Here is a 56,619-nt window from a genome sequence, read left to right on the forward strand (position 1 = left end):
ACCAGTAACCGGGCCAACCCCAAACCAAGATCAACTACCCAAGCCAATCGGTGGATTGAGGCTTATGGTCGGTCGGTCTTCGTCGGGCCTGACCGATTGTTCTTTGGGTCCGGTGCCTGAGGCTGCTGGTTGTGCTGACCTGGCTGGTAGCGTCCGCGCCATGCGTGCAACCGTCAAGGACGTTGCCCGCCTGGCCCAGGTCTCGCCCAAGACCGTGTCGAACGTCGTCACCGGGACCACTCCGGTGAGCGACGCGATGCGGGCCAGGGTCGAGGCGGCCATGCTCGAACTGGACTACGTGCCGAACCTGTCGGCCCGGGCGCTGCGCAACGGACGCAGTGGTCTGATCGCGCTGGCCCTGCCGGACCTGAGCACACCGTACTCGGCCGAGATGGCTCACCACTTCGTGGTCGCGGCCGGCACCCGGGGCCTCGGGGTCCAGATCGAGGAGACCGCGGTCAGCGGCGAGCGTGAGCGGCAGCTGATCTCCAGGGCCCGAGCCCACCTCATCGATGGGCTGATCCTCAACCCGGTGCTGTTACCCAACGTGACTGTGCAGGACGGCGTGCGGCTGCCGCCCACGGTGTTCATTGGCGAGGTCGAACAGTCCGTCGGCGACTACGTCTGGGTCGACAACGTGGCCGCGGTCCGTGAACTCACCAGTTACTTGGTTGATCTCGGTCACCGGCGGATCGCGATCATGGGGGTGATGAAGTCGGAGACGTCGCGGTTGCGTCTGAAGGGCTATCGGGCAGCGCTCCGGGCGGCGAGGATCCGTCGGGATCCGGTCCTTGAGATTTTCGGTCCGAAGTGGTCTCCGGCCGGCGCCTACGCGGCGATTACGGCCTATCTTGAGCACCACGACCTGCCCGAGGCCATCGTCTGCATGACCGACTCGATCGCGGCCGGGGTCCTGAATGCTCTTTGGACGCTAGGTCACCGGGTGCCGGACGACGTGTCAGTGGTCGGTTACGACAATGTCGCCGACAGCGCTTTCGCGGTGCCGCCGCTGACAACCATCGACTTCGACAAGGATGCTTACGCCAGCACCGCGCTCGACCTGCTGGAGGCCCGGATCGCCGACCGTGATCGTCCGATCGAGCGCGTCACCATGCCGCACCGGCTGCTGATCCGAGCCAGCACCGCAGCCCGTCGCTGAACATCGGATGCGTGCGCAACCGCCGGACACTCGTCACGAGCGGGCTATTGCATCGCTGTACACAACTCGGCTAAAGTTCCGCGACAATGCAATACAACGATGTAGGGAGGCCTGTTGGGCCCATGCCCGGTGCTCGTCTGACTCTGGACGCCGCGTTCACGCTCGCCCCGCTGCCGCGGCGGCTGGTCGGTGCCTTCGTCCAGCACATGGGTCGCTGCGTCTACCGTGGACATGGACCACTTCATCGAGTCGATGATCGCCACAGCAGACGCGGTGCGTGCGCAGGGACGGCACGCGAAGAGGATCAACCTTTCCATCGACGAGTGGAACGTCACCCATCCGCGCGAGCGTGGGGCTGACGATCTTGCCGAGCAGACCCCGTGGACGTTGCATCCGCGACTGGGCGAGAGGAGTACGGCACACGGACGCTGTCGTGGTTGGGACGATGCTGAACTGTCTGCTGCGGCACGGTGATCGCGTGACTGTCGGATGTCAGGCTCAGCTCATCACGATGCTCGGACTGATCCGCAGCGAGGAGGTGGCGAGGCCTGGCAGCAGACCATCGCTTATCCGTTCGATCATATGCGGCGCCTGGCCCGAGGGGACGTCCTGCGGGACGTCGCCGCCGGAGGCCACTATGAGGCCGCTAGCTTCGGTGGTGTCCCCGGTCGTCGACGCACAGCCAGGTAAGCTGTCGAGACCTCACAGGCGCCGATCCTCGTCGCCAACCGCAGCCAAACCGAGTCCCGCCCAGTTCCAAGTCAACTGCCGCAGGCTGCCGGTCGACCGCCTATCTCCCGCCCCGGCCATGGCCGGGGCCGACCGGTCAGCCCCGATCGCGGCCCGCCTCCTGACCGCCGCCACGTTCGACCAGCAGACCCTGCCCGCCAACCTTCTACCCCTCAGCTGGACCGTCCTCGATCTCGATTGATCCCTCACAACCCAAGGAGAAGCATGACAACGTCGTTCTCGATCTCCCGCCGCTCGCTGTTGGGCGGCGCTCTCGGCGCGGCCGCAGTCGCCGGGCTCTCGGCCTGTTCCCCCGGCTCCGCCGGCCCTCCCGGTCAGGAGGCCTCGGTCTCCGGGGGCGGTGGCGCGGAGGGCTATGACGGCCCTGCCGTCGAGCTGGCCTTCTGGAACGGCCTCACCGGTGGTGACGGTCCGATCATGCGCAAGATGATCAACCAGTTCAACGCCGAGCACGCCAACATCAAGGTCAGCATGACCGCGATCGCCTGGGCCGAGTATTACCAGAAGTTGCCGGCTGCGGTGAGCAACGGCAAGGCTCCTGAGATCGGTCTGATGCACGCCGACACCCTGGCCACGAATGCGGCTCGGCAGGTGATCTCGCCGCTGGACGACGTGGCCGAGGCGCTGAAGGTGAGCGAGTCCGACTTCGTGCCGATCGCCTGGAACGGCGGTCTCTATCAGGACAAGCGCTACGGCATCCCGCTCGACGTGCACCCGGCCGGACTCTTCTACAACAAGACAGTGCTGGAGAAGGTCGGCGCAGACCCGGAGAAGCCGCCGACCACCGGCGACGAGCTGATGGCCATTCTGGACCAGTGCAAGTCCAAGGGCATCCAGGGCATGTGGACGTCGGCGCTGAGCGTGAACGGCCTGTCGTCGCAGACCACCGTGTACCAGTACGGCGGGAAGATGGTCAGCGACGACGGCCTCACCGCGGAGTTCGGGGAGGAGCCGGCTCAGAAGGCCATCTCCTGGTGGAAGGGTCTGATCGACAACGGCTATAGCCCCAAGAACGCCGCCGGCGACGGCGACTTCGTGTCTTTCACCAACGACAAGGGCGCCTTCATGATCAACGGTCCGTGGAACACCACGCCGCTGGCTGCGATCAAGAAGCTCAAGTGGGGCGCCGCACCGGTGCCCAACATCGGCGGTGAGCAGGTCACCTGGGCCGGGTCGCACCAGTTCGTGCTGCCTCGCCAGCAGAAGCCCGACGCGAACAAGGCGATCGCCTCTCGGGTGTTCATCAACTGGATCTCCCAGCAGTCCCTCACCTGGGCGACCGCCGGCATGGTCCCGGCCCGCAACGAGGTCCGCGAGGATCCCGAGTTCGCCAAGATGGGACCGGTGACCGAGTTCGCCAAGGAGATCGACTACATCCGGTTCGTGCCGCCGATCCCGGGCGTCAACGACGTGATGCCGGAGTGGGTCACCGCCACCAGCGAGGCGATGCTGGGCAAGAAGCCGGTCGACGTCGCGCTGCCCGAGGCGGCTGAGAAGGCCAACAAGATCCTGGCGGCCAACCAGAAGAAGTACGGATGACCAGCAGCACCTTCACCGGCGCGGAGGCGGTGGAGGCCGCGGTGACGGCCTCCCCGCCCCGCAGGGGCGGTCTGCGGCACAATCACCCGGTCACCCCGTACCTGATGCTGCTGCCATACGTGCTGCTGCTCTGCGCCTTTGTCCTGGGTCCTGCCGTCTTCGGCATCTGGGTGAGTCTGCACGACTGGGACTTCCTGCTGCCGAACAAGCCGTTCATCGGACTGCAGAACTACGCCGATCTGTTGGATCCGGACTCGATCACGTTCGAGCCGTTCTGGAAGGGGATGCGGGCGACCGCCATCTTCGTGGTGGCCAGTGTCCCGTTCCTGGTGCTGATCCCGCTGGGCATCGCGCTGCTGCTGAACCGCACCTTCCCGGGTCGCTCGATGTTCCGGGCGATCATCTTCGCCCCGTTCGTGCTGGGCATCGCGGTGATCGGCGTCCTGTTCCGCTACCTGCTGGACAGCCAGTTCGGCCTGTTCAACTACCTGCTCGGTCTGGTGGGCATCGACCCGGTCGGCTGGACGCAGACCCAACCGGCGGCCTGGGTGGCGCTGGTCGGGATGACGGTGTGGTGGACCCTCGGCTTCAACACCGTGATCTACCTGGCCGGTCTGCAGGGGATCCCGCGGGACCATTACGAGGCGGCGTCGCTGGACGGGGCCGGCTCCTGGCAGAAGTTCCTCTATGTGACCATCCCCGGCCTGCGCAACATCCTGGTCTTCATCCTGACCACCACGGTGCTGGCCAGCGCCAACATGTTCGGCCAGTCCTACCTGGTGACCAACGGAGGCCCCGGGGACAGCACCCGGACCGCCATCATGGTGATGACCCAGGAAGGTTTGCGGTCGTTCAAGATGGGCTCCGCCACGGCCATGAGCTACATCCTGGCCGTCTTCCTGATCGTCATCTCCGCCATCAACTTCCTGGCGCTGCGGGAGAGGGACAAGAAGTGACCACGACCGAACCGACCAACTCCGAGCTGGCACGCAGCGCCGAGGCTCCGTCTCCGGTCCGGCGACGCCGGGCCTACCGGCAGGACCGCAACGGACCGGTCTTCTGGATCGGCATGATCGTCCTCGCACTGATCTTCGTGATCCCGTTGCTGTGGATGTTCCTGACCTCCTTCCGCACCGTGGAGGACTCCCGGCGGATCCCGATGACCCTGATCCCGGACGAGTTCACCCTGCGGGCCTATCAGCTGCTGTTCGCGGATGAGCAGAATCCCGTGTTCCTGTGGGCACTCAACTCGTTCATCGCGGCGGCGGCGCACGCCATCCTGGTGGTGGTGGTCGCCTCGATGGCCGCCTACGCGCTGGCCCGGATGCAGTTCCGAGGCAAGAACGCCCTGTTCGTGGTCATCATCGCGACGCTGTTCGTGCCGGGCTTCATCTTCTTGATGCCCAACTACCTGATCATGGACCAGCTGGGCTGGTTGGACACCCTGATCGCTCTCATCGTGCCCGGCGCAGCGGGTGCGTTCGGGGTGTTCTTCCTGCGTCAGTTCTTCCTGGCCATCCCCAAGGAGCTGGAGGAGAGCGCGCTGATCGACGGGGCGAACACCTGGCAGATCTTCGTCCGGGTGGTGCTGCCGAACGCGAAGCCGGCGCTGGTCACCTTGGGGGTGCTGTCCTTCCTGGGCAACTGGAACGACTTCATCTGGCCGGTCTTCGTGCTGTTCTCTCCCGAGCGCCTGACCCTGCCCGCGGGTCTGGCGACCCTGCAGGCGGCCTACAACATCGACTACCCCGTGGTCATGGCCGGTGCAACCGTCGCCGCCCTGCCGGTTCTCATCCTGTTCATCTTCGTCCAGCGCTACGTGATCGAAGGCGTAGCCACCAGTGGCCTGAAAGGCTGACGCTCACGCATGATTCCCAAGCCGGAGCACCCGCGTCCGCAGTTCTTCCGACCCGACTGAGTCAACCTCAACGGCCGCTGGCAGTTCGAGATCGACACCGCCGACAGCGGATTCGAACGCGGTCTGCGCACCCGTGAGCTCACCGACGAGATCCTTGTCCCGTTCGCCCCCGAGAGTGAGGCTTCGGGGATCGGGAACGCCGACTTCCTCGAGGCGGTCTGGTACCGCCGCACGGTCGAAGTGCCCTCGGGGTGGGGGTCCGGTCGAACCATCCTGCACTTCGGCGCCGTCGACCACGACGCCACCGTGTGGGTGAACGGGGTCGAGGTGGTGCGGCACCGCGGCGGCTTCGGCTCCTTCGAGGCCGACATCACCACCGCCCTGGCCGGCGCGGGCGAGGCGACGATCGTGGTCCGCGCCCGGGACACCCGGCACGGGCCGCAGGCACGGGGCAAGCAGGCACGCGAGTACGCCAACCACGACTGCGTCTACACCCGGACGACCGGCATCTGGCAGACGGTCTGGCTGGAGTCGGTGCCGGAGGTCCATCTGCAGCGCGGTGCGGTCACGCCGAACGTGGGTGCCTCCTCGTTCACGGTGGCCCTGCCGGTCAGCCAGAACCGGCCGGGCTGGACGGCTACGGCCTCGCTGTCGGATGCGGCCGGGTCGGTGGTCACGGCGAGCACTCGGGTCGACCTCGACCGCGCGCCGACCGTGACGCTGGCGATCCCGGCCGACCGCGTCCGACTCTGGTCGACCGACGATCCCCACCTGTACGACCTGACCCTGCAGCTGCACGACGAGTCCGGGGCCCTGGTCGACGAGGTGCAGAGCTACACCGGTCTGCGCTCGGTGGCGATCGACGGCCAGGCGATCATGATCAACGGGCAACGGGTCTTCCAGCGGCTCGTGCTCGATCAGGGCTACTGGGCCGACTCGCTGATGACGGCGCCGGACGACGACGCGCTGCGCCGGGACATCGAGCTGTCCCTGGCGGCCGGGTTCAACGGGGCGCGGCTGCACCAGAAGGTGTTCGAGGAGCGGTTCTTCCATCACGCCGACCGCCTCGGCTATCTGGTCTGGGGCGAGTTCGGCGACTGGGGAGCCAGCATCGGCGGCCATGACACCGACCACCAGCAACCCACGGCCAGCTTCGTCACCCAGTGGATCGAGGCACTTCGGCGAGACCTCAACCACACCAGCATCATCGGCTGGTGCCCGCTGAACGAGACGCACCAGCGGCTGCACGACCGGATCACCCAGCTGGACGACGTCACCCAGGCGATGTTCTGGGCCACCCGGCTGGCCGATCCCACCCGCGTGGTGCTGGACGCCAGCGGCTACTCCCACCGGGTGGCCGAGACCGACGTCTGGGACAGCCACGACTACGAGCAGGATCCGGAGAAGTTCACCGCCAACCACGCCGGCCTGACCGAAGGGCGGCCGTACGGAAACCGGCACCTCGACCAGGACATCTCGCAGCCGTACGCGGGTCAGCCGTACTTCGTCTCCGAGTTCGGCGGCATCTGGTGGAACCCGGACGCCCTCGACGCCGACGGCCGGGTGCGCACCGAGTCCTGGGGCTACGGTGACCGGGTCCGGGACGAGGAGGGCTTCTACGCCCGCTTCGAGGGCCTGACCGGAGCGTTGCTCGATGATCCCCGCATGTTCGGCTACTGCTACACGCAGCTGACCGACGTCTTCCAGGAGGAGAACGGGATCTACCGGTTCGACCGAGCCGAGAAGCTCGACGTCGAACGCATCCGCAAGGCCCAGCAGCGCCCCGCTGCGTACGAGCTGTGAGAGGCCGGCGACGCGACGCAAGTGATCCTGCAACCGGACACATGATGCTGTAGCAGGTCCTCCCGGCACCGGCCGAGACGCAGACACCTGAGCGGGCTCACCGGCAGGCAGGCAGCCGGACTGCGCGCCTTGCGGCGCTCAGACCAAGATCAACTTGGATGCTACTCATGATCTTGGTTACGGGCTGCGCCGCTGACGGGCTCCGCCCACGCCCCTGGGCCTGGCGGCCCTTCCATGCTGTCCCCCTGGCGGGGGCTACGCTCCCCCTCGCCCTTGCCCGCCTGACGGCCGCCATCCGACCATGATCAACATGCACCCGCCAAGGTCAACAAGCGCTAACAGGGAGGACCTGCACCGAGGCAACCTGGCATCGGAGAAGCTGCAACTGCACGCCTGGGGTAGCCAGCTCCCAACGTGCCGATCAGCATAAAGAGGCTCTACTGACTGATCCGTGGGTCATGTCCGGCCTGGAAGTACGGGTGGGTGACCGCCGAGGCTGAGCATGGCGAGGGCGATCAGTAGTTCGGGGGTGGCGAACCCGAAGGCGATCCGGGTGATGGGTCGGATCTTGGTGTTGACCGCCCGGATCCGTCCGTTCGAGAGTCCGTGCTCGATCGCGGCGAGGATCGAGGTCCGGTGTTTCGCGATCCGGCGTTGCAGGTCGATGAACGCCGGGATCCGGCAGCGACGTGCCCAGCCGACCCAGACATCGAGGGCCTCAGCGGCCTCGGCGAGGGGGAGCTGGAAGATTGGCCGGAGCCCTTCGGTGAGCAGGTAGGCACGGTGCAGCCGGGGGTCGGTCGTGGCGATCCAAGCCAGTTTGGTCTGCTGCCGGCTGGTGAGGTTCTCGGGGTTCTTCCACAACGCGTACCGGGCACCCTTCAACGCCTTCGCCTGCCCTGTTGATCGTCCGGCACGACGCTGGGTGACCGCGCCGCGCGCTTCGTTCCAGGCCTGGCGGCGGACCTCGTCCAAAGCGTCGGTGGCCCACCGCACCACGTGGAAGGGATCAGCACAGCGCACCGCGTTCGGGCACCGGTCGGTGACCACACTGCTGATCCAGTCCGCCCCGTCCGCGGAAACATGGGTGATCTGAGCGCAGCGTTGCTCACCCAGAGCATCGAAGAAGACCGCCAAGGTGGCCTTGTCCCGTCCCGGCGCGGCCCACACCAGCCGGCCGCTGTCATGGTCGACCACCACGGTCAGGTACCGGTGTCCGCGCTTATAGGAGATCTCGTCAATCCCGATCCGGGTGAGGCCGGCAAACCGGTCGTGCAGGGCTTCGACATCGGAGTCGCGAACTATGAGATCGCCGAGCCCGTGACGCTCTTCATCGCATCAGCAGGTCGATCAGTTCATCGACACCGTCGACGTTGATGATTCATGGGGTGTCGCTGTATGTGATCGAGCACCAACGACCGGCAACGCTTCGTCGACGTGCCGCGGCTCGCGAAGTATCTGATGCAGTCGCTGCCCCTGAGCGACGCTCCAGTGGGGCCAGATACAGCCCTATCACGTCGACGACCTTGACCTCCAGCACGGGGGTCGGTGGAGAACCCAGCAGTCCTTCCAGATCCTGGCATTCCTGAAACATGTGGCCCCGGGCTGTTCGCCCTCATCCCGCTGCTGCACCACCGGGGTCGGTGGCGGCTGATCAGGACGCGGTGACGATCACGGCGAGCACGGGGGCGAGCACCAAGGAGACGGCCAGCAGATAGACCGCGGCCGCGAGCCGACCCATCCGGCCGTGCTCGGGGGCGGCGAGCCGTTCCAGCCGGACGCGGGTGCTCACCGGTCCGGCGCCCAGACCGCCGGCGGGCACGACCGACCCGGACAGCGCGACCAGCGCCCGGCCCAACGACGCTCGGCCGTACGCACGCACGGCGGCGTCGTCGGCCAGCATCTCGACCAGCAGTCGGCACTGCTCCGCGGGCAGCTCGCTGCGGATGGCGTGGGGGAACGCCTGATGGACCGCGTCGAAGGTGGCGAGAACGAGATCGTGGCGAGCCCGCAGGTGCGCTCGCTCGTGCGCGAGCACCGCCGCCAGCTCGTCGGCCGACAACATCGCCAGCGTGCCGGCGCTGACCACCACCCGTGCATCGCGCAGTCCGGGCACGCAGTAGGCCAGCGGTCGCTCCTCGGCGAGCACGCGCAGACCGGGGGTACCGAGACCAGCAGCGTCGCCGAGGTCGGTGGCCAGGAGGTCGACGAGATCACGGTGTCGACGGCGGCGCGATCCCGTCGAGGCGATCACCCGGCCCAGCGCCCAGACCAGCCGCAGCACGACGACGGCAGCGAAGACCGCGACGGCCCCCGTCACCACCCACTCCCCCCAGGTCGACGTGGACCGGGTCGTGATGGCCCCCAGGATCAGGATCCAGGCGACACCGAAAACGCAGACCAGGGCGGCCACCGCGCCGGCCTGCCAGAGCACCACGGCGGCCCGCGGCACCTGCGGCAGGAACCGCCACCGGACCACCCAGGACGGACCCGAGCGCACCAGCACCGCGGCCCCGACCGCGAGCAGTCCCGCCACCAGCAGCGGCGGGACCTCGATCACGGTGCTTCCAACCGCGCCAGCGCGGCGCGGAGCGCGGCGGCTTCGTCGTCGCTCACCCGGTCGACGAAGGCGACCAGAGCCGCCGACCGCTCGGCCCCGCTGCCCTCCAGCGCGGTGTGCATGACCTCGGCCACCAGCTCCTCACGGGTCTGCGCGGCGTCGTAGCGGTAGGCCCGTCCGTCCTGCTCGCGGGTGGCCAGACCCTTCTTGGCCAGCCGGTCCAGCACGGTCATCACCGTGGTGTAGGCGATGTCGCGTTCGCCGGCCAGGACGGCGTGCACCTCGCGCACCGACTGCGGCCGATCACCGTGCCACAGCTGCTGCATGACCCGGCTCTCCAGGTCCCCGAGGGAGTTCATCTCTCGATCCTACTCCGCGCTACTACGGCGATGCGTACTACACCCCTGAGTACTACTGGAGTGAGTACGACGCTGCGTAGTAGAGTTTCGAACGCACCCTGCGCCAGGGTCGCGAGAGGGGGAAGTGAGCAGCGATGGACACCGTCAGCCTGGCCCGATGGCAATTCGCCATCACCACCGTCTACCACTTCTTCTTCGTCCCGGTGACGATCTCCATGGCCACGCTGGTGGCCGGTTTCCAGACCGCGTGGGTGATCACGGACAAGGAGAAGTACCTCAAGCTGACCAAGTTCTTCGGGAAGCTGTTCTTGATCAACTTCGCGATGGGCGTGGTCACCGGGATCGTGCAGGAGTTCCAGTTCGGGATGAACTGGAGCGCGTACTCCCGGTTCGTCGGCGACATCTTCGGCGCCCCGCTGGCCTTGGAGGGCCTGCTCGCGTTCTTCCTGGAGTCCACTTTCCTCGGGCTGTGGATCTTCGGCTGGGACCGGCTGGGCAAGAAGCTCCACCTGGCCACCATCTGGCTCGCCGCCATCGGCACCATCTTGAGTGCCTACTTCATCCTGGCCGCCAACTCGTTCATGCAGAACCCGGTCGGCTTCACCTTCAACGAGGCCCGCGGTCGGGCCGAGCTGATCGACTTCGCGGCCGTCCTGACGAACCCGGTGGTGCTGGTCACCTTCCCGCACCAGATCGCGGGCTGCTTCATGGTCGGCGGAGCCTTCGTGGCGGGTGTCGCCGGCTGGCACATCCACAAGATCGACAAGGCCGAGCGCGCCGCGCTGGACGCCCGGGAGCCGTTCGAGGGACCGGCGTACGCGGCGGCCGCGCAGGGCAGGACCACGGTCGTGGCCGCCGATCGAGGCGCGTTCAAGACGGCGGTCAAGGTCGGCGCGATCGTGCTCATCCTGGCCGGTGCCGGCACCGCGATCAGCGGCGACCTGCAGTCCAAGGTGATGTTCGAGGTGCAGCCGATGAAGATGGCGGCCGCCGAGGCCCTGTACGAGACCCAGCAACCGGCCGGCTTCTCCGTGATCACCATCGGCACCCCGGACGGGGAACGCGAGCTGTGGTCGGTCAACGTCCCCGGCCTGCTGTCCTTCCTGGCCACCGGTTCGTTCGACGGCAAGGTGACCGGCATCAACGAGCTGCAGCAGCAGTACACCGAGCAGTTCGGACCGGGCACCTACTACCCCTTCGTCCCGCTCACCTACTGGTCGTTCCGCTGGATGATCGGATTGGGCATGGCCGGGATCGCCGTCGGCACCCTGCTGCTGATCTGCCTGCGCGGTGACCGCCGCCTGACCTCGTTCTGGTGGCCCACGCTGCTGATCGCCCTGCCCCTGCTGCCGCTGTTCGCCAACTCCTTCGGCTGGATCTTCACCGAGACGGGCCGCCAGCCCTGGGTGGTGTTCACCCTGCTGCAGACCTCCGCCGGGGTCTCTCCCACGGTGTCGCCGGCCATGATCCTGACGTCGATGATCACCTTCACCGCCCTGTACGGGGTGCTGGCCGTGGTCGAGGTGAAGCTGCTGCTGAAGTACCTGCGCCTCGGGCTGCCCGACGTCAGCCCACCCGACAAGACCGACTCCGACGAGGACGCTCCCCTCGTCTTCAGCTACTGATCACCGACGAGCGGGGAGACTGAGATGGAACTGACCACTGTCTGGTTCGTGCTGATCGCCGTGCTGTGGATCGGCTACTTCGTCCTGGAGGGCTTCGACTTCGGGGTCGGGATGCTGGTGCCGATCCTGGGCAAGGACGACCGGGAGCGACGCGCGGTGATCAACACCATCGGACCGGTCTGGGACGGCAACGAGGTGTGGCTGCTGGTCGCCGGCGGGGCCACCTTCGCGGCCTTCCCCGAGTGGTACGCGACGCTGTTCAGCGGCTTCTACCTGCCGCTGCTGTTGATCTTGGTGGCGCTGATCCTGCGCAACGTCGCCTTCGACTACCGGGGCAAGAGGAACGAGCTGGCCTGGCGACGGCGCTGGGACTGGTGCATCATCATCGGCTCCTTCGTGCCCGCGCTGTTGTGGGGCGTGGCCTTCGGCAACATCCTGCGCGGGGTCCCGCTGGACGAGAACCACGACTACGTCGGCGGCTTCGTCAACCTGCTCAACCCGTTCGCGCTGCTCTTCGGCCTCGTCACGGTGACGGTCTTCCTGACCCACGGCGCGATCTTCCTGGCCCTCAAGTCCGACGGCGTGATCCGGGAGCGGGCCAACGCGCTGGCCGGGCGGGTCGGGCTCGTCGCCGCGGTCCTGGCCGTGATCTTGCTGGTCTGGCTCAACGTCGCGTACGGGGATCTGGCGTCGATCATCGCCAGTGTCATCGCCGCGTTCGGACTGGTCGCAGGCCTGGCCGCCAACCGGATCGGCCGGGAGGGCTGGGCCTTCGTGGGCACGGCGGTGGCGATCGCTTTCACGGTGGCGGCCACGTTCCTGGCGTTGTTCCCCGACGTGATGCCCAGCCTGCCCAACCCGGAGAACGGTCTGACCACGACCAACGCGGCCTCCACCCCGTACACGTTGACGATCATGACCTGGGCAGCGGTGATCTTGACCCCGGTCGTGATCGCGTACCAGGCCTGGACGTACTGGGTCTTCCGCAAGCGGATCTCCGTGCACCACATCGCCGACGACGTGGTGCTGCCGACCTCCGTCGAGCACTGATGTCCTCCGTCCGGGAACGATCCCGGGGCGTCCGGGAGGGATCGCGGGGCGGGCCGGTCGACCCACGGCTGCTCCGTCGAGCGCGGGCCACCCGCGGCTACCTGGTGGCCGGCATCGCCGTCGGCACGGTGACCGCAGGCGTGATCGTCGGGCAGGCCTGGCTGCTGGCCAGCGCGATCGCCGGGACCTTCGCCCGGCGCGACCTGTCGGCGGTGACCGCGACGATCTGGCCGCTGGTCGGGGTGTTCGTCGCCCGGGGACTGTTGTCCTGGCTGAACTCCGTGCTGGCCCAGCGGTCGGCCGCGGCGGTGAAGTCGCAGCTGCGGACCGAGATCATGGCCGCCCGGTTGCGCCAGCCAGGAGCGGTCGGACCCGACGGCGGCGCCCTGGATGGGGCCAGGTTGGTCTCGGTGCTCACCCAGGGCTTGGACGCCCTCGACGGCTACTTCGCCCGCTATCTCCCCCAGCTCGTGCTGGCGGCCACCGTGCCGTTGGTGGTGGGCGTGGCCATCCTGACCGCTGACTGGGTCTCGGCCGTGGTCGTGGCACTGACCCTGCCGCTGATCCCGCTGTTCATGGTGCTGGTGGGCTGGCTGACCCAGTCCCGGGTCCGGAAGCGGACCGCGGTGCAGCAGCGGCTCGCCCACCACTTCGCCGACCTGGTCGCCGGCCTGCCGACCCTGCAGGTGTTCGGGCGGGCCAAGGCCCAGGGCGAGGGGCTGCGACGTACCGGCGAGACGCACCGGCACGAGACCATGGCCACGCTGCGGATCGCGTTCCTGTCCGCGCTGGTGCTGGAGCTGCTGGCCACGCTGTCGGTGGCCATCGTCGCGGTGGGTATCGGGCTGCGCGTGGTCGACGGGAACCTGACCCTGGTCATCGGTCTCTTCGTGCTGATCCTCGCCCCCGAGGCCTACCTGCCCCTGCGTCAGGTCGGGGTGCACTTCCACGACTCCGCCGACGGCGTGGCCGCCGCGGAGCGGGCCTTCGCGCTGATCGACGCCGCCCCACCGGCCACCGGTACGCGGGCGGTCCCGGACCTGGCGTCGGCGGTGATCGAGGTGGACGGTGTGGGTGTCACCTACCCCGGCGCCGCGGAGCCCGCGCTCCGCGACGCCCGGTTGCTGCTGGGCCCCGGGGAGATCGTGGCCGTCGGCGGAGCCAGCGGGGCGGGCAAGTCCACCCTGCTCGCGGTGCTGCTCGGCTTCCTGCCGACGACGTCGGGACGGGTGCTGGTCGGCGGCGTACCGCTCACCGAGCTGGAGCCGGCGGCCTGGCGGGCGGCGCTCGCCTGGGTGCCGCAGCAGCCGTCACTGCTGGCCGGCACGATCGCCGACAACGTACGGCTGGCGGCGCCCGAGGCCCCAGCGGCCCGGGTCCGGTCCGCGTTGCGTCGGGCCGGTGCGGCTGAGCTGGACCCGGAGCGGGTGCTGGCCGCCGGAGGCGAAGGCCTGTCGGCCGGCGAGGTCCGCCGGGTCGCGTTGGCCCGGGCCCTGCTGCGCATCGACTGCGCCGGCGGACAGCTGCTGATCCTGGACGAACCGACCGCCGGCCTGGACACCGACGCCGAGCTGGTGGTGCTGGACGAGCTCCGCCGCCTCGGTGTCGGGGCCCTGGTGGTCAGTCATCGACCGGCGGTGCTCGCCGCCGCCGACCGGGTGGTAGAGCTCCGACCGGACGTGCCGCAGATCGTCGGGAGCACCCGATGACCGATCTGTCGACCCGTCCGGAGGTCACCGCAGGGACCACGGATCCGCTCCGGCTGCTGACCAGCCGCCCCCGCCAGCTCGTGCGGGCCGTGCTGCTCGGCTCCCTGGCCAGCGGGGCCGGCGTGGCCCTCATCGGCACCGCCGCCTGGCTGTTGTCGCGCGCCGCCGAGCAGCCGCCGGTGATGTACTTGATGGTGGCCATCGTCGGGGTCCGCGCGTTCGGCATCGGCAAGGGCGTCCTCCGCTACGTCGAGCGGCTGGACAGCCACGACCTGGCCCTGCGACTGCAGGCCGGTCTCCGGCTCGACACCTGGCGCGCCCTGACCCGATCGACCTGGGTGGGCCGGCGGAGTGGCGACCTGCTGTCGCGGGTGGTCAACGACGTGGAGGCCGTTCAAGACCTGGTCGTCCGGGTGGTCGTCCCGTTCGCCTCCGCCGGACTGGTCGCCGCCGCGACCACGATCGTGATCACGGTGCTGTCGCCCGGGTCGGGGTTGCTGCTGGCCGTCTCGGTCGTCCTGGCCGGCGTTCTGCTGCCCTGGCTCACCACCAGGGTGGCGGCCCGCAGCGTCGGCACCCTCGCCCCGCTGCGCGGTGAGCTCGCCGACGTGGCTGCCGAGGCCAACGACGCCGCCCCGGACCTGGTCGCGTACGGGGCGACGGACGCCGTCCTGGCCAGGATCACCGACGTGGACAGGCGGCTCCGGCGGGCCGAGCAGCGGGCGGCCTGGGCGACCGGAGTGGCCGGCTTCGGGCAGGTGCTGGCCTCCGGGGTGGCGGTGCTCGGCGGTCTGCTGGTCGGGGCGGTCCAGGTGTTCGCGGGCGTGCTCCCGCCGGTGCAGCTGGCCGTGCTGGTGCTCACCCCACTGGCACTGCACGAGGTGCTGTCGACCCTGCCCGCCGCCGCCCTGGCCTGGCGCCGGTCGCGGGTCGCCCTCGAACGCGTACGGGAGGTGCTGACCGCGCCTACCGTGGGCAGTCCGGATCGCCTGGCCTCCAGCGCCGACGGAGCCGGTGACGGCGAACCGGGCATCGCGATCACCGGCCTGAGCGCGGGCTGGCCGGACCGCGGACCCGCGGTGGTCGGACTGGACCTGCACTTCGCCGCCGGCGAGAAGGTGGCACTGGTCGGTCCCAGCGGTGTGGGCAAGACGACCGTCGCGGCCACGGCTCTCGGGCTGCTGCCACCGCTGGCCGGGCGGGTGGTGGTGACCGGTCGGGTCGGCTACCTCGCCCAGGACGCCTACCTGTTCGACACCACGGTCGGGGAGAACGTGCGGATCGGGCGCCGGGACGCACGCGACACCGAGATCGCCGAGGCGCTCCTGCGGGCGCGGGTGGCGATGCCGGTGGACCGTCTGGTCGGGGTGCACGGCACGGCCGTCTCCGGCGGCGAGGCCCGTCGTATCGCTTTGGCCCGGCTGGTGGTCGGCGACGCGAACGTGCTGATCCTGGACGAGCCGACCGAGCACCTGGACGCCCCGACCGCCACCGCTCTGATCGACGACCTGTGGGCGAGCGCCGAAGCCAGTCGGGCTGCGGTGCTCGTGATCACCCACGACCCGGTCCTGGCCGCCCGCTGCGACCGCGTGGTCACCCTCCCCACCCTTTAACGCGGTAGAGGACCTATTGACCGGTGCAGCCGTCGATGCACTCGCGCAGCAGGTCCGCGTGGCCGCAGCGCCGCGCGTACTCCTCGATCAGGTGCACCAGGGCGTCCCTCAGCTCGAGCTCAGTCTCGGGACACAGGCCCAGCACGTCGAGGCTCCCGGCCCGCCAGGTCGCGAACGCCTCGTCGACCCAGAGAAAGCGAAAGTGGAGGCTCACATGCAGGGCGTTCGGGAACGGAGGGGCTGGTGTGAGAAGTGATGAGCTGACAGGCGCCAGTGCCCGACCTGCGACGAGGCTGGCGCTGGGGTGGCAGGCGCCTGTGGGGTGGTGAAGGCCTACATCGGTCGGAGAATCTTGCGCTTCAGTCACGCTCAAGTCTGGTGCGGCCCTTTCTTGGGTCGGCGTGGTGTGGGGGGAAGCAGCGATCGGGGCGCCACTCGGCTGAGCAGGCGGCGCGGTCGGCTGAGCTCCCCGGCCAGGCCGGTCCGGACCTGGCGGGTCAGTTCGGGCAGCTGGTTGGCGGTGTCTTCGTGGGCGATGTGGCGGGCGTAGCGGGACTGTTCGACCAGGGTGGCGATGCGGGTCATGGTGGCCGCTTCGGGCGCGTCGAGACGTTTGGCGATGTCACCGCCGATGCGGCGCGGGCTGCCGGCGGGCCACCGGCCACCGGTGTCGATGACGGTGTCGCGGATCTCCGCCCAGGCGGCTTCGACCTGGTCGTCGGTCGGCCCATCGCGGCTAAGCCGCCGGTGACGGCGGCGGGCGCGGATGGTTGCGGGGGCGGCCAGGACAGCGCCGGCGAGCAGCCCGAGCGCGGTGTAGGTGAGCACCCGCCAGCCAGAGATGCCGGTCGGCGTCTGGGCGGTGGGGGCGGGCTGGTCGGCGGGGGTGTCAGGTCGGCTGCTGATGCTGGGCTGGGGGGCGGCCTGGCTGGGTGTGTCGCTGCTCGGCCGCTCAGCCGGGGCGGCGGGGACGGTCCAGTCCGGGGCGGTGCCGGTGATTCCGGCGGGTGTGGGTTCGAACCGGACCCAGCCATAGCCGGCGAAGAACAGCTCCGGCCAGGCGTGCATCTTGCGGATGCCGACCCGCCAGGTGTCGCCTTGCTGCTCGCCAGGCAGGAAGCCGATGCCGATCCGGGACGGGATGCCGAGCACGCGGACCATCGCAGCCATCGAGGCGGCGAACTGTTCGCAGTAGCCGCGGCGGTCCTCGAACAGGAAGTTCTCCAGCGCCTGATAGCCGTTGCCGGGGAGTGGTTCGGTGCTGTAGATGAAGCGGCTGCTGCGCAGATAGGTCTGGATGGCGGCGGCCTGGCCGGCGGCGGTGTCGGCGTCGGCGGTGATGGCGCGGGCCAGGTCGCTAATCGAGGCGGGCAGGTCGGCCGGCACGACGGCGGTGACGGCGGCGTCGGCCGGGGTCCCCGGCAGGGAGCCGGCCAGGTCCGCCGGGTCCGGGGTGATGTCGATGCTGTCGACGGTGTAGGTGAGGTTCCGGGTCGCCTGCCGCCGGCCCGGGCCAGCTCCGGCGACCACGACCAGCGAGGTCGGGTCGAAGGTCCAGGAGCCGGGGGCCTCGACCCGGCGCGGCGCGTACGGCAGCGGCAGATACTCCGAGTCGAACGAGTCGATGGTGATCGTGGTGCGCCGCCGCGGCCCAGGCTCCCTGGACACACCGGGGATCTGCGGCAGCTCGGCACCCTCGGTCAGGTCCAGCCCCTCGCTGCGCCAGCCGTCGCCGTCGAACCGTTCCAGGGAGGCCATCCGTAAATAGACGCCACCGGGCCGGTCGGTGCGGTAGGTGATGACGGTCCGATCAGTCGGCTGAGCCAGGTTGCGCCGCAGGTCCAAGGTCGGGTCGCTCAAGCTCAGCCCACCGCCGCGGCCGGTCCCGGCCAGACCGCCGGGCACCGACAGGGTCGGCAGCAACACCGCAGCCACCACCGCCGCCGCGACGGCCGGCAGGGCGACGGCTGCCGCGGCCCGCCACACCACCGGTGCCGCGGTGCCGAAACCGTCGGCGGAGTCCCGGCTCAGCCCGCTCGGCCATCTGGCGGTGAGGGTGAGCCCGTCGGCGGCCAGGATGGCGAGGTAGCCGACGATGAGGCAGCCGAACGCCACCACACCGGTATCGGTGTCGAGCCCGAGGGCCGGCACCAGGAACAACGCGGCCGGCGGGCCCAGCCCGAACGCGGGCCGGCGCAGCCCGACCACGATCAGGTCGGTCAGCACCATGGTCAGCCCGATCCCGACGATGAGCAGCAGCCGGACGCCGGCGTGCGGCGCCATCGGCGCGGACTGGGTCTGGATGTGCTCCGCCGCGGAGCCGACCAGTCGCGACCAGCCCGACCAGTCCGGGGTTGGGGTGGACGGCGCGACGACCCAGACCACTCCGGCGGCCACGACAGTTTGCACCCCTGCCACCAGCAGCGGGCCCAGCCGGGCCCGTCGCAGTCCGGCCGACAGTCCACCGACCAGCAGGATGATCAGCCATCCCGGACCGAGGAACGACGAGTCACGGGTCAGCGGGACCAGGGTCAGGCTGGCCAGGGCAACCGCCACCATCACCGCGACCACATATCTGTCGTCGGCCCGCATCAACGCAACCGAGCTCCTTCGCCAGTCCGTGGCATGTGGCCGTCAACCGCTCCGTCGAACGTGTTCTTCGATCGGCGCGTGTACGACCTCTCCTGCTGTCATCGCCAAAATAGATGACATCGATGACCTGCGATATGCAGGGTCGAGATTCTCCTTCTTCAACTTCAGGGCGAGCAGCAGAGTTCCCGCGCTTCCGTTGGCCGGTCTGGTCAACCACGTGCCGGCTTGGTCGGCCCCGCCAGCAGCAGCGTGCTGCCCCGTCCGGCTCGGCTGTGAGAAGTGGCTGGCGATGACGTGATGGCATCTGCCGAAAGGGACGTGGATAGCCGACGGGCACTGTGACCAGACGCCGGGCGGCTCGGCCAGACGGGTGTGCTCATTCATCTCCGGGCACTCCCCGTCAGCGAGAGCACCTGACATCCACTCGCGGTGCTGGGCATCGCGGCGAGGGCACCCACCCGCCACTCGATGTTCGGGTCCGGATCCCGCCTGCTGCCAAGGCCCTGAACCCACGATCAACGCCCGGCCTCTGATCTGAGCGGACCTAGCGGGACCGGGGCGCATACTCAGACCGGGTTGCTCTGCGCCACTGCAGCAGGTCCGACCGCAGTGCCTTGAGCCGTGCGGGATCGACATCGTCGATCAGGTTGCGCTTCTCGTCGGGGTCACTGCTGAGGTCGAAGACCTCGTCGGGTCGGTTGCCGAAGTGGTGGATGTACTTGGTGGTGCCCTCGATCAGTGCCAGACACCGGTTGGTGGACTGGCACGAGACTCGGACCGGCCGTCCGCCGCCGCCGGAGAACAGCGACTCCTCCCTGGCCAGCCCGCCACTCAACCGGTACCCGAGACGCTCGGCGACCGTCTCCGGCACGCTCATCGTCGTCACCGGCCGCTGCACCGTGCGGCCGCGCCGGTCGGTGGGGTCGTAGACCAGATACGGGACCTTGATGCCCTCGTTGTAGATCGTGTTGTCGTGCTGGCGCAGTCCGTGCTCGCCGAAGCCCTCGCCGTGGTCGGCGGTCACCACCACCAGGGTGTCGTCGGCACGACCCTCCTCGGCCAGCATCGCGAACACCTTCGAGACGAACCGGTCCACGTAGCGGACGCCGTTGAGGTAGTTGTTCAGATCCTCCTCGTCGGCCAGGTTCTTCAGGCCGAACGTGCCCGGCAGCCGGTAGTCGTGATGACCCGTCACCGTCAGATAGGTCAGCAGGAACGGTGCGTCGCCCTGAGCGCGCAGCCAGTCCCGGCTCGGTTCGAGCATGATGTCGTCCTCCCAGCCGAAGTAGTTCGCTCGGCCGAAACCGGCCGTCGGGAAGGTCTCGACGGGGAAGAACTCGTCATAGCCGAGGTTGCGGACCAGGTCCGGCCGGCGCTCGAACTCCCCGACCGCGGATTGCAGGAACGCCGTGGCATATCCCTGCTGACGTAACAGGCCGGGCAGGCAGGTGGACGGCAGACCGGCCGGCGCCGACTCGGTGAGCTTGGTGTCCAGCGGCGGCATATACCCGCAGTTGGCTCCGGTCACCGCCTTGGAGGTGTGGGGAACGGTGGTGTAGGCGTTCTCGGCGACCGTGCTGCGCTTGGCCAGCTTCGCCAGGAACGGGGTGGTGTCACGGTTCGGGTTCCCCAGGGAGGTGGCCTCGGAGCGGACCGACTCCATGGTGATCATCACGACGTTGCGTGGCCGGTCAGCCGCCACCGACCTGGTGGCGATCAGCCGGCTCGGCGACATCGCCGGCCGTTGGGCGTACGCCCGCTCCGACTCGAGCAGGCTCGAACCCAGCTCGAGGGCGACGTCGAGCGCCTGGTTGCGCGCAAACGCCCCACCGCTGGTGACCGGCACGGCCGCGGCCACCACCAGCAGCAGGCCGGTGGTGGTAGCGAGGACCGCGATCCGGCCACCGCGGCTTGTCGGCACCCGGTGGTCACGGGTTGGCGCCGTCAGGCCGGGCAGCCAGCGTCCGCGCGGCGACTGACCCCGGTAGCGCAGCCGGTAGACCAGCACGGGACCGAGCAGGGCGTAGGTGACCGCCGCGATCATCACCCAGACGTCGGTCGTGGAGGACTCGCTGGCGGCGATGTTGCGGGTTGCCTCCGGATCGGTGACCATCATCCGCAGCCCGCCGGCGTCCAGGATCGATCCGCTCTTGCGGTAGTAGCTGTGGGCGGCGACGGCGAACAGCAGGTATCCGGCCACGCTCAGCTGACTCACGACCAGCACGACTGCTCGCCGCCAGCGCTCGCGCAGCACCGCGTAGGCCACCACCCACAGCACCGCGAAGCCCAGGTGGGCCAAAAGGTCGGACCGGAGCTGGGTGATCGCGGCCAGACCCGAGGGGGCGTCGTACCGGCTGGTGATGCGCAGCCAGCTCAGGGTCAGGTCGAACAGGGCTACCGGGACGAGCAATGCCAGCAGGTAGCAACCGTCGGGTGCGAAGGAGCCGACGTTCGCACGGACGGAGATCCCGAGTTGCCGCGCGGCCCCGGCGACCCGGCGCATCCTGGTGATCGTGACGTCGCAGGCTAGGCGGGGCAACTGATCAAGCCGTCTCAGGGCAGGTCCCCGACGTATTGGATGTGCGCCACCCGATCGAACGGGTCAGTGATCGCAGCATCAAGGAGGTCAACCGTCCAGTGCGGACTGTTGACGAAGGCGGAGAGGTACTTGCAGTTGTTGTACACGATCCGGATGGGACCGGCGCCGCCGCGTGCCACCTCAACGAGTCGGGCTTCGAGCTGGCTGACGATCTCCGCCTGGAACGGGTTGTACATGTAGTACAGCGTTCCCTCGGGAGGCAGACACTGCACGGCGTCCCCGGTCACGATGGTGACGTTGGTGAAGCGGGCCAGCCTGGACCGGGTCTTGGCGGCGATGTCGGGATCGAGCTCGATGCCGATGATCTGATTGTCGTAGTGCCGCAGCCACCAGTTGAGGACACGACCCTTCCCGCAGCCGATGTCGACCAGCACGTCGTCTGGCCCGATGGTGCCGGCGAAGATCCGATCGAGCGCGAGATAGTCACTGTTGGCGGTGTCCTTAGCCCCCAGGTGGCCGTAGCGCGTCCGAATCTCACCGGCGAGCGGCGGCCCGAAGCGGACATCGATAAGAGCGTTGTAGAGGACACGGCGGGCACGCTGAAGCGGGTGAATCTTGTTCATAGCAGGTCCTGTCGAGGTCGTCGTAGGTGTGAGAACTCCAGCCCACGCCTGAAGCGGCGGGGCAGGGAGGTGATCCGAAGCGAACGACGCTCGGCTCAGGTACGACTGATGGACAAGGCGACGAGCGCTGACGTCGTCGACCCGCAGGGTGGCGGCGGCATGGCCTGTGTGCGTGGGGCTGACTGCAGCCACCACCGAAGGAGGGCGCGGCGGGGTAGGACCACCATCGCGACCATAAGCACCACCGCGAACAGCAGACACAGGGTGCTGATCTCGAACCCGGACCACGGGTCATGCCGGGTCTGCTCGTACGTCCCGAGATCGAGATTGCCGCTGCCGACGGCGTGGGCGACGGCCGTCACCGAGGAGGCGGCTGCCTCGTCTACCCATCCCGAGGGGTCGGTCTGCAGTGCCGTGATCGTTGTCGAGGAGTCCGACATACCGGTCGCACTCGGCTCCTGCGCGATCTGATGGCCGACCAGACCGAACAAGATCACCGCGAAAGCGCCCAGGAAGCGCCGCACGAATCGTGGGCCCCACGACGACGCGGCACCCGAGTACATCTAGACAGGCTAGCAAGGCGACCCCAGCCTCGCTGGCCACGTGAAGTTCTTCCGGGCTGGCAGTGCCGCGGCTGCGGATGGCTCCTCACCTGGTCGGCCTTCAAACGGTCGACCCCTCGGTCGGCCCCCTTCACCCGGTCGCCCAGCGGATCGGTGACGGTGTGTTCTGCACCCGCGCGGCGCGATCGTGGACACCCGGAACCTGAGGGTGCGGTCATCGCAGCTCTCCCGACGACCTCGGTGTCGGAGAGGCCGACGCTTCCGGCGCGGGTTGGACATTCCCGTTAGTTCGTCGGGGTTCAGGCCCAGGCGGTGGGGTCGCAGAGATGGAGGCCGAAGGCGCGCCATGAAGAGGTGAAATCAGACGTCGGACGACCGATGGTCCCTCGCCCCATTCGCGGTTCCTCGTTCAGCCGATCAGGGTGAGCACGATCAGTGTCACGTTGAGCCCGGTGATGACGGCGGCCACCAGCGCCGCGACGAGGGTCGTGTGGCGGCGGTTCACCAGCGCACCCATCAGGTCCGGCCGCCGGGTGAGCATGACCAGCGGGATCAGCGCGAACGGGATGCCGAAGGACAGGACGACCTGGGAGATCACCAACGCGGCAGTGGTGTCCACTCCGGCCGCGATGATCACCAAGGCCGGCGCCAGAGTCACCAGCCGGCGGACCACGAGCGGGATCCGGCGCTGGAGGAAACCCTGCATGACCACCTGACCGGACAGGGTCCCGACACCCGAGGCCGCGAAACCCGAGGCCAGCAGCGCGAGCCCGAAGAGCAGGGCGGCCGTCGGGCCGAGGGTGGCGCCGATCCCCGCGTAGGCGCCCTCGATGGTGTCGACGGGCACCGGCAGATCGGACAGGTTCTCGGCGGCCACGGCCAGCATGGAGAGGTTGATCAGGCCGGCCAGGCCCATGGCGGCCACCACGTCCACCCGCTGGCTGCGCAGCAGGGCCAGTCGCTCGACCTCGGTGCGCCGGACGTACCGGGACTGGGTGAGGGCGCCGTGCAGGTAGATGACGTGCGGCATGACTGTCGCGCCCAGCATGCCGGTCGCCAACAGCACGGTCTCGGTGCCCGCGAACCGTGGCACCAGACCCGCCACCGCCGCCCGGGCGTCAACGCCGCCGATCACCAGGCTGTACAGGAACCCGATCAGCACCACCAGGAGCATCCCGGTGATCACCACCTCGAACCGTCGGACACCCCTGGTCTGCAGCCCCAGCAGGGCGAACGCCACGGCCGCGGTGATCACGCCACCCACCAGCAGGGGCAGGCCGAAGAGCAACCGGAGGGCGATCGCGCCGCCGAGCACCTCGGCGAGATCGGTCGCGATGGCGACCAGCTCGGCCTGCACCCACAGGCCGCGGGTGACCGGTCTGCCGAAGTTGTCCCGGCACAGTTCCGGCAGGCTCTTCCCGGTGGCGATCCCGGCCTTGGCGGAGAGGTACTGGATGAGCATCGCCATCAGGTTGCTGACCACCAGCACCCAGATCAGCAGGTAGCCGAAGCCCGATCCCGCCGAGATGTTGGTGGCGAAGTTCCCGGGATCGATGTAGGCGATGGCCGCCACGAAGGCCGGGCCGAGCAGGGCCAGGGGTCCGCCGACGGTGGCCACACCGCCGAGCCGGGATCGGGGTTCGCGCATGTGCCTCAACCGTCTCCGTCAGCGCCTGTGGTCACCTCCAGCGCGACCAAGGTATTCAGCTTTTCGCTGGACCGCTTCCGCACATCGGAGAAGACCCGCTGCTGGCCGGCATCAATTCGAACGCTGACGACGCCGCTCGGGGCGTACGCGATGGCCCCGGTCTGACGCACCGTCAGATCATCGACCCTCGGATGCCTCGCCGAGCTGATCGCCACTGGATCGGCGTAGTGAGCTCGAGGCTGCAGCTCGTCGAGCAGGTCGCGGATCGCCCCGATGGAGGCCGCGTACGAGACGTTCGGGTCGGGGTGGAACTGGCTGAGGCCAATCGTCCCTACTCTCCAGACCGTCGCGCTGCTGTCGATGGTGCCCACGTCCCTGATCACCTCGCTTTTACGTCTGGTTCGGTGGGTCCTTCACGAGTCACAGTCTGCCGAGCATGCGTCAGGTGAGGCGGACAGCGAACTCGCGTTCCCTGGAGATGAAGTACAAGAAGCCGACGAGGACAGCACCAATGGCCCAGGCGGCGGCGGCAATCCACATCCACAGCGGTGGGTACGACTGGTCCTGCAGCAGGTTGGCGTAGCCGGTGAGCATCGGGTACATCGGGTTGAGCTCGACGACGAACCGCAGTCCGGCGCCCATCCGGTCGAGCATCTCCGGCAGCCACAGGACCGGGGACAGGTACATCCACAGCCGCAGGACGTAGGGCAGGAAGTTGGAGGTGTCGCGGAAGTAGACCTGGCAGGTGGCGAAGAAGGCGGCCAGACCCATGCTGAACACGATCATGGTCAGCAGGAAGTACAGCGAGACCAGCATCCGCGGATGCCAGGGCAGACCGAAGATCGCGTGGAAGACCAGGTAGACCGGGATCGTCGGCAGGAACCGGAAGAACGCGGTCCGGACCGCCGACAGCGGGATCAGCAACCGGGGGAAGGCGGTGTTGATGAGGAGGCGGCCGGAGCCGGTGACCGAGGTCGCCCCGCTGGACGCGGCGGTCTGCACCATGGTGAAGGCGAACAGTGCCAGCGTGAGGTGGGTGAACAGTTCAGGGTCGTGGCGTTGCCGGATGATGGTGACCAGCAGGTAGTAGACACCGGCCAGCAGCAGCGGGTTGAGGATCAGCCAGGCCTGCCCGAACACGGTGTTGACGTCGGCCCCCCGCAGCGTGGCCCTGCTCATCTCGGTCGCGAACTGCCGGCGGGGCCCACAGCTCCCGGAAGTACCGCCTCAGCGGCGGCAGACCGGCTCGATGCGGTCCGTACGGGTGATAGACCGGCTCGAACCCGTCTCGGTCCTCCAGGTCGGCGGACGAGGTCATCGCACTCCTTCGTGGGCCAGCGGCCGCGATCGGGATCCTCGGGGGTACCCGCAGGGCTTCGACTGCCCCGTTGACCGGTTCGACCTCACCGTTGGCGGGGTGTTCGAGCGACCGGGTAGACCGATGGTCGGCGGGTCGGCGGACCGATGCTTTGCCCTAACCCTGGCAGTGGTCGGGGGTTGGAGCCCGGAGGCGATGATCATCGACGATTCCTTCTCCCGCTCAGCGGGTCCAGTCCGGTTCACAAGACGGTGGTGAACTGGGCTGCCCACTGGCGCAGGACAGCGGTCGCGCGGTCCCACAGGCCGCTGACCAGCAGGATCCCGACGATGATCATGGCGGCACCCCCGGCGCGGAGCAGGGTCTGCTGGTGCCGGCGGAGCAGGTCGACGGCACGGGTCATCTTGGCGAACGCGACGGCGGCGATCAGGAACGGGATCCCGAGGCCGAGGGCGTAGGTGAAGGCCAGCAGCCCACCTCGGGCGGCGCTGGCCTCGGTCAACGCCAACGACAGCACGACGCTGAGGGTGGGACCGATGCAGGGGGTCCAGCCGAGCCCGAACACGATCCCGAGCAGCGGTGCGCCGGCCAGGCCGACGGCGGGCATCCGCTGCAGCCGCAGCTCGCGGCGCCCGATTGGCAGAAGTCCGGTGAAGATCAGGCCCATCACAATGGTGAGGATCCCGACGACCCGGCTGATCTGGGACTGGTAGGCGACCAGCGCCTGCCCGAGTGAGCCGAACACGACACCGGCGGCGACGAACACGGACGCGAAGCCGAGCACGAACAATGCGGTCCCGGCCAGGGTGCGGCGGGGGTTGGTGTGGCCGGCGACCAGGTCGGCGGCGCCCATGCCGCTGGCGTAGGCGAGGTAGCCCGGCAGCAGCGGCACGACGCAGGGGCTGAAGAACGACACCATCCCGGCCAGCAGAGCGACCGGCAACGCGATGATCATCGACCCCGCGACGGCGTCCTGGACCCAGCTAGCGATCTCCAACGGCACCATGTGTCGGCTACTTGCCGCGGTAGACGTCGTCGATCAAGCCGAGCAGGGTCGCTTTGTCCACGACCCCGATCACCCGGGCAGCGATCCGGCCGTCGGTGTCGATGATCAGTGTCGAGGGGATCCCGTTCGGCGGCAGGGTGCCGGCGAACCGGACCAGCTGTTCACCGTTCGGGTCGTAGATGTGGGGGTAGCCGATCTTGAAGGCCCGAACGAAGGCTCGCGCCGCCTCGGGGTTGTTGTCGCGGACGTTGATGCCGACGAACGCGGCCGTCTTCGTGGTCTCCTCGCTGGCGTCGGCCAGGTCGCGGGCCTCGAGCCGGCACGGACCGCACCAGGATCCCCAGACGTTGATCACCACCACCTTGCCCGGGAAGTCGTCGGTCGACACGGTGCCCTTGCCGCTCACGGCCGGGCCGGACGCGACCGGCGCTGGCTCGCGTTCGGCAACCGGGATCCAGGTCAACGACTTGCTCACTTGCCCGGAGGTGGCGGCGGAGCCGCCGAGCTCACGGTTCCCGGTTCGGGTCACCGAGTCGCCCTGTTGCGGTGCACATCCACCGGTGATCAGCACGACGGCTAGTACCGCGAGCAACGCCCCGGCGGTCGTGCAGAGACGCCAGCTGAGCGACCGGTCCGCGGCAGTGCGACTGATGGTGGTCATCGGCGGTCAGAAACCCCACGCGGTGACGGCGACGAGGACGGCGATGATCAGCAGCCAACCGGCCAGGATGGCGCTGTGGTTGCGGCCTGCGGCGTCGACGGCGCGTCCGAGGCGGGCGGGCAGCTGTTCTCGGAGCCGGCCCAGGTTGGCCAGGGTGACGTACCAGATCGTGGCGAACGTGGCCGCCCATGCGGCCATGCAGTACGGGCACAGCGCGTGGATGACAGTCAGGCTCTGCACCATCAGCCAGGCCACGAACACCGTGCCGGCGACCGCCCCGACCTGCAGACCGACCGCGTACCAGCTCGCGAGCCGGCCGCCGGTCAGCAGCATCGCCCCGGTCGCCGCGACGACAGCGAACCCGGCGATCCCCAGGTACGGGTTCGGGAAGCCGAACACCGCTGCCTGCCACGAGCTCATCACCGGACCGCAGGAGATGGTGGCGTTCACGCTGCAGGACGGCGTGTAGAAGGGATTGGTCAACAGCCAGTACTTCTCCACCGCCAACACGAAAGCGGCGGCGAACCCGACCAGTCCCGCGACCAGCAGCACCCAGCCGACCGTGCGCTCCCCCACCACCGGGGCTGAGGCAGCGGCCGGATCCCTGTCGACCGCGTCGACGTTGTCGACCTCGTCGACGTCGTCGACATCCGTGTGTGTCGCGTCGTGGCTGGGTGAGGTCACTGCTGGTCCAGAGCCTGCTCGATTGCGGTGGTCAGGTCGTCGATGGACTTCGGCTCCAGCCGCTGCCCGTTCAGGAAGAACGATGGGGTACTCGTCACACCCAACGCTGTGCCGTCGTCGATGTCGGCCTGGATGCGTGCCCAGGTGGCGTCGGAGGCGTAGGCCGCGTCCCACTTGGTCATGTCCAAGCCGAGCTCCTCGGCGTAGGAGCGGAACAGGTCGTCCTTGGGGACCTGCTGCTCCGACCACTGGGTTTGGGTCTCGAACATCTTCTTGTACATCGCTTCGAACTGGCCTTGCTGGGCGGCGGCCTCGACCGCCCGCGCGGCACGTTGGGAGTTGAAGTGGCCGTCCAACGGGAAGTAGCGGGCCACGAAGGTGACCCGGTCACCGAAGGTGGCGCGGAGCTCCTCGACTGCGGGGAACGCTGCCCCGCAGGCCTCGCACTCGAAGTCGAGGAACTCCACGAACGTCACTTTGCCGTCGGGTACATCGGAGAGTCGGTGGGAGTTGTCACGCACGGTGACGTCCGCCGCCGAGGCCGCCGTGGGCGGCTCGTTGCCCTGCGACCGGACCTGCAGGACGACACCGGCCGCCATCAGCAGCAGCACCACCCCGGCTGCGACCGCGGTGATGATCCGGTTCCGTTTTTTCGACCGTGCGGCGGCTTGCTGCTGGGCGGCGAGCTGGGCTCGCCTGCTCGGCTGGTCGGGGCGGGTGGTCTTGCGTCGGCTGGCCATGGTGGTGAGTCGACTCCTTCGTTGGCAGATGTGACGTTGGGTGAACGGGTGTGGACGTCAATTGGTTGCTTACCGGCAGCAGGTGCAGCCCGGCTGGCAGCCGCAGCCGTCGACCTCGGCGGAGGCGGGCGCCATCGTCAGGACCGGCAGCTGGCTGTGAGCAGCGGTCTCGGTGTGGGCCGCAGCGTTTGTCTGCACCGGTCGGGAGGCTGTCGGGGTCAGGGTGAGCAGGGAGGTCGCCGGCACTGCAGCAGCTGCGTGGATCTTGGCGTTGCGGTCCGGCGTGTGGGTGCGGGCCCGGCGGGAGCCGCGGACCGGTGGACGGGTCGGTAGCAGGGTGCGGCGGCCGGCGCGGATGCCGTTCAAGATCACCAGGACCTCGGCGAGCTCGTGGGTGGCGACGACGGCGGCCAAGCCGAGCACCCCGAAGCCGGCCAACGGGACCAGGACGGCGATGATCAGTCCGGACAGGATCAGGTTCTGGGTGAAGATCCTGCGAGCGTGGCGGGTGTGGGCGATCGCATCGGGCAGCCGGCGCAGATCCTCGCCCATCAAGGCGATGTCGGCGGCCTCGATGGCGACGTCGCTGCCCATCGCGCCCATCGCGATCCCGGCGTCGGCGGTGGCCAGGGCGGGGGCGTCGTTGATGCCGTCACCGACCATCGCCACCGCCCCGCGGGCCTGCAGCTCGGTCACGATGTGGGCCTTGTCCTGCGGCGACAGCTCGGCCCGGACCTCCGAGATGCCGGCCTGGGCGGCGATCGCGGCTGCGGTCCGGGCGTTGTCGCCGGTCAGCATCACCACCGACACCCCTTGGCGGTGCAGCATGGTCACCGCCTCGGCGGCCTCGGGGCGGATCTCGTCGCGGACCGCGACCGCCCCCAGCACGGTGTTGTCGTGTTCGACCAGCACCACCGTGGCGCCGGCATCTTGTAGCCGCTCCACATCGCCGGCGAGACCTTCGACGGGAATGAAGCCGGGCTTGCCGAGCCGGGCCGGCCGGCCCGCCACGACACCGGTCAGTCCCTGACCGGGTACGGCTTCCACGTCGCTGCCGTCACGGCTCGGCAGGTCGGTGGCGGCGGCGACGATCGCGGCGGCGAGCGGGTGCTCACTGCGGGCCTCCAATGCGGCGGCGACCGTCAGAACCTCGTCGGTGCTGCATGTTCCGGCCGGGACGATTTCGATGACGGAGGGTTCGTTGCGGGTCAGGGTGCCGGTCTTGTCCACGGCGACGACCTTGACGGCTCCGAGCTGCTCCACGGCGGCGCCGCCCTTGATCAGGACCCCGCCCTTGGATGCGGCGCCGACGGCGGCGACGACGGCGATCGGGACACTCAACGCGAACGCGCACGGCGCGGCCGCGACCAGCACCACCAGGGCCCGCGGGATCCACACCGCCGGGTCGTCGAGGAGGCTGCCGACCAGGCCGACCAGCGTCGCCAAGATCAGCACACCGGGCACCAGTGGCCGCGCGAACCGTTCGGCCAGCCGTTGGCTGGAGCCCTTGCGGTCCTGCGCTTCCTGCACCACATGCACCAGCCGGGCCAGCGAGTTGTCCGCCGCGGTGGCCGTCACCTCCACCTCGATAGCGCCGGTGCCGTTGACGGTGCCGGCGAACACCTCCGCACCGGGCCCGACCTCGACCGGCACCGACTCCCCGGTCACCACCGAGGTGTCGATCGCCGACCGGCCGTGGCGGACCACTCCGTCGGTGGCGATCTTGTCGCCGGGGCGGACCAACAGAAGATCATCCACCCGCAGCTCGCTGACCGCCACCGTCACCTGTGTGCCGTCGCGCAGGACGGTCGCGGTCGGCGGCACCAAATCGAGCAGGGCCCGCAGACTGTTGCGGGTCCGGGCCAGGGCGTAGCCCTCCAAGCCCTCGGCGATGGAGAACAGGAACGCCAGCGTGGCCGCCTCCGCCACCTCACCGAGCAGGACCGCGCCGACCGCGGCGATTGTCATCAACAGCCCGACCCCGAGCCGGCCCTTCATCAGCCCGCGGACAGCAGCCGGCACGAACGTCGCACCGCCGACGACCGCGGCCGCGGCGAACAGCACCGTCTCCACCACGGTGTCGGACGGGGCGAGCAGACCTGCCAGCAGCAGCAGCCCGGCCAGTGCGGCGGCCTGCAGCTCACGGATCCGCCAGATCGGCGTCACCGTCAGTGATTCCGCGGTGTCGGTGTGCTCATCGACCTCATCCGGACCGCAGCAGGCGTCAGCCATGAGAGACCCCCGTCGGCACCACCGAGTCATCGGGGCCGGGTTCGTCCAGCTCGTCGACACAGTCGAAGTCCTCTGGCCCGCAGGGCTCACCCGGTGCGGTGCCGTCGCTGACGACCAGCACCAGCGACGCCAGCTGCGCCAACGCCCCCGCCAGCCGCGGGTCGGCCAGCTGGTAGCGCACCCGACGTCCCACCGGCTCGGTGGACACTAGGCCGCAGCCGCGCAGACACGTCAGATGGTTCGACACGTTCGCCCGCGTCAAGCCCAGGTCGTCTGCCAGATCCGACGGGAACGCCGGACCCTGCACCAACCGCAACAGCAGTCGGCGACGGGTCGGATCAGCCAATGCCTTCCCCACCCGGCCCAACGCCTCCGCGTCCACCGCGACCCTCGGCGCCATGGTCATCTCATCGTCCATCCCACCACGATACAGCAGTCGCTGAATTCAGCCTGGAGTGTCATGACACCTAGACCCCGGCGTAGGAGTGCAGGCCCGAGACCAGCAGGTTGATCCCGACGAAGTTGAACCAGAAGGACGCGACCCCGATCAGGGCGATCACGGCCGCCCGGGTGCCCCGCCAGCCGGCGGTCGAGCGGGCGTGCAGGTAGCAGGCAAAGATCACCCAGGTCACCAGGGCCCAGGTCTCCTTCGGGTCCCAGCCCCAGTAGCGGCCCCAGGCGTACTCGGCCCAGATCGCCCCGGCGGCGACGGTGAACGTCCACAGCGGGAAGGCGAAGGCCAGGAACCGGTACGCGTAGAGGTCGAGCTTGCGGGCGGTCGGGATCCGACTCAGGTACCCGGAGACGGTCCCCCGCTTCTCGGCTCGCTGCCGGATCAGGAAGAGCACGGTCAGTAGACCGCCGATGTTGAAGGCGGCACCGGAGACGACGGCCGCGCAGATGTGGATGATGAACCAGACCGAGTGCAGGGCCGGCACCAGCGGCGCCACGGCCACGTAGAACACGGTCACCGCTAGCCCGTTGCCGACCGCCGCGAGCAGCGTCACCGGCAGACCGAGCCACCGGGCCCCGGTCCGCCACACCATCACCAGGTAGACCGCGACGATCAGCACCATCGCGGTGATGGTGAACTCGTACATGTTGCCCCAGGGCGGACGGCCGGCGGCCAGTCCGCGGAGCGTGGTGCCGACGACGCTGCAGAGGAAGCCGACGACGGTCAGGGCGACGCCGATCCGGCCCCACAGTTCGACCTTCATCTCGGCCATTCGCTGCTCGACGGCGGCGTCGGTGGTCTTCGTATCGGGGGTCGGTGCATCAGAGGCCGGAGCATCGGGGGCCGACCTATCGGACGAGGCTGCGTGTGTGGACGGGGTGCCCGCGCTGCGGGCCCCCACACCGGCCAGCTCCCGCCGGTCGGCCGACTCCTCGACCGGGGCGTTGCGTGCTGCGGCCCACTCGGCGGCGTACGCGGTCATGGCCAGCAGGTAGACCACCACCGAGGTGACCAGGGCGGCGTTGGAGTAGTACTCGAGGTTCATCGGCTCTGCTTCCTCTGGTGCTGGTCGGGGGTGCTCACCGAGGTGGCGAGGTCGGCGACGTCGGTATCGAGTCCGGCGCGGGCGTCGGCGCGGTCGAGTCCGCCGATCTCGATCAGCCGGGAGCCGTCGGCCTTGGTCTGCACCCGGGCCCAGACGCGGCGCGGGCGGACGAACAGAGACAGGCAGAGTCCGATGACCGCGGCGACGATCGCGCCGAGGACCGCCCTGATGGCGGGGGTGTCGCTCATCTGCAGCTTCACCCACCGGGTCACCCCGGTCATCTCGATCGTCCCCTTGCCGTCGGGCAGCGTGAAGCTGGTGCCCGGCTTCAACAGGATCCGCAGCGGATCCCCCTCGGCGTCCTTCAGCTGAGTCAGTCCGGTCGTGTCCAGGGAGTACACGTTCTCCGGCCGGCCGGTCTCGGTCTTCGGCGGCCCGGTCCAGACGTTGACGTAGAGCGCCGGATCGAGCGCGTCGGGAAAGATCGAGCGGGGACCCCGGTCGTCGATCTTCGCGGTGGGGGCGAAGATGCCTTCGAAGGCGAGCCTTTCGGGCCGACCGTCGGGCACCTTGACCACCCCGAGGGAGGTGAAGTTGCCGTCCTGCGGCAAGAACACCACCGGCCCGGAGTAGGCGACATCGCCGTTGCCGTCGGTGACCTTCACCACCGGGGCGTAGCCGTGGCCGATCAGGTGCACGGTGGTGCCGTCCACCCTGACCGGCTTGTTCACCTCGACCGTGGCGGCGTAGGGGGGCGCGCCGGGTCGGTCGGTGACCATCGTGTCGAGCTCGAACAGCCGGGCCGCGCCGGTCTGCACCGGACCGGTCTCGAAGGCGACCCGGAAATCGGTGACGTCGATGGTGAACGGCCGCAGCTGGGATTCGGAGAACCAGCCGCCGGTGCTCAGGTCGTCGTACTGGGTGAGGTTGTTGGCGAAGCCCTGCCCGACGACCACCACACTGGTGCCGCGGAACCCGTACAGACCACCAACCGCCACCGAGAGCAGCAGGAAGACCATGCTCACATGGAAGACGAGGTTGCCGGCCTCGCGGAGATAGCCCCGCTCCGCCGCCACCGATCCGTCGTGGGCGACCACGCGGTACCGCTGCCGCCTGAGCTCGGTGGCGGCTGCCCGCAGCACCCGACGGTCGTCGAGGTCAGCGGGATCGGCCGACAGTTCGGCGGTCGCGTAGGCGGGCAGCCGGGACAGGTTGCTCGGGGTCCGCGGCGGCGGCGAACGGAGGGCCTTCGCATACACCAGCGCCCGGGGGATGATGCAGCCGACCAGCGACACGAACAGCAGCAGGTAGATCGCAGAGAACCAGGCCGACGTGTACACGTGGAACAGTCCGAGCGTGTCGTAGAGGGGGCCGATTCTCGGGTTCTGAGCGATGAAGTCACTGACCCGGATCGGACTGACATCACGCTGCGGGACCAGCGAACCCGGCACCGCGGCGACAGCCAGCGCGAACAACAGCACCAGCGCCGTCCGCATCGAGGTCAGCTGGGTCCAAAGCCACCGCAGCGTCCCCCGCACCCCCAGCGCCGGCGCCCTGCCGGCCCCGACAACGCCGGCCCCGACAACGCCGGCGTCGCTGCTGCCGGCGGCACTGGTGCGCGTCGGGTCGGCGGAGGCGGCCGCGTCCTGGGTCTCGGTGTCGCTCATCAGCGGGCCACCTCGCCGCGGACCGTGGCGGCCCGCCGGGACCAGTCGCGGGCCGTGGTGTCCCGCCGGGACCACCGGTAGCTGACGGCCAGCCCGACCATGGCGAGGAGCGATCCCCCACCGAGGATCCCGGCGATCCAGGGGCCGAGGACGGTGGCCGGTGTGAGGCCGGTGCGCACCGGCACGGTCGTCACCCGGGCAGCGGCCCGGTCGACGCCGATGGCGTCCAGGACGGCCCCGTCGGGTCCGATGACCTGGCTGGTACCGACGGTGGAGACGTTCACCACCGCTCGGCCGGTCTCGATGGCACGCATCCGGGCGAACGCAAGCTGCTGCAGGTTCTCGTCGCTGCCACGGAAGTCGGCGTTGTTGGTCTGGAACACATACATGCCGGCACCCAGCCGGGCCCCGTCCCAGATGACGTCGTCGTAGATGACGTCGAAGCAGATCGCCAACCCGAGTCCGACGCCATCCACACTCATCAGCGGCGGCAGCACGCCCGGGGTGTAGTCGCGCTGGATCAGCCCGACCAGGTCCGGGACGATCCGCTGATAGAGCCACCGATCCGGGACGTACTCCCCGAACGGCACCGGGTTCACCTTGTCGTGCAGCTGGGTCGCGCCGTCCGCGGTCCACAGCAGCGAGGTGTTGAAGACCTCTGCGCCCCGTCGGGTGGCGGCATTGACCAGCATCGGAGCCCCGGCGCGCCGGACCAGGTCGTCCAGCCGGGCCGCGGTGGTCGCATCGTTCAGCGGGTCGGAGTCAACGCCGCCCTCCGGCCAGACCAGCAGATCCATGTCCTGGCCCAGCACCGCGGCGGAGGCGGCGGTCTGAGCGGCCAGGACGTCACCGGGCGAGCGGTCGTCGAAGTAGGCGGCGGGCCCGTTCCCCTGCACCCAGCCGACGGTCAGGTCCCCGTCCGGGGTGGTTGGGAACTGCGGCACCAGCACCAGGGCGGCCGCGAGGGCAGCTGCCGGCGCGACCCTCAGGACCGCCGTCGGCGCCGGCACGACGGCCCTCGGTGTCGTTGCCGCGCGCACATCCGACAGCCTACCGACGCGCACCGCCTGCAGGGCCGCTGCGCACACCAGCACCATCAGGAACGACACCCCGGTGACACCCACCCAGGAGGCGGCCTCGGCGGCGGGTCCGTCGACCTGGCTCATCGCCAACCGCGCCCACGGGAACCCGCTGTACGGCCAGGCGCCCATCACCAGCTCCCGCAGCGTCCATCCCCCCGCGACCAGGACCGGAACGAGCACCAGTTGACACCAACGGTGCGGAAGCAGCCACGCGCTCCAGCGGTAGACGGCCGCGATCAGCACCGACCCGAGTCCGACCAGCACCGTCTCCAGGCCAGCCAGGGCCAGCCACGGCACCGGCCCGAGGAACCGACCCACCCAGATCAGGTGGGTGAGGTAGAACACCGCCCCGAACACCAGCCCCACCAGCAGCGCCCCGCCGGCACGGCGCCCGACGAGGCTGGCCAGCACCGCTAGAACGCTAGCCCAGGCCAACACCCACCACCCCACCGCCGGGAAGGCGCCGTCCAGCATCAGCCCGGCAGCAGCCGCCGCCGGGACGGCTGCCCACATCGGCAGCAGTGGCCCCGCGCCGGTCGCTGACCCGCTGATCCCGATCCTCATCGGGCCACGGCTCATACCCGGGCTCATCGGGCCAGCGCCTGGTCGAGCGCCCGGCTGAGGTCCAGCAGCGACGTCGACTCCAGCTCGTCGCCGTTGAGGAAGAGCGCGGGCGTCGCGGTCACCCCGAGGGCGAGACCGTCGTCGATGTCGGCCTGGATCGGTTCCCAGGTGGAATCGGCGGCATAGGCAGCGTCCCAACGGTCCATGTCCAGACCGAGGTCGGCCGCGTACCGGCGGAACAGCTCATCCTTGGGTTCCTGCTGCTCGGCCCACTCGGGCTGGGTCTGGAACATCCTGCGATACATGGCCTCGAGCTGGCCCTGCTGTGCGGCGGCCTCCACGGCCCGAGCGGCGCGCTGAGCGTTGACGTGGCCCTCCAGCGGGAAGTACCGGACCACGAAGGTGACCCGGTCGCCGTAGCCGGCCCGGAGCTGCTCGACGACGGGATACACCTCCCCACACACCTCGCACTCGAAGTCGAGGAAGGCCACGAACGTCACCTTCCCGTCGGGTGCCACCGACAGCCGACGCGAGCTGTCCCGCACGGTCAGACCATCGACCGCGACGCCACCAGGCTTCGCCAGCCCGGCCGGTCGCAGCAGCGCCTGGTAGGTGCCGATCGCGACCAGTGCCGTCAAGAACGTCGCCACCCCCGCCGTCAGGATCCGGGTCGACCTCGGCCGCGGTCGGGATGGCTGCTCGGCGCTCGTCGACGGCGCCGCAGACGAGGCGACTGGCTCGCTGCGCCGCCATTTCGCCATCGACACACCCTCCGTAGGAAGATCCGGGCCGGGTGGGAACCCAGCGCTGGGCTGCTGCGTTGGAGGTGTCAACGACACCCTGTGACCGCAACCCTCTTGACAGCAACCTATCAAAAGCGATGTCATCGTGCCATGGCGATACATGATCGGGTGCGGGTGAGGGACGAGTTGGCCGAGGAGGCCGATGCGTGCGCCGAGTCCGGACCGGCGGCGGCGGCTTCGTTGTTCCGCAGCCTGGCGGATCCGGCGCGGCTGACGATCCTGCAGCATCTCGCCCTCGGTGAGCACCGGGTGGTCGACCTGACGGCGCATCTGGGGTTGGCGCAGAGCACCACCTCGGCGCACCTGGCGTGCCTGCGGGACTGCGGCCTGATCTCGGCGCGGACCGTCGGTCGGGCCTCGATGTACTCCTTGGCGGTTGGGGGCGAGCTGATGGGGTTGTTCGCGGCGGCTGAGCGGCTGCTCGCGGTCACCGGCGACGCCGTCACCTTGTGCCCCAGCAACCACGGACTCGACGCGGGTCCGGCGGCGGGCGGGGCCGAGGACCAGACCGAGGCCGGGCCGGCGGCGCGCGACGCGGCTGCGAGCTCACGATGACTGACCTGGCGGCGACCGCGGCCGCGCTGGTCTATGCCGCGGCGATCGTGCTGCTGCTGGTCGTGCGGACCCTGCGGCAGTACCGGGCGACCGGCTCGACCGGCTTCAACGGGTTCCGCGGCGCGGCGCAGGATCCGGCCGCCCGGGCCGCCGGGATCGGGTTCGCCGCCGCCGTGCTGGTGGGGCTCGTGGCGCCGTGGCTGGCCGCGGTCGGGCTGCTGCCGGTGGCAAAGCTGCCGATCGTGCTGGGCGCCTTCGCGACGGTGGTCGCCGGGGCGGGGCTGCAGCTCGGGGTGACCGCTCAGCAGGCCATGGGCCGGTCGTGGCGGATCGGGGTCGATCAGGCCGAGGCGACAGAGCTGGTCACCACCGGCCCGTTCCGGCTTGTCCGCAACCCGATCTTCACCGCGCTGATGATGATCCAGGCCGGCACCGCGGTCATGGCGCCGACCTGGCTGTCGCTGATCGGGGCCGTGCTGATGGTCGCCGCCTGCCAGGCCCAGACCCGGCTGGTCGAGGAGCCGTACCTGCTGCGCCGCCACGGCGACGCCTACCGGGCCTACGCGGCCGAAGCCGGCCGGTTCGTGCCCGGCCTCGGACGTCTCCCCCGGCCCGCCCAGGCCGCCCGCCGGGCCGTGGAGGAACGGTCATGACCGGCGGGCACAGCCACTCCCACGCGCCGGTGACCGCCACCGGACGACACCGCCAACGGTTGGTTATCGTCGTAGCGATCACCGCCTCGATCTTCGTCATCCAGGTGATCGGCGGTCTCGCCTCCGGATCGCTGGCCCTGCTCGCCGACGCCGGGCACATGCTGACCGACTCCACCGGACTGGTCATCGCGTTGATCGCGGCCACCCTGGCCACTCGACCTGCCACCTCAGCCCGTACCTACGGGCTGCAGCGGGTCGAGGTGCTGGCCGCCATGGTCAACGGGCTCCTGCTGACCGGCATCGCGGTCTGGGTGCTCGTGCAGGCCATCGAGCGGTGGAACCAGCCGGCCGACATCTCCAGCGGACTGATGCTGGTGGTCGCCGTCGTCGGCGCCGTGGCCAACACCGTCGGCCTGCTCATCCTGCGCGGCGGCAAGGACGAGAGCCTCAACCTCCGCGGCGCCTACCTGGAGGTCCTCGGCGACCTGCTCGGCTCCCTGGCCGTGATCGCCGCCGCGCTGATCATCACGTTCACCGGCTACACCCGCGCGGACTCGATCGCGTCCCTGCTGATCTTCGTGATGATCATCCCCAGGGCGTTCTCGCTGCTGCGGGATGTGGTCGACGTGTTGTTGGAGGCCACACCCCGCGGCACCGACCTCGACCAGATCCGCCAACACATCCTCGAGGTCGACGGTGTCACCGACGTCCACGATCTGCACGCCTGGACCATCACCAGCGGAGTCCCGGTGCTGTCCGCCCACGTCGTCGTCACCGCCGACTGCCTCGCCGAGGGCCGCACCGGACAGGTGCTGGACCGGCTCGGGGAATGTCTCGGCGAGCACTTCGACGTCGAGCACTGCACCTTCCAGCTCGAACCCGAAGGTCACAGCGCCCACGAATCCAGCCACCACGCCTGACTCCAGCTCACCTCCCCCGCTGACACCGCATACCCGACGGAAGGAACCCTGTCCCCGCCATGGAGACACCGCCGACCCCCCGCCCGAGCGCCGCAGCCGGCACAGCAGCCGACCGACCCGAGCGAGGCACAGCCGACCGACCCGAGCGAGGCACGGCCGACCGACCCCGGGGTGGCTCGGCCGCCCGCCGGCTCGCGCTGCCCGCCGCGCTCGCCGTCACCGTGCTGTTCAGCGCCTGCCAGGCCGATGCCCCCGCCACCAGCACGCCAGCCAGCAGCACGTCGACCTCGGGCGCCACCACCGCTGCGGCCAGCCCCAGTCAGGCCACGCCGAGCCCGTCCGGTTCCTCCGTCCCGGCCACCCCCCGACCGAGCGAGACCCCAGCCACCACCCGCAAGCCGAGCCCGCCGGCGGCCGACACCACCATCGCGGTGGTGATCGCCGACGGAAAGGTCAGCCCGAACGCGGAGAACGTGCGGGTGAAAGAGGGCCAGACCGTGCAGGTGACCATCACCAGCGACGTCGACGAGTCGATCCATGTCCACGGCTACGACCAGACCGCCGAAGCGTCCCCCGGCAAACCAGGTGCGGTGACGTTCACCGCCGACGTCAAAGGCGTCTTCGAGATCGAGACCCACGAGTCGGCCAAGCTGGTCGCCAAGCTGATCGTGTCCTGACGTGTTCGCTGCACATCCCCTGCCGCGGGTCGGCGTTCAGGCGGAGTGGCCGTCGACGGTGGGTGGGCGGTGATCCCGCTGCACGGGATCGGCGGCCGGCAGGATCTGCCGGTGCCGTTCTCGGTGGTGCTGGTGGCCGCCGTGGCCACCCTCGTCATCTCGTTCCTGGTGCTGATGTGGCGGTGGCCGACGGCCCGCTACACCGGTGTGAGCGGGATCAGTCTGCCGCGGCTGACGGCGGTGCTGGATGCTCCGGTGCTGCGCTGGGTGGTCCGCGGGGTCGGGCTCGGGTTGGCCGGATGGGCCCTGCTGGCGCTGCTGGCCGGCCCCGATCAGCTGATCAACCCGATCTTCGGGTTCGTGTACGTGTGGGTGTGGGTGGGGCTGGTCCCGATCTCGCTGCTGCTGGGCCCGGTGTGGGCGACCTTGAACCCGTTCCGCACCGTGCATCTGCTGCTGGCCCGCCTCGCCCGGGTGCCGGACGATCGCGGCGCCGCGGGTCGGCTGCCGGCCGGGGCCGGGGTCTGGCCGGGGGTGGTGCTGCTGGGTAGCTTCGTGTGGCTGGAGCTGGTGGCACCCAACCGCACCACCATCGCCGTGATCATGATGTGGGTCGCTGCCTACGCGGTCGTGCAGATCATCGGCGGGCTGCTGTTCGGGTCGCGCTGGTACGCCGCCGCCGACCCGTTCGAGGTGTACGCCCTGCTGATGGCGAAGCTGTCACCATGGGGCCGCGGCCCTGACCGTCAGATCGTGGCCCGGTCGCCGCTGGCGAACCTGGCCACCCTGCGGCCGGTGCCGGGGACCGTCGGGTTCGTCGCCGTGCTGCTGGGCTCCACCGCCTTCGACGGGTTCTCCAACTCCACCGGCTGGATCCGCTGGATCCAGACCGGCGACAAACCCGGCGTGCTGGTCGCGACCGCCGCCCTGGCCGGGATGATCACGATCGTGGCGGTCAGCTACTCGCTGGCCGTCTACCTGTCGGGGCGAGTGACCGGGGTGCCGGCGGCCGGGCAGCGACGCACCTTCATCCACTCCCTGGTCCCGATCGTGCTGGGCTACGTGATCGCGCACTACCTCACCCTCACCGTGTTCGAAGGGCAGCGGACACTGATCTTGTTCAGCGACCCCCTCAACGCCGGCTGGAACGTGTTCGGCACCGCGCACTGGCAGGTCGGGATGGGCTTCTTCGCCTACACCACAGCGATCGCGGTGGCGCAGGCCGGTGCGGTCCTGCTCGGCCACGTCGGCGGTGTCGTCGCCGCCCACGACCGCGCCCTGGCGGTGGCACCGGCCAGTCGGGCGGTGGCCGGGCAGATCCCGATGCTGCTGGTCATGATCGGCTACACCCTGGGCGGCCTCTGGCTGCTGTTCTCCCCATGAGCGACCACCGCGGACCCCGACGCCGCCGACCCCCGAGCCGACCCAGCCTGCCCCCACCGCTCCCCCACCCGGCCCTGCCGGGGGGCGGTTCGACGGTGCCGCCCGGGGTGGCGTATCCGGCGGTGCTGTCCCAGCAGCCGCCGTGGCGGGCTCTGCTCGGGATCGTGCTGGCCCTGGCCGGCTACACCGTCGTCACCGCGCTGGTGTCCTCGGCAGTGGTCGGCGCCGGCTACCTCGCCCAGCAGCCCGGGGTGCCGCTGGGCGACTACCGGGCCGCCGCAGTCCGCTACCAGAACCCGGTCGGGTTCCTCGCCCAGAGCCTCAGCATCGCCGCGGTCATCGCCGTGTGCTGGGCGTTGATGCGGTGGCTGCACGGACTGCCGTTGGGCTGGCTGTCCTCGGTCCGGCCGGGCCTGCGGTGGCGGTATCTGGGCTGGTGCCTGCTCGCCGCGGCGGTCGTCGTCTACGGCATCGTCGCCGCCACCGCGGTCGTCGGGCCGCAACCGCTGGTCTGGCGGCCCCAGCCCGGCCTTGTCGCGGTGCTGCTCGTGGTCGTGTTGGTGACCCCGTTGCAGTCCGCGGCCGAGGAGTACCTGTTCCGCGGCTACCTGCTGCAGACCATGGGCAGCTTCTTCCCGACCCCGTGGGTCGGGGTGATCTTGTCGTCGCTGCTGTTCGCCGCCCTGCACGGCAGCCAGAACCTGCCCTTGTTCGTGAACCGGCTCGCGTTCGGGCTGCTCGCCGCCACCCTGGTGCTGGCCACCGGCGGCCTGGAGGCCGGCATCGCCGCCCACATCATCAACAACGTCGGCGCCTACACCCTCGCCGGGTTCACCGCCTCCATCGCCGACCTCCGCGCCGTCCGCAGCCTCGGCTGGAGCGACGCAATGCTCGACGTCGCCGGGTTCGCCCTGTTCGCCGTCGTCGCCGTCCTGCTCGCCCGCCGCCTCCGGCTACCCGTCACCACCCCCGCCACCCCCACCGGGTCCGGGGGCCGGCGGTGACCGGCCCGTGGCCACCGGCCGACCTGGGCGCACGGCTGACCCAGCTCGACGGCGTCCTGGCCGTCCACACCGCCACCGGTCCGGCCGGCACCCTCGACCTGGTCCTGTACCACCGGGGGCCGGTGCCAGCCCGCACCCACCACGCCATCTGCCGGACCCTGCTGAACCCCCAGACCAGCGACCACCTCCCCCCGGGCGGGCAGACCCGGCCGCGGCTGCGGGCCGTCACCGAACCGGCGCCGCTGGAATGGGCCTACCGTGACCTGGACCGGGTGCAGCAGCTCGCCCGCCGGGTCGCCGCCGGGCAGCACCATTTCGAGCTCGCACCGGGCAAGGTCCGACTACAGCCGGACTTCCAACCGTTGGCCGACCTGACCCGCGCCCAGATCCTGGCCGACCCGTCCGCCGAGCTCGGCCTGCTCCAGCACCGGCTTCAGCACTACCCCGATCCGTTGGCCGACGCGCTGGTCGCCCGGCTCTGGGAGACCGCCCTGCTGCTGGAGGAGACGCACCGGGCCGCCGACCACGGCGACACCGTCGGCGTCGCCGCCGGGCTGGCCCGGATCCTGGACCTGGCCGCGCACGCCCTGCACGGGCACGCCCGCAGCTGGCCACCGGACCCCGCCGAGCTGTTCACCGCCACCCAGCGACTCCACGACGCCCCGCCCGGCTTCACCCGCACCACCCAGCATCTCCTCGCCCACCTCGGCAGCCGACCCACCCTGCTCCACGACGCCGCCGACGCAACCAGCCAGCTGCTGCGGGCGGTCACCGCCACCTGCCAGCCCCGGCGGCAGGACTGACCTGATGACCCCCCGCCCCCCACCACACCACCGCCGCAGTCTCGCCCGGTCCCGTCTCGCCGCCCCGTCCTCGATGGCTGCCACCGCAATGCTGCTGCTGGCCGTGCTGCTGCTGGCCGTGGGGCCGCCAACCACCGCGGCGGCGCATGAGCAGCTGTTGCGCGCCGACCCGGCAGCGGGGGCCACCGTGACCGGCCCCGTCACCGTGATCCGGCTGACCTTCAGCGACGCCATCAGCCCCGGCTTCGCCGCCGCCACCTTCGCCGTCGACGACCAGCCCGCCCGATCGGTCAACGTCACCGTCGACGGCGCCACCCTCACCGTGGTGCCGCCCGACCCGGCACCGACCACCCGCCAGCGGTGGACCCTCGCCTACCGGGTCGTGTCCAGCGACGGGCACCCGATCGTCGACCAGCTCAGCTTCACCGTCACCCCCACCGGCCAGGCGACCGGCACGGCCGCCTCCACGGCCAGCAGCCCGCCTTCTCGACCCGCTGCCACCCCGGCCACCCCGCCGGCCACCGGCCCGGGACGGCGATGGCTGCTCGCAGGGGCAACGGTGCTCCTGATCGGCATCGTCATGGTCGCCGCCCGGCTCCGACGCCGCCCGCCCGCACCCCTTCCCGACCGGCGAGACAACCCTCGATGACGACCCGTACCACGGCCGGGCTGGTGGGCGCCGGCGTCGCCGCACCTTTGGTGGCCGTGTCCGTTCTGGCCGCGGCCGGTGCCCTGGCCGCCCCCGGCGGCGGGCTGCCCGATCCGGGTCCGCTGGTGCGCGCGGGCCTGCCGGTCGCCGCCGCGGTGCGGGATCTGGCCGCGGCCCTGACCGTGGGTCTGCTGGTCACCGCAGCGACCCTGCTGCCCGGTCCCGGTCCACGACAGCCCGGGCTCGGCGCACGGCAGGGCAGAGACGTGCTGACTCCTTTGCAGCACCGCACGACCGGGTGGGCGGCTGTGGCCGCCGCCGCCTGGACGACCGCCACCGTCGTCGGTCTGCTGTTCACCTACGCCGACCTGGCCGGCAGCCCGCTCGGTGTCGGCACCGTCGCGGCGCTGCCCTACTTCGTCACCGACTTCGACCTCGGCCGGGCCCTCGGCCTGTCCGCGGCCGGCTCGCTGCTCGCCGGCCTGCTCGCCGCCACCGCCGCCACGCCCGGACGTCTCGGCACGGCCACCCTGCTGGCCGTGGCCGCGGTCGTGCCGCTGGCCTGGACCGGGCACGGCGGCAGCAGCCTCAACCACGCCACCGCCATCGACGCCCAGATGACCCATCTCGTCGGCGTCAGTGTCTGGGTCGGCGGCCTCGCCGCCCTGACCCTGCTCCGCTCCCGGCTCGGCGGCGACCTCGCCATCACCGCCGGACGGTTCTCGGTACTGGCCGGCTGGTGCTACGGCCTGGTCGCCGCCGGCGGGCTCGCCGGCGCGGTCGTGCGGCTCCCCGACCCGGCCGCGGTGACCGGCACCAGCTACGGACAGATCCTGCTCGGCAAGGCGACGGTGCTCACCGCGCTCGGGATCGCCGGCTGGTACCACCGCCGCCGGCTGCTGCCGCAGCTGAGCGTCCCGGGCCGCCGCGGGTTCGCCCGACTCGCCGCCGGCGAGCTGATGTTGATGGGGGCTGCGGTCGGGCTCGGTGTCGCGCTCGGCCGGACCTCCCCACCCGACGCCGCGCTCGCCGAGACACTGCCGGCGACCACCGCCCTGCTCGGCTACCCGATGCCGCCCCCGCTGACCCTCACCACCATCTTCACCGCCTGGCGGCCCGACCCGCTGTGGCTGCCCCTCGCCGGCGCCGCCGCCGTGTGCTACCTGCTCGCCGTCCGGCGGCTGCGGCGCCGCCAGATCCGCTGGCCCGCCGCCCGCACCGTCGCGTTCCTGCTCGGCTGCGGGCTGTTGATCGCCGCCACCAGCGGCAGCCCCGGCGTGTACGGGCAGGTCCTGTTCAGCATGCACATGGTCCAGCACATGACCATCGCCACCGCCGTCCCCGCGTTCCTCGTCCTCGGCGCCCCGATCACCGTGGCCCTGCGGGCCCTGCCGGCCCGCACCGACGGCAGCCGCGGCCCCCGCGAATGGCTGCTCGCCGTCGTCGGCTCCCGCTACGCCCGACTGCTCAGCAACCCGCTGATCGTGATCGCGCTCTTCCTCGGCTCCCTGGTCGCCTTCTACTACACCCCTGCCCTGGAGTTCTCCCTCCGCACCCACATCGGGCATCTGCTGATGCTCGGCCATTTCCTGCTCGTCGGCTACCTGTTCGCCAACATCATCTGCGGCATCGACCCTGGACCGGCGCGGCCGCCGCACCTGTTCCGGCTGATGCTGTTGATTGTCACCTTCGGCTTCCACGCCTTCTTCGCCGTCTCGTTGCTGTCCGGCAGCGCGCTGCTCGCCGAGTCCTGGTACGCCAGCCTGGAACGCGGCTGGGGACCCAGCCTGGCCGCCGACCAAGCCCTCGGTGTGGCCCTCAGCTGGGCCCTCGGCGACTACCCGATCGCCATCCTCGCCGTCGCCCTCATCGTGTCCTGGGTGGCCGACGACACCCGCGAAGCCCGCCGCTACGACCGACAAGCCGACCGTGACGGCGACGCCGAGCTCACCGCCTACAACACCCATCTGCAACGCCTGCACCACCACGACCGCCACGGCGAGAACCAGTCATGACCCAACCAGGAAAGGAAACAACCCGTGGCCCCAGCGGATAAGCCGACGACTCACCACCCCTTAGAGGTAGACATCAGAACCTTCGGCGGATGCGCATCACGCCGCCAGTCAGTCCACCACTCAGCGGTCGGAGCCCAGGGCGTCCTCGAGGCAGCCAAACGTCGCGGACCATGTCCTGACCCCGCACAGGGCACCGGCCACCACCCCAGCACCACCAGGCACCCCCACCCTGGCTGGTGGCACCGAGGGCGGCTGGGACGGGTGGCCGCTGCGCTGGCGGTCGTGGTGGCCGTCACACTTGCCACGCAGCCGCTCGCCGCGTCAGCCCACAGCACGCTGGTCACCAGCAGCCCCGCGGCGGGAGCGCAGGTCAGCGCCCCGGTGTCCACCGTCCGGCTCACCTTCACCGCACCCATCACCACGACCTCCGCTGCGGTCACCCTCGCCGTCGACGGTGCCGCCCCCCGCCCGCTCACAGCCGTCGTGGAACGCCAGGACCTCATCGCGACCATCCCCGCTGAGGTCATCGCCGACGGCGCGCGAGCGACTGGCCCTCAACCGTGGACGATCTCCTACCGAGCCGTCGATGAGGATGGTCACCCGCTCAGCGACCAGCTGACCTTCACCGTGACAGCCACCCGGACCGTGGCGTCGACCGACGCGGCATCCACCCCAGGCCCTGCCCGCCCGGCCGACCCCCCCAACACATCCAGCCCGTCAGCGTCCAGCCCGTCTGCGTCCAGCCCGCTGGCGCCACCACACGAAACCGGAATCAACCCGCACGCCCCGGTCAGTCCTGAACGCCTACTGGGTCCAGGGCTGGCCATCGGTCTGATCGCGATCGCGGCGCTTCTGGTCGTCGTCGCCCCCCGACTGGTGCGCCGCCCCCGCCCGTCGAAGACCACCCCACCGGACGACATCGACGACCCCACCGGCGACGACCCGGAACCACCACCACCGACCACCAGTTGATCGGCACACCGCAGGTGATCCAGCCCTACCCGGAGGCGGGTCGCCGGTCCTTACGGGGATGGTCCGTCGCTGGCCGCAGACCCTGTAGGCGGCTGCCCACGATGGGGGGATCCCGCCACAGTGCGGTCGCCCCCAACTCCAGAGCAAACCCACGACTGCCCGGCACGTTCTGCCCCGGGCTCTCCGGTGCGCCGGATTCCGCTACGACCTGAGTGATTCCGCTGCTGGCTCCGACCACATGGTTCGGGCTCCCCGTCGCCGTCAGAATTGATCGGCGCCATCCCCCCTTACAGCGGTCGGTCCGTCCCGGTATCGGTGCCGGGTCGCCTTGCCCTGCCGCGTGCGCGGGCCCAGACGAGGAGCGCGAGAACGACCACGGCGCCGACGGCAGCGACCGCGCCGGCGAGCACACTGTCGGTTCGCCAGATCGTGAAGCCGCCAGCCGCGACACAGACCACCGCCAACAGCCAGCTCCGGCCCTGGCGGACGAGCTCACGCCTCAGCACGGAGACGGGGGCGTGCTCGTTGGGCATCTGGTCGCCCTCCTTTCCGCGTCGACGGCTCGCGGGGCCGACCGATGCTCCGCTGTCGTTCGAGCACCGAGTGTCTCACCGATCGGTTGGCGCCCTCAGCACGGTGCGTCCCGGAGAGTGGCGATACCGGGACGTGTTCGGCGATGCTTCGAGCCCACCGCCGAAGGACCGCCCAGCGACGGGCCCTGCGGAAGGTCTTCGGCTTCGCGGTGGCGTGGACGCCTCCCGTTGGGCGCCGCGGCGCGGACCTTGTCGAGAGGCAGCAGTGCCGCCAGCAGACCACGAGCTGTCACCAGCCACCTGTGACTCCGCCACCAACGCCACCCGCTCCCCCGTGGGTAGTGCCAGCGCCGGTCGCAGCGTCCGCAGATCGACATGGCGCTGGCCGACCACTCCGCCGGTCACGCCGCCACCTCGCCCAGGATGTAGATGATCAAGAAGCCGAGGAAGAACATGGCACCCAGCAGCGGGGTCTCCTTCTCCTCGTGGGCCTCCACCAACAGCTCCTCGACCGCCAGGTAGAGCAGAGCGGCGCAACCGAAAGCGAGGACCGCGGCCAGCAACTCCGGGCCGGCACCGCCGAGCAGAGCCGCACCGCCGACCGCGCCCACGGCGGTGGCCAGACCGAGCCCGATGCACAACAGTGCCGACCGTGCCCTCGGCACACCCAGATCGGTCAACTCACCCACCACCGACAACGACAGGAACAAGATCTCGATCGTCAAGGCGATGGTGAGCACCAGCCCGGCAGTGGAGCCCAAAGTTACGCCGAGTCCGACCAGCAGCCCGTCCAGCAACAAATCGATGCCAACAGCGGCCAGCAGCCCCACCGGCAGCACGTAACCAGCGGTCCGGGTCACGGCACGGTCGCGGTCTTCCAGCCTGCGACCCCACGCACCGAGCGACAGCATCACCACCACACCGACACAGAAACCGATCACCGCCCACGGCAGCCGGCCTTCCTCGCGCAAGTCGGGCATCACCTCCCCGATCAACGCCGCCATCACCACCCCGGCGGCGAAATGCTGCACCCCGCTCATCAGCCTGGGTCCAGGCCGACGCCACACCGCCACCAACGACCCGACCACAGCCGCACCGACAGGGAAGCTCACCAGCACCGCCGCCTGTCCCACTAACCCCATCGCCACCCACCCTTCATCGCCGATGTAGGGGAAGTACATCAGTCGGGTTTCGAGACTGGTGTCCGCTCCATCAATCGGGTGGGCAGTGCCTGTCGCTGGCCACGGATTGCCACGGGCAGATCACTGTCCTGCCTGCTGAGGAAACCGTCGCTGGAATGACGAGCTGAACTCCTCGGGCGCTCAGATCTCCCCGCATCGCCTCGTCGTCGACCGGCATTCCGGGCAGGAGTCGAGGGTGTTGCCCGGGCCGAAGGCACGCCGGGCGAAGTCGAAGTGCCGAGCGGGCCGGTCCAGGAGCGTGTCGAGTTGCGTGCTGACCCGAGAGTCAGACGCTGAGGACCTGCTCGGCGGTCCCAGCTGACCAATCGCTTCAGCGGACGTCAACAGCCGGATCCGGCCAACCTCACCGACCAGATCGACGCGTTCACCGGCGTCACCGGCGCCGTGACCACCGCCTCGAGGACCTACCAGAGGAGAACCGTTGCAGCGTCAACAAGCCCTCGGGCGCCGCCTCGGCGCCGAGCTTGAGGCGTCGATCTGCTCGCCCGGGTTCGGCACGCTGAGCGGCACAGCATTGATCTCGCCGACCTGCTCGCGACTTCGGAGCGTCAGCGCCGGGTCGCCGAAGACGGGTTGGGCACCACAACGGCTGACCTTGCGGCCGCCCGCGAGACGCTGCCTCGGACAACCAGATCCGTCCCTTCACCTGCGTGACACAAGTTCACGCAGGACCCGCAGGTTAACGGCGGCCCGATTCCGGCTCGGTAGGCGTCCTCTCCTGCACCCGAGGGCCACCGCCTGGTCTGTCGGGCGCCAAGTGTGGAACCAGCCGGACGAGGACCACCATTGCGACCAGCTCGACCAGGGTCTGGGTGACCACAGCCAGCGGCGCGATGCTGAGCTCGGCAGGTAGGGCGAGGGCGAGGGGCAGCACGACCAGCGAGTTTCGGGTCGCGGTCGAGAACATCACCGCTCGACTGGCGGGCACGTCCAGCCGGGTCGCCCGAGCCAGGCACTTGCCGACCAGGACCGCGACGACGACGAACACCACATACAACGGGACGACGCGGACGAGGGCGACCGCTTGGGACCCGACGGCAGCGATCTGGGAGCCGACGACCACCGCCAGGGTGGCCATCATCAGTGGCACCATCGCAGCGGCCATGACGCTCTCGATGACCCGTCCGGCGCGGAAGCGCCGGCTGATGGCCTGAACGACGGCGGCGCCGGTCAGCGGCAGCACGATCAAGACGACGAAGGCCTCGATGAACGGGTGGATGTCGACGACCATCAGCATGTCGGCTCCGGCGAAGAGGAGCAGGTAGAGCGGCAGCAGCAGCATCTGCGCCAGCATCAGCAGCGGGGCGGCCGCGAGCAGCCGGGCCCGAGCGCCACCAGCCAAGCCGGTGAACACGATGACGTAGTCGATGCACGGGGTCAGCAGCACCAACAGCACCCCGAGCATCAGACCAGGGTTGTAGGCGACGAACCGGGACAGCCCGAACGCGACCAGCGGGACGACTACGAAGTTCGCCAGCAGGACCGTGCCCAGGAACCGGATATCCCGGAACGCCCGCCCGACCTCGATCAACGGCACACCGAGGAACGTCGCGAACAGCAGCAACGCCAGTACCGGGTTGATTGCCAGGGTCAGTGTCGGCGCGAGCTGCGGCGCGACCAGCCCGGCGACCGCCCCGACGACGATCGCCGACAGATACAACGGGATCTGGTGGTCATCCCACCAGGCGACCACGGCCTGACGGCTCATCGTGCGGTGACGACGGTCTCGGTTCGCTCAGCGCAGGACCGCTCCTGTTCCTCCTCCAGCAGGACGCACTCACTGCGGCAGGAGCTGCCGCTGTCCGGGCATGCCGCCACCTGCCGGGTGGCGGCGACGAGCCGGGTCCGCAGCAGCTGGAGGTTCGCCAACCGCAGGTCGACCTCGTGAAGACGCTGTTGCAGCATCGGCATCAGGGTCTCGCGCACCCGGGTGCAGCTGTCGTCGTCGACGACCTGCAGCAGCTCAACGATCTCCGGCAGCGCCAACTCCAGCTGCTTCGCGGCGTCGACGAACGCCAACCGCTCCAACACGCGCTCGTCGTAGTCGCGATAGCCGTTGGGTCCGCGCTGGCAGTCGACCAGGCCGAGCGTCTCGTAGTAACGCAGCGCGGTCGCCGTCAGCCCAGAGCGGGCAGCAGCTTCTGAGATCAACACCGGCCGACTCTAAACCTTCGAGTCGACTGGAAGGTCAAGCCCAATGGTCAGCGGTCGTTGGCCTCGGAGATCTGCAGTGCCACCGTGCGCTTCTGGCAGCTGCAGCCGCCACCGTGACTCATGCCCCCGCAGGTGCAGGACTGACGGCGCCGGCCGAGCCACCACACGCCGACCGCGACCACAGCCAAGGCGATCGCGATCGCTGGCAGCCACCCGACCAGCGCACCGACGCCGGTGCCGACGACGCCAGCCGCGATCAGGACCGGCAGGGCACAACACGCCACGCACGCCAGGGCGGCGAGGCCGCCCAGCATCTTCGGGGCCCGGGCGGGCCGGCGGTCAGCAACACTGTCAGTCATGGCGGGTCTCCTTGGACATGTCGGTGAACGGGATCGGGCAGCAGGCAATGGAGGCGCAGGCGGCGAGGTCGTCACAACCCGCTGCCACGGCGGCGGTAAGGGTGGCGCGGATGGCGGTGAGGTCCGCGATCCGGGCGTCCACCTCCGCGATCTTCGCGGTCGCCCTCTCCTGCAGACCGGGCGTGGCTAGGCCGTGGCGGTGTCGGCCGACCTCCAGCAGCTCGGCCACCTCCTCCAGCGTGAAGCCGAGCCGTTGCGCCGCTTTGATGACGCGCAGCACCGTGACCGCCTGCTCGTCGTAGAGACGGTGACCGCCGTTGCTGCGCTCCGGCTCGGCCAGCAACCCCCGGCGCTCGTAGTACCGCAGCGTCTGCGGGTTCACCCCCGCCATCGCAGCAACATCACCACTGCGCAGTCCGGTCGCCGTCATTGCCGCAGCCCCGCCGCGGATCGTGTCTCCAAGGCGTCCAGCACCGCGATCTGAGACGACGGGACCGTCACGTCCACCACCAGCCCGGCATCACCGTCCGCGAGATGGAAGTCGAAGAACGTGCAGCACGCACTCTCGCGTGCCGTCAGATCCCGCAGTGTCACCTCCGCCGACGGGTCGAACACCCAGCGCAGCACCCGTGGCGACACCCGCTCCCGACCGAGAAGCACGGTGGAGAAAACGTCATCGAATTCCTGCTGCCGCAGCGGCCGCTCAACCGTCGGCAAGGTGCACTCCTGCGGCACCCACTCATCCCACACATCCGCCATAGGAACGACGGTAAACCCGTACCTACGTACCGGATGCAACCCGACAAGAGGCTTGTCCTTCTGGCCATCGGGTGCCCACCGGGCGATCACTGGCACCGTGCTCGGCGCCGCCCCGTCTCCTCGGCGTCAATTCCACCGCCTTGATCTCCGCACTCGCCCTGCTACGGGTGCTCTCCGCCATCAAGTGCGGGCGCCACTGACCCCAAGCAGGCCCGATCCTCTGACCGTAGGGCAAGAGTGGTGGGTGACCACGGGTACTCAAACCATGGGCCCTGCAGCCCTCGGCGCTGCGCAGGGGATCTAGCAGCCGGCCACCGCGCTGCGGCGTTCGATCATGATCACGTCGCGCCACTGTCCGGCACACGGCCCATAGGACATATGTCCTAGCCGTCGGCGGATGCCGACCACCTCGAACCCACCAGTCCGGTGCAGCCGCAGGCTGGCCGTGTTCTCGGGGAAGATGCCGGACTGGATGGTCCAGATCCCTGCCGCTTCGGTCGAGGCGATCAACGCGTCGAGGAGGAGCCGTCCCACGCCGTGGCCTTGGGCGGCCGGGTCCACATAGACGGAATGCTCGACGACCCCGGCGTAGACGCAGCGGTCCGACACTGCGGATGCGGCGGTCCAGCCGAGCACCCGGCCCTTGGGGTCGGCTGCGACCAGGCGCTGGTCTGGCAGCTTGGCGGCGTCGAACGCCTCCCAGGCCGGTGGTTCGGCTTCGAAGGTGGCATGGCCGGTGGCGATCCCGGCGGCGTAGATCGCCTCGACCTGCGGCCAGTGTCCGACCGTGAGCGGGACGATCGACGCGGCGAGGCTCACGGGGTGATCAGGCGGGCCAGATCGGTCAGGGTGTCGGGGATGAGCCGGTAGTAGGCCCAGCGGCCACGCTGCTCACGGGACAGGATGCCGGCCTCGACCAGGATCTTCAGGTGATGGGACACGGTCGGCTGCGACAACCCGACTGGCTCGGTCAGGTCACACACGCACGCCTCCTGGTCCTCGTGAGCGGCGACCAGCGACACCAGTCTGAGGCGGGTCGGGTCGGCGATCGCCTTCAACGACGTCGCCAGGGTCTCGGCGTCTGCGGGGGTGATGACCTGCCCGACGACCGGTGAGCAGCACTCGGTCAGCACCGGCAGAACGGTCGTGGTGGGCGGCGCGGTCACGGTCATGCGAACCAGCCTACGCGACCCATTGACATTCGTCGATGAGTTGTGGCTAGACTCTTCCCATCGACAAGCGTCAATCGATACGAGGGGTGTGTGCTCAGGATGACGGAGACGACGAACGAGCTGCGGGAGACGGTGCGGCGGCGTTACGCGGAGGCGGCGGTGACGGTGACCGCCGGCGGTTCGAGCTGCTGCGGTGACGAGGCGACGACCACGCTGGAGCTGGACGAGTCGTTCGGGTCGGCTCTCTACACCCAGCTCGACCGCAGCGACCTGCCCGTGGCAGCCGTCGCGGCCAGCCTGGGCTGCGGCAACCCGACCGCCGTCGCAGACCTCCACGAGGGCGAGCGGGTCCTCGACCTGGGCTCCGGCGGCGGGATCGACGTGCTGCTGTCGGCGAAGCGGGTCGGCGCAGAAGGGTTTGCCTACGGCGTGGACATGACCACCGAGATGCTCGACCTGGCCCGCGCCAACGCGGCCAAGGCCGGGGCCACGAACGTGCAGTTCCTACAGGGCGCCATCGAGGACATCCCACTGCCCGACGGCGCGGTCGACGTGGTCATCTCCAACTGCGTCATCAACCTGTCCACCGACAAGCCGGCCGTGCTCGCCGAGATGTTCCGGGTCCTGACCCCGGGCGGACGGATCGGCATCAGCGACGTCGTCGCCGAAGACCACCTCACCGCCGACCAGCGGGCCGAACGCGGTGAGTACGTCGGCTGCATCGCCGGCGCCCTGTCCCAACGCGAGTACCTCGACGGCCTCGCAGCCGTGGGGTTCACCGACGCGACCGTCGAGTTCACCCACACCGTCGCCGACCAGATGCACGGCGCCATCATCCGCGCCACCAAGCCCGCCGACGGCAGCCTCACGACGGCGACCAGCACCGCCTCCACCGCAGCGGACAGCTGCTGCTCACACGCGGAAGCGTCGACGTGCTGCGAGGCGGAGGCGAAAGCCGACTGCTGCCATACCAGCGACCCCACCACCGACCTGCCGACCAGCTGCGGCTGCCGCTGATGAGCAACACCACCACCACGGCCGACACCGGGCCGGTGCTGCGCCGGTTGTCGGTGCTGGACCGGTGGCTGCCGGCCTGGATCATCGCCGCCATGGTCCTCGGACTGCTGCTGGGCCGGTTCATCCCGGGCCTGGCCCAGTCCCTGGACGCGGTGACGATCGGGTCGGTGTCGGTGCCGATCGCGATCGGTCTGCTCGTGATGATGTATCCGGTCCTGGCGAAGGTCCGCTACACCGACACCGGCCACGTCCTGACCGACAAACGCCTCATGATCACGTCCCTGGTCCTGAACTGGGTCGTGGCCCCGGCGCTGATGTTCGTGCTGGCTTGGGTGTTCCTGCCCGACCTGCCCGAGTACCGCACCGGGCTGATCATCGTCGGCCTGGCCCGCTGCATCGCCATGGTGCTGATCTGGAACGACCTGGCCTGCGGCGACCGTGAGGCCGCTGCCGTGCTGGTCGCGATCAACTCCGTCTTCCAGGTGATCGCGTTCGGCGCCCTCGGCTGGTTCTACCTCCAGACCCTGCCGTCCTGGCTCGGCCTGCCGACCACATCGGCGGAGTTCTCCATCGTCACCATCACCCTCAGCGTCCTGGTGTTCCTCGGCATCCCTTTGTTGGCCGGGTTCCTCACCCGGACCATCGGGGAAAAGCGGAAAGGCCGGGACTGGTACGAGAACACGTTCCTGCCGAAGCTCGGCCCGTTCGCCCTCTACGGGCTGCTGTTCACCATCGTCATCCTGTTCGCCCTGCAAGGCCACACCATCGCCGAACGGCCGTTGGACGTGGTCCGGATCGCGGTGCCACTGCTGATCTACTTCGCCGTCACGTTCACCACCGGCATGATCGCCGGCGGGGTCCTCGGACTCGGCTACCCGCGCACCACCACGCTGGCGTTCACCGCGGCCGGGAACAACTTCGAGCTCGCCATCGCCGTCGCGATCGCCACCTTCGGTGTCACCTCCGGGCAGGCCCTGGCCGGTGTCGTCGGCCCGCTGATCGAGGTCCCGGTCCTGGTCGGGCTGGTCTATGTCGCCCTCTGGGCACGGAAGTTCTACCCCGCCGGACGCACCCCGACCCAACCCGATTCGAGCAGCCAGTCTGATCCGAAGGTGGTGTCGTCATGACCCAGGTCCTGTTCGTCTGCGTGAAAAACGGCGGCAAGTCCCAGATGGCCGCCGGGCTGCTCCAGCACCGCCTCCGCGACCAACACACCACCGGCATCGAGGTTGGTTCCGCCGGCACCAAGGCCGGAACCAGCCTGAACGGACTGTCCGTGCAGGTCCTCGCCGAGGACGGCATCGACATCGCCGACCAGCACACCCGCCAGCTCACACCGGAGCTGCAGCAGCAGGCGGACTGGGTCATCACCCTCGGCGCAGAAGCCCACGTCGACCCGGTCCCCGGACCGCGCTACGAGACCTGGGAGACCGACGAGCCGTCCCTGCGCGGCATCGACGGCATCGAGCGGATGCGGCTCGTGCGCGACGACATCGCCCGCCACGTCGACGACCTCCACACCCGCCTCACCAGCCAGGACCCAACATGACCCCAGGAACCGACGTGACGCAGCCCACCACCCTCGGCGCCGACAACGGCTACGCCAGCCTGGTCGACGACCTCACCTACCGCTTCGACGGCATCCACGACCGGGCAACGGTCACTGCGGCTGTCGAGCAGTCCAGGATCCGGCTGGAGGCGACCGCGACCATTCCCGACTTCCTGCCGGTGCTTGTCGCCCGGTTCGCCCGCGAGCAGCTGACCGCGGCCGCCCAGGCCGACGGCCGGATCGCCACCACCATGCCCGAGCTGCTGTTCGTCTGCGTCCACAACGCCGGCCGGTCCCAGCTCGCCGCCGCCCTCGCCCAGCAGCTGTCCAACGGCAAGGTCCACGTCCGGTCCGCCGGATCCGACCCCACGGGTGAGATCAACCCGCTGGTCGTCCAGGTCCTCGCCGAACGTGGCATCGCCCTCACCGACGCCTACCCCAAACCCCTCACCAACGATGTCGTCCGCGCCGCTGATGTGATCGTCACGATGGGCTGCGGCGACACCTGCCCCGTGTTCCCCGGCCGTCGCTACCTCGACTGGGACATCCCCGACCCCAACGGGGCCGACCTGAACACGGTCCGCGACATCCGCGACCAGATCCAAGCCCACATCACCGCCCTGCTGCGTGACCTCAACCTCTGACCCAGGAGAACCCGCGATCATGACCACCACCAAGCCGTCGGTGCTGTTCGTCTGCGTCCACAACGCCGGCCGATCCCAGATGGCCGCCGGCTACCTCACCCACCTCGCCGGCGACCGCATCGACGTCCGCTCAGCCGGCTCCGCCCCCGCGGACCAGATCAACCCGGTCGCGGTCGCCGCCATGGCCGAAGAAGGCATCGACATCACCGGTGAGCAGCCGAAGATCCTCACCACCGACGCCGTGAAAGCCTCCGACGTAGTCATCACCATGGGCTGCGGCGACACCTGCCCCTACTACCCCGGCAAGCGCTACGAGGACTGGGTCCTCGACGACCCGGCCGGCCAAGGCATCGATGCCGTCCGACCGATCCGCGACGAGATCCGCCAGCGCGTCGAAGCACTGATCAGCGAGCTGGTCCCGGCCTGAGCCGACCTGTTGATCAGGCCGGTGCGGTCGGTGCGCTGCGCGGTCACTCAACCGTCACCCCGCCAAGCGAGAGGCGTAGGTTCACTTCATGAGGCGGTTAGCCGTGGCGGTTCTCGGTCTGATCGGCGTGCTGCTCACCACCAACGCGTTGCTGGAGCGGCGCAGGCACTGCGGTTGCTCCGCCCAATGCTGGTGCAAGACACCCGTCGGACGACGCCTCCGTTGGGTGATCCCCCTCAGACATCGAGGGGCACCATGAGAGCTCACGGCGACCAAGGTCCAGCAACGTCATGAGAGGGACCGGGCCAGCGCCCAGTCGAAGGCCTCGCTGATCTGCGACGAGCAACTGAGCGATCGTCTGCTCGGTTCGCCCCTCATCGACTCAGGCTGGCCGACCACACCCCCGCGGGGCCGTCCCGCCCGTTACCTCCCGTCAACGACGTGTTCCTCTCCCACGCCAGCGAGGACAAGGACGACATCGTCCGTCCGCTCAAGGACGCCCTCGAGGCCCGGGGAGTTTCCGTGTGGTTCAACCGCCGCGGAGAAGGGCTACCCGGTCCGCTACACCCTCGCCACCCGACTGGTGAACGAACTCGTCGAAGCCGCCGACGACAAGACCCCGGCCCGCACCATCGCCCGCTACGGCCGCGTCGACCAGCTCTTGATCGACGAGAGCTTGGCTACATGGAACTCGACCGCCGCGGCGCCGAGCTCCTCTTCCAAGGTCCTCACCGAACGCGAAGAGACGAACTCCGCCGCGATCGCCAGCAACGACTCGTTCCCGGGCTGGACCAAGACCTTCACCGACCCCCGCCCCTGCGCCGCCATCGTGACCGGCTCACCTTCGGCGGCAACATCTTCGAGACTGGCACCGACTCCTACCGCCTCGCCCACACCCGACAACAGCTCCAGCAGACCACGAGCAA

The 56,619-nt window shown here is 69.7% G+C and carries 55 protein-coding genes and 2 pseudogenes (1 of these 57 only partly in view); 27 read left to right on the forward strand and 30 right to left on the reverse strand.

Going from position 1 to position 56,619, the window contains the following annotated elements:
* Positions 1-160: 160 nt before the first annotated feature.
* The 7 genes from ABD714_RS21705 (at position 161) to ABD714_RS21735 (ending at position 7,109) form a co-directional block, all read left to right on the forward strand.
* Positions 161-1,159: a LacI family DNA-binding transcriptional regulator gene (locus ABD714_RS21705; RefSeq protein WP_344814553.1), complete on the forward strand. Its 999-nt coding sequence runs from the start codon at positions 161-163 to the stop codon at positions 1,157-1,159.
* Between the two features lie 231 nt (positions 1,160-1,390).
* A complete protein-coding gene (locus ABD714_RS21710; protein WP_344814554.1) occupies positions 1,391-1,633 on the forward strand; it encodes a hypothetical protein in 243 nt (80 codons plus the stop codon).
* Complete coding sequence (locus tag ABD714_RS23130; protein WP_425562439.1) at positions 1,605-2,090, forward strand: hypothetical protein; 486 nt, start codon at positions 1,605-1,607, stop codon at positions 2,088-2,090. Before ABD714_RS21710 ends, ABD714_RS23130 begins: the two co-directional genes overlap by 29 nt.
* A 23-nt stretch (positions 2,091-2,113) precedes the next feature.
* Positions 2,114-3,448, forward strand: a complete 1,335-nt coding sequence (locus tag ABD714_RS21720; protein WP_344814556.1) for an ABC transporter substrate-binding protein — start codon at positions 2,114-2,116, stop codon at positions 3,446-3,448.
* Positions 3,445-4,404, forward strand: a complete 960-nt coding sequence (locus tag ABD714_RS21725) for a carbohydrate ABC transporter permease (RefSeq protein WP_344814557.1) — start codon at positions 3,445-3,447, stop codon at positions 4,402-4,404. Before ABD714_RS21720 ends, ABD714_RS21725 begins: the two co-directional genes overlap by 4 nt.
* A complete protein-coding gene (locus tag ABD714_RS21730) occupies positions 4,401-5,306 on the forward strand; it encodes a carbohydrate ABC transporter permease (protein WP_344814558.1) in 906 nt (301 codons plus the stop codon). Before ABD714_RS21725 ends, ABD714_RS21730 begins: the two co-directional genes overlap by 4 nt.
* 189 nt (positions 5,307-5,495) lie before the next feature.
* Positions 5,496-7,109 carry a glycoside hydrolase family 2 protein gene (locus tag ABD714_RS21735; protein ID WP_486348156.1) on the forward strand — a complete coding sequence of 538 codons (1,614 nt, stop codon included), beginning with the start codon at positions 5,496-5,498 and terminating at the stop codon, positions 7,107-7,109.
* A gap of 437 nt (positions 7,110-7,546) precedes the next feature.
* Here ABD714_RS21735 and ABD714_RS21740 read toward each other — a convergent pair.
* From ABD714_RS21740 to ABD714_RS21750, 3 genes and pseudogenes are all read right to left on the reverse strand, one after another.
* A pseudogene (locus ABD714_RS21740) lies at positions 7,547-8,408 on the reverse strand (ISL3 family transposase); the annotation flags it as partial.
* Positions 8,409-8,763: 355 nt separating this feature from the next.
* Entirely contained in the window at positions 8,764-9,669 is a 906-nt protein-coding gene (locus ABD714_RS21745; RefSeq protein WP_344814559.1) for a M56 family metallopeptidase, read from the reverse strand.
* A complete protein-coding gene (locus ABD714_RS21750) occupies positions 9,666-10,028 on the reverse strand; it encodes a BlaI/MecI/CopY family transcriptional regulator (RefSeq protein ID WP_344814560.1) in 363 nt (120 codons plus the stop codon). Before ABD714_RS21750 ends, ABD714_RS21745 begins: the two co-directional genes overlap by 4 nt.
* A 134-nt stretch (positions 10,029-10,162) precedes the next feature.
* Here ABD714_RS21750 and ABD714_RS21755 point away from each other — a divergent pair, with 134 nt between their 5' ends.
* From ABD714_RS21755 to cydC, 4 genes are read left to right on the forward strand one after another with little or no spacing between them, the layout of a single operon-like run.
* The gene (locus ABD714_RS21755; RefSeq protein WP_344814561.1) at positions 10,163-11,653 is read left to right on the forward strand and encodes a cytochrome ubiquinol oxidase subunit I; all 1,491 of its coding nucleotides are present in this window, start codon (positions 10,163-10,165) and stop codon (positions 11,651-11,653) included.
* 24 nt (positions 11,654-11,677) lie between these two features.
* Positions 11,678-12,703: a cytochrome d ubiquinol oxidase subunit II gene (cydB, locus tag ABD714_RS21760; RefSeq protein ID WP_344814562.1), complete on the forward strand. Its 1,026-nt coding sequence runs from the start codon at positions 11,678-11,680 to the stop codon at positions 12,701-12,703.
* A complete protein-coding gene (cydD, locus tag ABD714_RS21765; RefSeq protein WP_344814563.1) occupies positions 12,703-14,412 on the forward strand; it encodes a thiol reductant ABC exporter subunit CydD in 1,710 nt (569 codons plus the stop codon). Before cydB ends, cydD begins: the two co-directional genes overlap by 1 nt.
* Complete coding sequence (cydC, locus tag ABD714_RS21770) at positions 14,409-16,025, forward strand: thiol reductant ABC exporter subunit CydC (RefSeq protein ID WP_344814564.1); 1,617 nt, start codon at positions 14,409-14,411, stop codon at positions 16,023-16,025. Before cydD ends, cydC begins: the two co-directional genes overlap by 4 nt.
* Before the next feature lie 13 nt (positions 16,026-16,038).
* Here the strand turns inward: cydC and ABD714_RS21775 are convergent.
* From ABD714_RS21775 to ABD714_RS21860, 18 genes and pseudogenes are all read right to left on the reverse strand, one after another.
* Positions 16,039-16,140: pseudogene (locus tag ABD714_RS21775) on the reverse strand (mycothiol transferase); the annotation flags it as partial.
* 254 nt (positions 16,141-16,394) lie between these two features.
* Positions 16,395-18,617, reverse strand: a complete 2,223-nt coding sequence (locus ABD714_RS21780; protein ID WP_344814565.1) for a transglutaminase TgpA family protein — start codon at positions 18,615-18,617, stop codon at positions 16,395-16,397.
* Between the two features lie 544 nt (positions 18,618-19,161).
* Complete coding sequence (locus tag ABD714_RS21785) at positions 19,162-21,120, reverse strand: LTA synthase family protein (RefSeq protein ID WP_344814566.1); 1,959 nt, start codon at positions 21,118-21,120, stop codon at positions 19,162-19,164.
* 50 nt (positions 21,121-21,170) lie between these two features.
* Entirely contained in the window at positions 21,171-21,779 is a 609-nt protein-coding gene (locus ABD714_RS21790; RefSeq protein WP_344814567.1) for a methyltransferase domain-containing protein, read from the reverse strand.
* A 95-nt stretch (positions 21,780-21,874) separates the two neighbouring features.
* Positions 21,875-22,342, reverse strand: coding sequence for a hypothetical protein (locus ABD714_RS21795; RefSeq protein WP_344814568.1), 468 nt, complete (start codon positions 22,340-22,342; stop codon positions 21,875-21,877).
* Positions 22,343-22,751: 409 nt separating this feature from the next.
* Complete coding sequence (locus ABD714_RS21800) at positions 22,752-23,990, reverse strand: Nramp family divalent metal transporter (protein ID WP_344814569.1); 1,239 nt, start codon at positions 23,988-23,990, stop codon at positions 22,752-22,754.
* A 5-nt stretch (positions 23,991-23,995) separates the two neighbouring features.
* Positions 23,996-24,361 carry a hypothetical protein gene (locus ABD714_RS21805; protein WP_344814570.1) on the reverse strand — a complete coding sequence of 122 codons (366 nt, stop codon included), beginning with the start codon at positions 24,359-24,361 and terminating at the stop codon, positions 23,996-23,998.
* A 70-nt stretch (positions 24,362-24,431) separates the two neighbouring features.
* Positions 24,432-25,169 (reverse strand): ABC transporter permease, encoded by a 738-nt coding sequence (locus tag ABD714_RS21810; RefSeq protein ID WP_344814571.1) that lies wholly within the window; start codon positions 25,167-25,169, stop codon positions 24,432-24,434.
* A gap of 380 nt (positions 25,170-25,549) precedes the next feature.
* A complete protein-coding gene (locus tag ABD714_RS21815) occupies positions 25,550-26,314 on the reverse strand; it encodes a cytochrome c biogenesis CcdA family protein (RefSeq protein ID WP_425562440.1) in 765 nt (254 codons plus the stop codon).
* A gap of 7 nt (positions 26,315-26,321) precedes the next feature.
* Entirely contained in the window at positions 26,322-26,843 is a 522-nt protein-coding gene (locus ABD714_RS21820; protein ID WP_344814572.1) for a TlpA family protein disulfide reductase, read from the reverse strand.
* A 138-nt stretch (positions 26,844-26,981) separates the two neighbouring features.
* Complete coding sequence (locus tag ABD714_RS21825) at positions 26,982-27,659, reverse strand: vitamin K epoxide reductase family protein (RefSeq protein WP_344814573.1); 678 nt, start codon at positions 27,657-27,659, stop codon at positions 26,982-26,984.
* Complete coding sequence (locus ABD714_RS21830) at positions 27,656-28,399, reverse strand: DsbA family protein (protein WP_344814574.1); 744 nt, start codon at positions 28,397-28,399, stop codon at positions 27,656-27,658. Before ABD714_RS21830 ends, ABD714_RS21825 begins: the two co-directional genes overlap by 4 nt.
* A 69-nt stretch (positions 28,400-28,468) precedes the next feature.
* Positions 28,469-30,631, reverse strand: coding sequence for a heavy metal translocating P-type ATPase (locus tag ABD714_RS21835; protein WP_344814575.1), 2,163 nt, complete (start codon positions 30,629-30,631; stop codon positions 28,469-28,471).
* Positions 30,624-31,031 (reverse strand): ArsR/SmtB family transcription factor, encoded by a 408-nt coding sequence (locus ABD714_RS21840; RefSeq protein WP_425562442.1) that lies wholly within the window; start codon positions 31,029-31,031, stop codon positions 30,624-30,626. Before ABD714_RS21840 ends, ABD714_RS21835 begins: the two co-directional genes overlap by 8 nt.
* 67 nt (positions 31,032-31,098) lie before the next feature.
* Positions 31,099-32,130 (reverse strand): c-type cytochrome biogenesis protein CcsB, encoded by a 1,032-nt coding sequence (gene ccsB / locus ABD714_RS21845; RefSeq protein ID WP_344814577.1) that lies wholly within the window; start codon positions 32,128-32,130, stop codon positions 31,099-31,101.
* Positions 32,127-33,797: a cytochrome c biogenesis protein ResB gene (gene resB / locus ABD714_RS21850; RefSeq protein WP_344814578.1), complete on the reverse strand. Its 1,671-nt coding sequence runs from the start codon at positions 33,795-33,797 to the stop codon at positions 32,127-32,129. Before resB ends, ccsB begins: the two co-directional genes overlap by 4 nt.
* Positions 33,797-35,443: an apolipoprotein N-acyltransferase gene (gene lnt / locus ABD714_RS21855; protein ID WP_344814579.1), complete on the reverse strand. Its 1,647-nt coding sequence runs from the start codon at positions 35,441-35,443 to the stop codon at positions 33,797-33,799. The genes resB and lnt overlap by 1 nt, the downstream gene beginning before the upstream one ends.
* 23 nt (positions 35,444-35,466) lie before the next feature.
* On the reverse strand, positions 35,467-36,093 hold the full coding sequence (locus ABD714_RS21860; RefSeq protein WP_344814580.1) for a DsbA family protein: 627 nt from the start codon (positions 36,091-36,093) through the stop codon (positions 35,467-35,469).
* Positions 36,094-36,360: 267 nt separating this feature from the next.
* Here ABD714_RS21860 and ABD714_RS21865 point away from each other — a divergent pair, with 267 nt between their 5' ends.
* The 10 genes from ABD714_RS21865 to ABD714_RS21910 all read left to right on the forward strand — a co-directional run bounded on the left by ABD714_RS21865 (position 36,361) and on the right by ABD714_RS21910 (position 45,877).
* The gene (locus ABD714_RS21865; protein WP_344814581.1) at positions 36,361-36,801 is read left to right on the forward strand and encodes an ArsR/SmtB family transcription factor; all 441 of its coding nucleotides are present in this window, start codon (positions 36,361-36,363) and stop codon (positions 36,799-36,801) included.
* Positions 36,798-37,454, forward strand: coding sequence for a methyltransferase family protein (locus ABD714_RS21870; RefSeq protein WP_344814582.1), 657 nt, complete (start codon positions 36,798-36,800; stop codon positions 37,452-37,454). Before ABD714_RS21865 ends, ABD714_RS21870 begins: the two co-directional genes overlap by 4 nt.
* 59 nt (positions 37,455-37,513) lie before the next feature.
* Entirely contained in the window at positions 37,514-38,374 is an 861-nt protein-coding gene (locus ABD714_RS21875; protein WP_344814583.1) for a cation diffusion facilitator family transporter, read from the forward strand.
* Positions 38,375-38,433: 59 nt separating this feature from the next.
* Positions 38,434-39,051: a cupredoxin domain-containing protein gene (locus tag ABD714_RS21880; RefSeq protein ID WP_344814584.1), complete on the forward strand. Its 618-nt coding sequence runs from the start codon at positions 38,434-38,436 to the stop codon at positions 39,049-39,051.
* A 69-nt stretch (positions 39,052-39,120) separates the two neighbouring features.
* Positions 39,121-40,434 carry a hypothetical protein gene (locus tag ABD714_RS21885; protein WP_344814585.1) on the forward strand — a complete coding sequence of 438 codons (1,314 nt, stop codon included), beginning with the start codon at positions 39,121-39,123 and terminating at the stop codon, positions 40,432-40,434.
* A complete protein-coding gene (locus tag ABD714_RS21890; protein WP_344814586.1) occupies positions 40,431-41,438 on the forward strand; it encodes a CPBP family intramembrane glutamic endopeptidase in 1,008 nt (335 codons plus the stop codon). Before ABD714_RS21885 ends, ABD714_RS21890 begins: the two co-directional genes overlap by 4 nt.
* Positions 41,435-42,241 (forward strand): DUF4037 domain-containing protein, encoded by an 807-nt coding sequence (locus ABD714_RS21895; protein ID WP_344814587.1) that lies wholly within the window; start codon positions 41,435-41,437, stop codon positions 42,239-42,241. Before ABD714_RS21890 ends, ABD714_RS21895 begins: the two co-directional genes overlap by 4 nt.
* 4 nt (positions 42,242-42,245) lie before the next feature.
* Positions 42,246-42,890: a copper resistance CopC family protein gene (locus ABD714_RS21900; protein ID WP_344814588.1), complete on the forward strand. Its 645-nt coding sequence runs from the start codon at positions 42,246-42,248 to the stop codon at positions 42,888-42,890.
* Positions 42,887-44,905 carry a bifunctional copper resistance protein CopD/cytochrome c oxidase assembly protein gene (locus tag ABD714_RS21905; protein WP_344814589.1) on the forward strand — a complete coding sequence of 673 codons (2,019 nt, stop codon included), beginning with the start codon at positions 42,887-42,889 and terminating at the stop codon, positions 44,903-44,905. The genes ABD714_RS21900 and ABD714_RS21905 overlap by 4 nt, the downstream gene beginning before the upstream one ends.
* Before the next feature lie 261 nt (positions 44,906-45,166).
* Entirely contained in the window at positions 45,167-45,877 is a 711-nt protein-coding gene (locus tag ABD714_RS21910) for a copper resistance CopC family protein (RefSeq protein ID WP_344814590.1), read from the forward strand.
* Positions 45,878-46,164: 287 nt separating this feature from the next.
* Here ABD714_RS21910 and ABD714_RS21915 read toward each other — a convergent pair whose 3' ends face one another.
* The 9 genes from ABD714_RS21915 to ABD714_RS21955 all read right to left on the reverse strand — a co-directional run bounded on the left by ABD714_RS21915 (position 46,165) and on the right by ABD714_RS21955 (position 52,056).
* Positions 46,165-46,410, reverse strand: coding sequence for a hypothetical protein (locus tag ABD714_RS21915; RefSeq protein WP_344814591.1), 246 nt, complete (start codon positions 46,408-46,410; stop codon positions 46,165-46,167).
* Positions 46,411-46,811: 401 nt separating this feature from the next.
* On the reverse strand, positions 46,812-47,552 hold the full coding sequence (locus ABD714_RS21920; protein WP_344814592.1) for a ZIP family metal transporter: 741 nt from the start codon (positions 47,550-47,552) through the stop codon (positions 46,812-46,814).
* 739 nt (positions 47,553-48,291) lie between these two features.
* On the reverse strand, positions 48,292-49,320 hold the full coding sequence (locus ABD714_RS21925) for a bile acid:sodium symporter (protein ID WP_344814593.1): 1,029 nt from the start codon (positions 49,318-49,320) through the stop codon (positions 48,292-48,294).
* Positions 49,317-49,766, reverse strand: coding sequence for a MerR family transcriptional regulator (locus tag ABD714_RS21930; RefSeq protein WP_344814594.1), 450 nt, complete (start codon positions 49,764-49,766; stop codon positions 49,317-49,319). Before ABD714_RS21930 ends, ABD714_RS21925 begins: the two co-directional genes overlap by 4 nt.
* A gap of 47 nt (positions 49,767-49,813) precedes the next feature.
* Entirely contained in the window at positions 49,814-50,125 is a 312-nt protein-coding gene (locus tag ABD714_RS21935; RefSeq protein ID WP_344814595.1) for a hypothetical protein, read from the reverse strand.
* Complete coding sequence (locus tag ABD714_RS21940; RefSeq protein ID WP_344814596.1) at positions 50,118-50,555, reverse strand: MerR family transcriptional regulator; 438 nt, start codon at positions 50,553-50,555, stop codon at positions 50,118-50,120. Before ABD714_RS21940 ends, ABD714_RS21935 begins: the two co-directional genes overlap by 8 nt.
* Positions 50,552-50,884 carry a hypothetical protein gene (locus tag ABD714_RS21945; protein ID WP_344814597.1) on the reverse strand — a complete coding sequence of 111 codons (333 nt, stop codon included), beginning with the start codon at positions 50,882-50,884 and terminating at the stop codon, positions 50,552-50,554. Before ABD714_RS21945 ends, ABD714_RS21940 begins: the two co-directional genes overlap by 4 nt.
* Before the next feature lie 300 nt (positions 50,885-51,184).
* Positions 51,185-51,703, reverse strand: coding sequence for a GNAT family N-acetyltransferase (locus ABD714_RS21950; protein WP_344814598.1), 519 nt, complete (start codon positions 51,701-51,703; stop codon positions 51,185-51,187).
* Positions 51,700-52,056, reverse strand: coding sequence for an ArsR/SmtB family transcription factor (locus ABD714_RS21955; RefSeq protein WP_344814599.1), 357 nt, complete (start codon positions 52,054-52,056; stop codon positions 51,700-51,702). Before ABD714_RS21955 ends, ABD714_RS21950 begins: the two co-directional genes overlap by 4 nt.
* Positions 52,057-52,155: 99 nt before the next feature.
* Here ABD714_RS21955 and arsM point away from each other — a divergent pair, with 99 nt between their 5' ends.
* The 6 genes from arsM to ABD714_RS23135 all read left to right on the forward strand — a co-directional run.
* A complete protein-coding gene (gene arsM / locus ABD714_RS21960) occupies positions 52,156-53,073 on the forward strand; it encodes an arsenite methyltransferase (RefSeq protein WP_344814600.1) in 918 nt (305 codons plus the stop codon).
* On the forward strand, positions 53,073-54,200 hold the full coding sequence (gene arsB, locus ABD714_RS21965) for an ACR3 family arsenite efflux transporter (RefSeq protein WP_344814601.1): 1,128 nt from the start codon (positions 53,073-53,075) through the stop codon (positions 54,198-54,200). The genes arsM and arsB overlap by 1 nt, the downstream gene beginning before the upstream one ends.
* On the forward strand, positions 54,197-54,622 hold the full coding sequence (locus ABD714_RS21970) for an arsenate-mycothiol transferase ArsC (protein WP_344814602.1): 426 nt from the start codon (positions 54,197-54,199) through the stop codon (positions 54,620-54,622). Before arsB ends, ABD714_RS21970 begins: the two co-directional genes overlap by 4 nt.
* On the forward strand, positions 54,619-55,266 hold the full coding sequence (locus ABD714_RS21975) for an arsenate reductase/protein-tyrosine-phosphatase family protein (protein WP_344814603.1): 648 nt from the start codon (positions 54,619-54,621) through the stop codon (positions 55,264-55,266). Before ABD714_RS21970 ends, ABD714_RS21975 begins: the two co-directional genes overlap by 4 nt.
* A 19-nt stretch (positions 55,267-55,285) precedes the next feature.
* Positions 55,286-55,693 carry an arsenate reductase ArsC gene (locus ABD714_RS21980; protein WP_344814604.1) on the forward strand — a complete coding sequence of 136 codons (408 nt, stop codon included), beginning with the start codon at positions 55,286-55,288 and terminating at the stop codon, positions 55,691-55,693.
* Positions 55,694-56,276: 583 nt separating this feature from the next.
* A protein-coding gene (locus ABD714_RS23135; protein ID WP_425562441.1) for a hypothetical protein crosses the window boundary here: on the forward strand, positions 56,277-56,619 show its 5' portion. It continues 47 nt past the right edge of the window; 343 of the gene's 390 nt are visible here — the first part of the coding sequence; its start codon is at positions 56,277-56,279; the stop codon falls past the right edge of the window.

It is taken from the genome of Microlunatus aurantiacus (genome assembly GCF_039536605.1).
In the GTDB taxonomy this organism is placed as follows: Bacteria; Actinomycetota; Actinomycetes; order Propionibacteriales; family Propionibacteriaceae; genus Microlunatus; species Microlunatus aurantiacus.

Excerpts from the sequence above, each read along its gene's own strand:
- ABD714_RS21705 (WP_344814553.1), top strand. The coding sequence starts at position 161 with ATGCGTGCAACCGTCAAGGACGTTGCCCGCCTGGCCCAGGTCTCGCCC.
- ABD714_RS21710 (WP_344814554.1), top strand. The coding sequence starts at position 1,391 with ATGGACCACTTCATCGAGTCGATGATCGCCACAGCAGACGCGGTGCGT.
- ABD714_RS23130 (WP_425562439.1), top strand. The coding sequence starts at position 1,605 with ATGCTGAACTGTCTGCTGCGGCACGGTGATCGCGTGACTGTCGGATGT.
- ABD714_RS21720 (WP_344814556.1), top strand. The coding sequence starts at position 2,114 with ATGACAACGTCGTTCTCGATCTCCCGCCGCTCGCTGTTGGGCGGCGCT.
- ABD714_RS21725 (WP_344814557.1), top strand. The coding sequence starts at position 3,445 with ATGACCAGCAGCACCTTCACCGGCGCGGAGGCGGTGGAGGCCGCGGTG.
- ABD714_RS21750 (WP_344814560.1), bottom strand. The coding sequence starts at position 10,028 with ATGAACTCCCTCGGGGACCTGGAGAGCCGGGTCATGCAGCAGCTGTGG.
- ABD714_RS21755 (WP_344814561.1), top strand. The coding sequence starts at position 10,163 with ATGGACACCGTCAGCCTGGCCCGATGGCAATTCGCCATCACCACCGTC.
- cydB (WP_344814562.1), top strand. The coding sequence starts at position 11,678 with ATGGAACTGACCACTGTCTGGTTCGTGCTGATCGCCGTGCTGTGGATC.
- cydD (WP_344814563.1), top strand. The coding sequence starts at position 12,703 with ATGTCCTCCGTCCGGGAACGATCCCGGGGCGTCCGGGAGGGATCGCGG.
- cydC (WP_344814564.1), top strand. The coding sequence starts at position 14,409 with ATGACCGATCTGTCGACCCGTCCGGAGGTCACCGCAGGGACCACGGAT.
- ABD714_RS21780 (WP_344814565.1), bottom strand. The coding sequence starts at position 18,617 with ATGCGGGCCGACGACAGATATGTGGTCGCGGTGATGGTGGCGGTTGCC.
- ABD714_RS21785 (WP_344814566.1), bottom strand. The coding sequence starts at position 21,120 with ATGCGCCGGGTCGCCGGGGCCGCGCGGCAACTCGGGATCTCCGTCCGT.
- ABD714_RS21790 (WP_344814567.1), bottom strand. The coding sequence starts at position 21,779 with ATGAACAAGATTCACCCGCTTCAGCGTGCCCGCCGTGTCCTCTACAAC.
- ABD714_RS21795 (WP_344814568.1), bottom strand. The coding sequence starts at position 22,342 with ATGTACTCGGGTGCCGCGTCGTCGTGGGGCCCACGATTCGTGCGGCGC.
- ABD714_RS21800 (WP_344814569.1), bottom strand. The coding sequence starts at position 23,990 with ATGCGCGAACCCCGATCCCGGCTCGGCGGTGTGGCCACCGTCGGCGGA.
- ABD714_RS21810 (WP_344814571.1), bottom strand. The coding sequence starts at position 25,169 with ATGAGCAGGGCCACGCTGCGGGGGGCCGACGTCAACACCGTGTTCGGG.
- ABD714_RS21815 (WP_425562440.1), bottom strand. The coding sequence starts at position 26,314 with ATGGTGCCGTTGGAGATCGCTAGCTGGGTCCAGGACGCCGTCGCGGGG.
- ABD714_RS21830 (WP_344814574.1), bottom strand. The coding sequence starts at position 28,399 with ATGGCCAGCCGACGCAAGACCACCCGCCCCGACCAGCCGAGCAGGCGA.
- ABD714_RS21835 (WP_344814575.1), bottom strand. The coding sequence starts at position 30,631 with ATGGCTGACGCCTGCTGCGGTCCGGATGAGGTCGATGAGCACACCGAC.
- ABD714_RS21840 (WP_425562442.1), bottom strand. The coding sequence starts at position 31,031 with ATGGCGCCGAGGGTCGCGGTGGACGCGGAGGCGTTGGGCCGGGTGGGG.
- ccsB (WP_344814577.1), bottom strand. The coding sequence starts at position 32,130 with ATGAACCTCGAGTACTACTCCAACGCCGCCCTGGTCACCTCGGTGGTG.
- resB (WP_344814578.1), bottom strand. The coding sequence starts at position 33,797 with ATGAGCGACACCGAGACCCAGGACGCGGCCGCCTCCGCCGACCCGACG.
- lnt (WP_344814579.1), bottom strand. The coding sequence starts at position 35,443 with ATGAGGATCGGGATCAGCGGGTCAGCGACCGGCGCGGGGCCACTGCTG.
- ABD714_RS21870 (WP_344814582.1), top strand. The coding sequence starts at position 36,798 with ATGACTGACCTGGCGGCGACCGCGGCCGCGCTGGTCTATGCCGCGGCG.
- ABD714_RS21880 (WP_344814584.1), top strand. The coding sequence starts at position 38,434 with ATGGAGACACCGCCGACCCCCCGCCCGAGCGCCGCAGCCGGCACAGCA.
- ABD714_RS21890 (WP_344814586.1), top strand. The coding sequence starts at position 40,431 with ATGAGCGACCACCGCGGACCCCGACGCCGCCGACCCCCGAGCCGACCC.
- ABD714_RS21900 (WP_344814588.1), top strand. The coding sequence starts at position 42,246 with ATGACCCCCCGCCCCCCACCACACCACCGCCGCAGTCTCGCCCGGTCC.
- ABD714_RS21905 (WP_344814589.1), top strand. The coding sequence starts at position 42,887 with ATGACGACCCGTACCACGGCCGGGCTGGTGGGCGCCGGCGTCGCCGCA.
- ABD714_RS21915 (WP_344814591.1), bottom strand. The coding sequence starts at position 46,410 with ATGCCCAACGAGCACGCCCCCGTCTCCGTGCTGAGGCGTGAGCTCGTC.
- ABD714_RS21920 (WP_344814592.1), bottom strand. The coding sequence starts at position 47,552 with ATGGGGTTAGTGGGACAGGCGGCGGTGCTGGTGAGCTTCCCTGTCGGT.
- ABD714_RS21925 (WP_344814593.1), bottom strand. The coding sequence starts at position 49,320 with ATGAGCCGTCAGGCCGTGGTCGCCTGGTGGGATGACCACCAGATCCCG.
- ABD714_RS21935 (WP_344814595.1), bottom strand. The coding sequence starts at position 50,125 with ATGACTGACAGTGTTGCTGACCGCCGGCCCGCCCGGGCCCCGAAGATG.
- ABD714_RS21940 (WP_344814596.1), bottom strand. The coding sequence starts at position 50,555 with ATGACGGCGACCGGACTGCGCAGTGGTGATGTTGCTGCGATGGCGGGG.
- ABD714_RS21945 (WP_344814597.1), bottom strand. The coding sequence starts at position 50,884 with ATGGCGGATGTGTGGGATGAGTGGGTGCCGCAGGAGTGCACCTTGCCG.
- ABD714_RS21955 (WP_344814599.1), bottom strand. The coding sequence starts at position 52,056 with ATGACCGTGACCGCGCCGCCCACCACGACCGTTCTGCCGGTGCTGACC.
- arsM (WP_344814600.1), top strand. The coding sequence starts at position 52,156 with ATGACGGAGACGACGAACGAGCTGCGGGAGACGGTGCGGCGGCGTTAC.
- arsB (WP_344814601.1), top strand. The coding sequence starts at position 53,073 with ATGAGCAACACCACCACCACGGCCGACACCGGGCCGGTGCTGCGCCGG.
- ABD714_RS21970 (WP_344814602.1), top strand. The coding sequence starts at position 54,197 with ATGACCCAGGTCCTGTTCGTCTGCGTGAAAAACGGCGGCAAGTCCCAG.
- ABD714_RS21975 (WP_344814603.1), top strand. The coding sequence starts at position 54,619 with ATGACCCCAGGAACCGACGTGACGCAGCCCACCACCCTCGGCGCCGAC.
- ABD714_RS21980 (WP_344814604.1), top strand. The coding sequence starts at position 55,286 with ATGACCACCACCAAGCCGTCGGTGCTGTTCGTCTGCGTCCACAACGCC.